Source organism: Tropicimonas isoalkanivorans (assembly GCF_900112335.1).
In the GTDB taxonomy this organism is placed as follows: Bacteria; Pseudomonadota; Alphaproteobacteria; order Rhodobacterales; family Rhodobacteraceae; genus Tropicimonas; species Tropicimonas isoalkanivorans.
Window position 1 is genome coordinate 1 of sequence record NZ_FOLG01000022.1, and the last position, 50,916, is coordinate 50,916.

Annotated in this window: 45 protein-coding genes and 1 pseudogene; 19 read left to right on the forward strand and 27 right to left on the reverse strand. The window is 66.1% G+C overall.

All coding sequences use genetic code 11. The annotated features are described in order from the left end of the window. Positions 1-229: 229 nt before the first annotated feature. Together BM075_RS22100 and mgrA are read left to right on the forward strand one after the other, a co-directional pair. Positions 230-1,363 (forward strand): aminotransferase class V-fold PLP-dependent enzyme, encoded by a 1,134-nt coding sequence (locus BM075_RS22100; protein WP_093362822.1) that lies wholly within the window; start codon positions 230-232, stop codon positions 1,361-1,363. A gap of 108 nt (positions 1,364-1,471) precedes the next feature. Continuing rightward, positions 1,472-2,503, forward strand: a complete 1,032-nt coding sequence (mgrA, locus tag BM075_RS22105; RefSeq protein ID WP_093362823.1) for an L-glyceraldehyde 3-phosphate reductase — start codon at positions 1,472-1,474, stop codon at positions 2,501-2,503. A 1-nt stretch (position 2,504) separates the two neighbouring features. Here the strand turns inward: mgrA and BM075_RS22110 are convergent, their stop codons facing one another. Together BM075_RS22110 and BM075_RS22115 are read right to left on the reverse strand one after the other, a co-directional pair. After that, on the reverse strand, positions 2,505-3,170 hold the full coding sequence (locus tag BM075_RS22110; protein ID WP_093362824.1) for an SOS response-associated peptidase: 666 nt from the start codon (positions 3,168-3,170) through the stop codon (positions 2,505-2,507). A gap of 74 nt (positions 3,171-3,244) precedes the next feature. Next, positions 3,245-4,816 carry a bifunctional metallophosphatase/5'-nucleotidase gene (locus BM075_RS22115; protein ID WP_093362825.1) on the reverse strand — a complete coding sequence of 524 codons (1,572 nt, stop codon included), beginning with the start codon at positions 4,814-4,816 and terminating at the stop codon, positions 3,245-3,247. 148 nt (positions 4,817-4,964) lie between these two features. On the opposite strand from BM075_RS22115, the gene BM075_RS22120 reads away from it, so the two are divergent. Then, the gene (locus BM075_RS22120; protein ID WP_093362826.1) at positions 4,965-5,303 is read left to right on the forward strand and encodes a DUF952 domain-containing protein; all 339 of its coding nucleotides are present in this window, start codon (positions 4,965-4,967) and stop codon (positions 5,301-5,303) included. Beyond that, positions 5,300-6,346 carry a quinone-dependent dihydroorotate dehydrogenase gene (locus BM075_RS22125; protein WP_093362827.1) on the forward strand — a complete coding sequence of 349 codons (1,047 nt, stop codon included), beginning with the start codon at positions 5,300-5,302 and terminating at the stop codon, positions 6,344-6,346. The genes BM075_RS22120 and BM075_RS22125 overlap by 4 nt, the downstream gene beginning before the upstream one ends. A 37-nt stretch (positions 6,347-6,383) precedes the next feature. Here the strand turns inward: BM075_RS22125 and BM075_RS24550 are convergent, their stop codons facing one another. Next, positions 6,384-6,548 carry a hypothetical protein gene (locus BM075_RS24550; protein ID WP_177208451.1) on the reverse strand — a complete coding sequence of 55 codons (165 nt, stop codon included), beginning with the start codon at positions 6,546-6,548 and terminating at the stop codon, positions 6,384-6,386. Between the two features lie 227 nt (positions 6,549-6,775). Between BM075_RS24550 and BM075_RS22130 the strand changes: the two genes are divergently transcribed. Further along, positions 6,776-7,117 carry a nuclear transport factor 2 family protein gene (locus BM075_RS22130; RefSeq protein ID WP_093362828.1) on the forward strand — a complete coding sequence of 114 codons (342 nt, stop codon included), beginning with the start codon at positions 6,776-6,778 and terminating at the stop codon, positions 7,115-7,117. Between the two features lie 18 nt (positions 7,118-7,135). On the opposite strand, the gene BM075_RS22135 is transcribed toward BM075_RS22130, so the two are convergent. From BM075_RS22135 to BM075_RS22145, 3 genes are read right to left on the reverse strand one after another with little or no spacing between them, the layout of a single operon-like run. Beyond that, a complete protein-coding gene (locus BM075_RS22135) occupies positions 7,136-8,470 on the reverse strand; it encodes an MATE family efflux transporter (RefSeq protein ID WP_093362829.1) in 1,335 nt (444 codons plus the stop codon). Further along, positions 8,463-8,966: a PaaI family thioesterase gene (locus BM075_RS22140; RefSeq protein WP_093362830.1), complete on the reverse strand. Its 504-nt coding sequence runs from the start codon at positions 8,964-8,966 to the stop codon at positions 8,463-8,465. The genes BM075_RS22135 and BM075_RS22140 overlap by 8 nt, the downstream gene beginning before the upstream one ends. Further along, positions 8,963-9,397 carry a PaaI family thioesterase gene (locus BM075_RS22145; protein WP_093362831.1) on the reverse strand — a complete coding sequence of 145 codons (435 nt, stop codon included), beginning with the start codon at positions 9,395-9,397 and terminating at the stop codon, positions 8,963-8,965. The genes BM075_RS22140 and BM075_RS22145 overlap by 4 nt, the downstream gene beginning before the upstream one ends. Before the next feature lie 147 nt (positions 9,398-9,544). Here BM075_RS22145 and BM075_RS22150 point away from each other — a divergent pair, with 147 nt between their 5' ends. From BM075_RS22150 to BM075_RS22190, 8 genes are all read left to right on the forward strand, one after another. Further along, a complete protein-coding gene (locus BM075_RS22150) occupies positions 9,545-9,913 on the forward strand; it encodes a MerR family transcriptional regulator (RefSeq protein ID WP_093362832.1) in 369 nt (122 codons plus the stop codon). Positions 9,914-10,131: 218 nt separating this feature from the next. Further along, on the forward strand, positions 10,132-10,527 hold the full coding sequence (locus BM075_RS22155; RefSeq protein ID WP_093362864.1) for a MerR family transcriptional regulator: 396 nt from the start codon (positions 10,132-10,134) through the stop codon (positions 10,525-10,527). Between the two features lie 31 nt (positions 10,528-10,558). Continuing rightward, on the forward strand, positions 10,559-12,337 hold the full coding sequence (locus BM075_RS22160) for an acyl-CoA dehydrogenase C-terminal domain-containing protein (RefSeq protein ID WP_093362833.1): 1,779 nt from the start codon (positions 10,559-10,561) through the stop codon (positions 12,335-12,337). Between the two features lie 16 nt (positions 12,338-12,353). Beyond that, positions 12,354-12,572 (forward strand): hypothetical protein, encoded by a 219-nt coding sequence (locus BM075_RS22165; RefSeq protein WP_093362834.1) that lies wholly within the window; start codon positions 12,354-12,356, stop codon positions 12,570-12,572. 267 nt (positions 12,573-12,839) lie between these two features. Then, on the forward strand, positions 12,840-13,469 hold the full coding sequence (locus BM075_RS22170) for a glutathione S-transferase family protein (RefSeq protein ID WP_177208453.1): 630 nt from the start codon (positions 12,840-12,842) through the stop codon (positions 13,467-13,469). A gap of 16 nt (positions 13,470-13,485) precedes the next feature. Further along, complete coding sequence (locus BM075_RS22175) at positions 13,486-14,697, forward strand: acetyl-CoA C-acetyltransferase (protein ID WP_093362836.1); 1,212 nt, start codon at positions 13,486-13,488, stop codon at positions 14,695-14,697. A 25-nt stretch (positions 14,698-14,722) separates the two neighbouring features. Next, positions 14,723-15,658 carry a cupin domain-containing protein gene (locus BM075_RS25135; protein ID WP_218152897.1) on the forward strand — a complete coding sequence of 312 codons (936 nt, stop codon included), beginning with the start codon at positions 14,723-14,725 and terminating at the stop codon, positions 15,656-15,658. Then, entirely contained in the window at positions 15,655-17,850 is a 2,196-nt protein-coding gene (locus tag BM075_RS22190) for a 3-hydroxyacyl-CoA dehydrogenase NAD-binding domain-containing protein (RefSeq protein WP_093362837.1), read from the forward strand. Before BM075_RS25135 ends, BM075_RS22190 begins: the two co-directional genes overlap by 4 nt. Positions 17,851-17,958: 108 nt before the next feature. Here the strand turns inward: BM075_RS22190 and BM075_RS22195 are convergent, their stop codons facing one another. Next, the gene (locus BM075_RS22195) at positions 17,959-18,630 is read right to left on the reverse strand and encodes a Hint domain-containing protein (protein WP_093362838.1); all 672 of its coding nucleotides are present in this window, start codon (positions 18,628-18,630) and stop codon (positions 17,959-17,961) included. A 329-nt stretch (positions 18,631-18,959) separates the two neighbouring features. Between BM075_RS22195 and BM075_RS22200 the strand changes: the two genes are divergently transcribed. Continuing rightward, positions 18,960-19,976 carry a hypothetical protein gene (locus BM075_RS22200; RefSeq protein WP_093362839.1) on the forward strand — a complete coding sequence of 339 codons (1,017 nt, stop codon included), beginning with the start codon at positions 18,960-18,962 and terminating at the stop codon, positions 19,974-19,976. Positions 19,977-20,083: 107 nt separating this feature from the next. Here the strand turns inward: BM075_RS22200 and BM075_RS22205 are convergent, their stop codons facing one another. The 6 genes from BM075_RS22205 to BM075_RS22230 form a co-directional block, all read right to left on the reverse strand. Further along, complete coding sequence (locus BM075_RS22205) at positions 20,084-21,034, reverse strand: SPOR domain-containing protein (RefSeq protein WP_143089927.1); 951 nt, start codon at positions 21,032-21,034, stop codon at positions 20,084-20,086. Positions 21,035-21,128: 94 nt separating this feature from the next. Beyond that, complete coding sequence (gene upp / locus BM075_RS22210) at positions 21,129-21,761, reverse strand: uracil phosphoribosyltransferase (protein ID WP_093362841.1); 633 nt, start codon at positions 21,759-21,761, stop codon at positions 21,129-21,131. Then, the gene (locus BM075_RS22215; protein ID WP_093362842.1) at positions 21,754-22,740 is read right to left on the reverse strand and encodes an adenosine deaminase; all 987 of its coding nucleotides are present in this window, start codon (positions 22,738-22,740) and stop codon (positions 21,754-21,756) included. The genes upp and BM075_RS22215 overlap by 8 nt, the downstream gene beginning before the upstream one ends. Then, a complete protein-coding gene (locus BM075_RS22220; protein WP_093362843.1) occupies positions 22,740-23,951 on the reverse strand; it encodes a phosphopentomutase in 1,212 nt (403 codons plus the stop codon). Before BM075_RS22220 ends, BM075_RS22215 begins: the two co-directional genes overlap by 1 nt. After that, on the reverse strand, positions 23,948-25,258 hold the full coding sequence (locus BM075_RS22225) for a thymidine phosphorylase (RefSeq protein WP_093362844.1): 1,311 nt from the start codon (positions 25,256-25,258) through the stop codon (positions 23,948-23,950). Before BM075_RS22225 ends, BM075_RS22220 begins: the two co-directional genes overlap by 4 nt. Before the next feature lies 1 nt (position 25,259). Further along, positions 25,260-25,661: a cytidine deaminase gene (locus tag BM075_RS22230; RefSeq protein WP_093362845.1), complete on the reverse strand. Its 402-nt coding sequence runs from the start codon at positions 25,659-25,661 to the stop codon at positions 25,260-25,262. Between the two features lie 208 nt (positions 25,662-25,869). On the opposite strand from BM075_RS22230, the gene BM075_RS22235 reads away from it, so the two are divergent. Beyond that, positions 25,870-27,774, forward strand: coding sequence for a propionyl-CoA synthetase (locus BM075_RS22235; RefSeq protein WP_093362846.1), 1,905 nt, complete (start codon positions 25,870-25,872; stop codon positions 27,772-27,774). Positions 27,775-27,835: 61 nt separating this feature from the next. On the opposite strand, the gene BM075_RS22240 is transcribed toward BM075_RS22235, so the two are convergent. Then, positions 27,836-28,597, reverse strand: a complete 762-nt coding sequence (locus BM075_RS22240) for an NAD kinase (RefSeq protein ID WP_093362847.1) — start codon at positions 28,595-28,597, stop codon at positions 27,836-27,838. 189 nt (positions 28,598-28,786) lie between these two features. Between BM075_RS22240 and glyA the strand changes: the two genes are divergently transcribed. Beyond that, the gene (glyA, locus tag BM075_RS22245) at positions 28,787-30,073 is read left to right on the forward strand and encodes a serine hydroxymethyltransferase (protein WP_093362848.1); all 1,287 of its coding nucleotides are present in this window, start codon (positions 28,787-28,789) and stop codon (positions 30,071-30,073) included. Between the two features lie 60 nt (positions 30,074-30,133). Continuing rightward, a complete protein-coding gene (locus tag BM075_RS22250; RefSeq protein WP_093362849.1) occupies positions 30,134-30,844 on the forward strand; it encodes a glutathione S-transferase in 711 nt (236 codons plus the stop codon). A gap of 244 nt (positions 30,845-31,088) precedes the next feature. On the opposite strand, the gene BM075_RS22255 is transcribed toward BM075_RS22250, so the two are convergent. From BM075_RS22255 to BM075_RS22295, 9 genes are all read right to left on the reverse strand, one after another. Continuing rightward, entirely contained in the window at positions 31,089-31,619 is a 531-nt protein-coding gene (locus BM075_RS22255) for an OsmC family protein (RefSeq protein WP_177208452.1), read from the reverse strand. Positions 31,620-32,197: 578 nt separating this feature from the next. Beyond that, the gene (gene rpoC / locus BM075_RS22260) at positions 32,198-36,445 is read right to left on the reverse strand and encodes a DNA-directed RNA polymerase subunit beta' (RefSeq protein ID WP_093362851.1); all 4,248 of its coding nucleotides are present in this window, start codon (positions 36,443-36,445) and stop codon (positions 32,198-32,200) included. 81 nt (positions 36,446-36,526) lie between these two features. Continuing rightward, positions 36,527-37,411, reverse strand: coding sequence for a sulfotransferase family protein (locus BM075_RS22265; protein WP_093362852.1), 885 nt, complete (start codon positions 37,409-37,411; stop codon positions 36,527-36,529). After that, positions 37,408-41,544: a DNA-directed RNA polymerase subunit beta gene (gene rpoB, locus BM075_RS22270; protein ID WP_093362853.1), complete on the reverse strand. Its 4,137-nt coding sequence runs from the start codon at positions 41,542-41,544 to the stop codon at positions 37,408-37,410. The genes BM075_RS22265 and rpoB overlap by 4 nt, the downstream gene beginning before the upstream one ends. Before the next feature lie 236 nt (positions 41,545-41,780). Then, positions 41,781-42,161, reverse strand: coding sequence for a 50S ribosomal protein L7/L12 (gene rplL / locus BM075_RS22275; protein WP_093362854.1), 381 nt, complete (start codon positions 42,159-42,161; stop codon positions 41,781-41,783). A 66-nt stretch (positions 42,162-42,227) separates the two neighbouring features. Further along, complete coding sequence (gene rplJ, locus BM075_RS22280) at positions 42,228-42,746, reverse strand: 50S ribosomal protein L10 (RefSeq protein WP_093362855.1); 519 nt, start codon at positions 42,744-42,746, stop codon at positions 42,228-42,230. 305 nt (positions 42,747-43,051) lie between these two features. Then, positions 43,052-43,750, reverse strand: a complete 699-nt coding sequence (locus BM075_RS22285; RefSeq protein ID WP_093362856.1) for a L,D-transpeptidase — start codon at positions 43,748-43,750, stop codon at positions 43,052-43,054. 53 nt (positions 43,751-43,803) lie between these two features. Then, entirely contained in the window at positions 43,804-44,166 is a 363-nt protein-coding gene (locus tag BM075_RS22290; RefSeq protein WP_093362857.1) for a hypothetical protein, read from the reverse strand. An 83-nt stretch (positions 44,167-44,249) separates the two neighbouring features. Beyond that, the gene (locus tag BM075_RS22295) at positions 44,250-45,479 is read right to left on the reverse strand and encodes a lytic murein transglycosylase (RefSeq protein WP_093362858.1); all 1,230 of its coding nucleotides are present in this window, start codon (positions 45,477-45,479) and stop codon (positions 44,250-44,252) included. 205 nt (positions 45,480-45,684) lie between these two features. On the opposite strand from BM075_RS22295, the gene BM075_RS22300 reads away from it, so the two are divergent. Beyond that, positions 45,685-46,470, forward strand: a complete 786-nt coding sequence (locus tag BM075_RS22300) for an ankyrin repeat domain-containing protein (RefSeq protein ID WP_093362859.1) — start codon at positions 45,685-45,687, stop codon at positions 46,468-46,470. Between the two features lie 378 nt (positions 46,471-46,848). After that, the gene (locus tag BM075_RS22305) at positions 46,849-48,141 is read left to right on the forward strand and encodes a calcium-binding protein (protein ID WP_093362860.1); all 1,293 of its coding nucleotides are present in this window, start codon (positions 46,849-46,851) and stop codon (positions 48,139-48,141) included. Between the two features lie 105 nt (positions 48,142-48,246). Here the strand turns inward: BM075_RS22305 and rplA are convergent, their stop codons facing one another. The 4 genes and pseudogenes from rplA to nusG all read right to left on the reverse strand — a co-directional run bounded on the left by rplA (position 48,247) and on the right by nusG (position 50,527). After that, positions 48,247-48,945: a 50S ribosomal protein L1 gene (gene rplA / locus BM075_RS22310; RefSeq protein ID WP_093362861.1), complete on the reverse strand. Its 699-nt coding sequence runs from the start codon at positions 48,943-48,945 to the stop codon at positions 48,247-48,249. 3 nt (positions 48,946-48,948) lie between these two features. Continuing rightward, positions 48,949-49,377, reverse strand: a complete 429-nt coding sequence (rplK, locus tag BM075_RS24260; protein WP_143089928.1) for a 50S ribosomal protein L11 — start codon at positions 49,375-49,377, stop codon at positions 48,949-48,951. 279 nt (positions 49,378-49,656) lie between these two features. Further along, positions 49,657-49,782 (reverse strand): annotated as a pseudogene (locus BM075_RS25215) (hypothetical protein); the annotation flags it as partial. A gap of 211 nt (positions 49,783-49,993) precedes the next feature. After that, complete coding sequence (gene nusG / locus BM075_RS22320) at positions 49,994-50,527, reverse strand: transcription termination/antitermination protein NusG (RefSeq protein WP_093362863.1); 534 nt, start codon at positions 50,525-50,527, stop codon at positions 49,994-49,996. Positions 50,528-50,916 lie beyond the last annotated feature (389 nt).

Here is a 50,916-nt window from a genome sequence, read left to right on the forward strand (position 1 = left end):
CTAGAAAAAATCCAAAACTCTCTTACGATCAAAAATCAAAAAACATAACGCCCCGCTCGGTCAAACCAAGCGGGGCGTTATCGCGTCAGGGGGGGCCGGAAAGAGCGCAGATCGACGATACCGAATTGGGGAAATGACGCCCCTGTGCATCGTCCGGCGCCGCCTTTTCAGTGGCGGAAGGGCCTTGCGCGCCGTAGAGGTGACAGCGAGCAAGAGAGGAGTTTCTGCGATGCCCGGCCTGCGCCCCGATGTCGATCCTGACGGCCTGAGCGAGTTTTCGGTGGTCTTTACCGACCGCTCGTTGAACCACATGTCGGCGAAGTTCCAGGGGGTGATGCGCGACATCTCGGCGATGCTGCGCGAGGTCTACGGAGCCGACGCCGTGGCATTGGTGCCGGGTGGCGGCACGTTCGCGATGGAGGCGGTCGCACGGCAGTTCGCCACCGGCCGCCGCGCGCTGATCGTCCGCAACGGCTGGTTCTCCTATCGGTGGACGCAGATCTTCGAGGCCGGCGGTTTTGCCGAAGAGACGCAGGTGGTGATGGCCCGGCCTGCAGGGAATACCCCCAAGGCCCCCTTCGCACCGCCGCCAATCGAGGAGGTGACCAGCGCGATCCGCGAGGCGCGGCCGGACCTCGTCTTTGCGCCGCACGTGGAGACCTCGTCTGGCATCATCCTGCCCGACGCGTATGTGCGCGACATGGCGGCGGCGGCCCATGAGGTGGGAGCATTGATGGTGCTCGATTGCATCGCGTCGGGCTGCGTCTGGGTGGACATGGCCGACACGGGTGTGGATGTCCTGATTTCCGCGCCGCAGAAGGGCTGGTCTGCCTCGCCGTCGGCCGGGATGGTGATGCTGTCGGCTCGGGCGGCCGAACGGCTGGAGGAGACCGTCTCGACCTCCTTCGCGATGGACTTGAAGAAATGGCGCGCGATCATGACGGCGTACGAGGATGGCGGGCACGCCTATCACGCCACCATGCCCACCGACGCGCTGGTCGGGCTGCGCGACGCGATGGCCGAGACCAAGGCGATGGGCTTCGACGCGGCGAAGGCGGCGCAATGGCGGCTGGGGACGGAGGTTCGGGAGATGCTGGCGGCGATGGGCGTGGCCTCGGTCGCCGCTCAAGGGTACGGCGCACCGGGCGTCGTCGTCTCCTACACCGACGATCCGGAGATCCAGACCGGGCGCAAGTTCCTCGCCGAAGGGATGCAGATCGCGGCTGGCGTGCCCCTGCAGGTTGGCGAGGGGGCCGAGTTCCGCACCTTCCGTATCGGGCTCTTCGGGCTCGACAAGCTGAACGACGTCGACGGCACGGTGGCGCGGTTGCGCGACGTGCTGGACCGGGTGATCGACGGCTGACGTCGCGGGCGCCGGGCGCTGGCGGCTTGAAGTGCCCCGGCGTTTTGGCAATGGTCTCTGTCGGAGGGCGCGCGGGGGAGCCGCGCCCGGAAGACCGGGAGAGATCGCATGACCTATAGTGCCGCTGCCAACCGATACGACCGGATGGAATACCGCCGTTGCGGGGCCTCGGGGCTGAAACTGCCCGCGGTCTCGCTCGGGCTGTGGCACAATTTTGGGCACGAGACGCCGCATCAGACCAAGCGCGACATCTGCCGGACAGCGTTCGACCACGGGATCACGCATTTCGATCTGGCCAACAACTACGGGCCGCCGCCGGGCTCCGCCGAGGAGGCGTTCGGGGAAATCCTGCGGACGGATTTCCGCGACCATCGCGACGAACTGATCATCTCGTCCAAGGCCGGCTACCTGATGTGGGACGGGCCGTATGGCGAGTGGGGCAGCCGCAAGTATTTGATGGCGAGCTGCGACCAGAGCCTGAAACGAATGGGGCTGGACTACGTCGATATCTTCTATTCCCACCGCTTCGATCCGGAGACTCCACTGGAAGAAACGATGGGCGCGCTGGCGGACATCGTGCGGGCGGGTAAGGCGCTTTACGTGGGGATTTCATCCTACAACTCGGCGCGAACGCGCGAAGCGGTGGCGCTGCTGAAGGAGATGGGCGTGCCCTGCCTGATCCACCAGCCGAGCTATTCCATGTTGAACCGCTGGGTGGAGCGTGACGGGCTGCGCGAGACGCTGGCGGAACTGGGCGTCGGCTCCATCGCGTTCTCGCCGCTGGCGCAGGGGATGCTGACCAGCAAGTACCTCAATGGCGTGCCGGAGGGCAGCCGGGCGACCAAGGGCGGCTCGTTCCGGGACGGGTTCCTGACGGAAAGCGCCCTGGCGAGCGTCCGTGCCCTGAACGACCTGGCGGAGCGGCGCGGGCAGACGCTGGCGCAGATGGCGATCGCCTGGGTGCTGCGCGGCGGCGGGATCACCACGGCGCTGATTGGGGCCAGCCGGCCGGAGCAGGTGACGGACTGTGCGGGGGCGGTGCGGAACCTCGACTTCACCGAGGAGGAGCTGGCCGAGATCGACGATCTGTCCTCCGAGGAGGATATCAACCTGTGGGCGAGCTCGTCGGAAGGGGTGTAACTCAGGCGGCGAGCGGCTCGATGAGGTGCGCACCCTGGGCGCGGTTCGAGTTGACCTCCGGGTCAACGCGATGCCACGCGAGGGAGCCGTCGGGCGCAGGGCGCATCAGCCGGGCAGCGCCCTTTCCGCTCTCGCCAAGCCAGAGCGGCCAGTCCTCCGGCGCGAGGATCACAGGCATCCGGCTGTGCAACGCCTCCATCCCGTTCCCGGCGGCGCAGGTGACGATGGCCACGGTCGTCATCGCCTCGCCGTCCCGCTCCCAGTCCTGCCAGATGCCGGCGAGCGCCATGGGGCCACCATCGGCTGGGTGTATGAACCACGGCAGCCGCGCACCCTCCGGCCCCTTGGTCCATTCATAGAACCCGTCCGCCGGGACGATGCAGCGCCGTTCGCGCACCGCCTCTCGAAAGGCCGGTTTCTCGGCCACGGTTTCGGCGCGGGCGTTGATGAGGAGCGGGCCGTCGGTGGGCGTCTTGTACCACTTCGGCATGAAGCCCCACCGCATCGCCCGCAGGCGGCGTTGGCCACCCTCGGTGACGGCAGTCGTCAGTTGATTGGTGGGGCAGACGTTGTAGCGGTCACCGTCCGGCAGATCGTTCGACGGCACGGCATCGAAGAGCCGCGCCATGGCGTCGATGGGCATGGTGTTCACGAGGCGTCCGCACATGGGACCAATCTAGGGTCTCGAAGGGGACGTGGAAAGGTGCCCGGCGCAGCCGCCGGGCACGAAAAGGCCATGGGTCAGTTGGCGAGCGTGATGCGGCCGTCGGTGTAGGGCGCATAGGGGCCCTGCTCGGCGAGGTACTCCGCGGTCACGTCGGCAAGGTCCGGGCCATAGTCATAGGCGTTCTCGGCATCCACGAACATCTTGTAGCCGTCCCCGCCGGTGCGCACGAAGTTGTTCGAGACCAGCGTATAGGTCGCCTCCGGGTCGATCGGCGCCCAGCCGTCGCCATCGGCCACCATCACGTCGGAGATCCGGCTGCCCGGTTCGGCCGAGGGATTCCAGGCGAACTTCAGACCGGCCACCTGCGGGAATCGGCCGGCGCCTTCCTCCACCTGGCTGACGCCGTTTTCCAGCGCGTCGATCACCGTCTGGCCGGACGTCTGGAAGGTCGAGAGCGTGTTCTGGAACGGAAGCACGGTCAGCACCTCGCCCATGGTCACTTCGCCCGCGTCAATGGAGGCGCGCAGGCCGCCGCCATTGGTGATGGCGATCTGCACGCCCTGGTCCTTCACCCGGTCGAGCATCGCATCGGCCACCAGGTTGCCCATGGCGCATTCCTGCGTCCGGCAGACTTCGCGGCTGCCTTCGATGGCCTCGGAGGTCTCGGCCACGACCTTGCCCCGGATCTCGTCCAGAGGCTTTGCCAGTTCGGAGATCCGGTCGAGAGTGGCCTGATCCTCCGTCACCGAAGCGTCCATGATGAGCGGCTCGCCGGTCGCCTCGACGATCTTGCCCTCGTCGTCGAAGGTCACGTTCAGCTCGCCCAGGAACTTGCCGTAGGCATAGGCCTGCACGATGGCGGTGTCGCCCACCATGGTCGGGTAGGGGCCGCGGGCCTTGTCCGACGTGTTGGAGAGGTAGGTGTTGTCGTGCCCGCCCACGATCACGTCCACACCGGTGGTGTTTTCAGCAACCCGCTGGTCGACGAGGTAACCGGAGTGGCTGAGCACGATGATCTTGTTCACGCCCTGCTTGGTGAGCTTGTCCACCTCGCCCTGCACGGCCTCCGACGGGTCGCCGAAGATGACGTTCGGGCCGGAGCTCGACAACTCACCGGTGTCCATCGGCGTCAGCCCGATCAAGCCGAGCTTCTCGCCGCCCCGCTCGATGACGGTGGATTTCTCGATGGCGTCGGCCAGATGTTCTTCGCCGCTCACGTCGGCGTTCGACATCAGGACGGGGAAATCGACGGTGTCCATGAAGCCGCGCAGCACTTCGGGGCCGTCGTCGAACTCGTGGTTGCCGACGGTCATCGCGTCGTAGCCGAGCTTGTTCATGAACTCGGCGGCCATCTTGCCCTTGTAGTAGGTATAGAAGAGCGAGCCCTGGAACTGGTCGCCACCGTCCAGAAGAACGGAATTGTTCGAGCGCGTGCGGGCCTCCTCGATGGCCGTCACAAGGCGCGCGGTGCCGCCGAAACACTCGCCGGCTTCGTTGTCCTCGGCGGCGCAGGTCGAGTCGTATTTCGAAATCGGCTCGAAGCGGGAATGGAAATCGTTGGTGTGTAAAATGGTCAGGCTGTAGTCGGCCGCGGCCGGTCCGGCAAGGACGGCGGCCATGGCGGCCAGCAGATGGCGTGAAGGCATCGAATGTCTCCCTATGGGTTATCGGCCCAGCTTGTCGTGTCCGGCGGCGGAGGTCAAATGGACCTGCGCTGCCTTCCGCCAAGGAACCGGCGCCGCACGCGGAAGGAGCGCGCTTGACCGCGTCGCATCCATTGGGCAGAGGTCTCGCATGTTGATCTTCAAGATATTCCGCCGCCCCGAGTGGGAGGCGTTCCGCGCCGAGGGCCAGACGCCGGGGGCGCCGGTCGATCTGGCCGACGGGTTTATCCACCTGTCGACGGCGGGGCAGGTGGCCGAGACGGCGGAAAAACACTTCGGAACCGAGAGCGATCTGGTGCTGGTGGCGCTGGACGTGGACAAACTCGGCCCGGCGCTGAAGTGGGAAGCCTCGCGCGGGGGCGCGCTGTTTCCGCATCTCTACCGGCCGCTGGAGATCGGCGAGGTCGTCTGGGACAAGTCGCTCCCGCTCGGCGCCTCCGGCCACATCTTTCCCGAGGGCGTGGTGTGAACTGGGTCGAGCGGGCGGGCATGGCCGCGTTTCACCGCATGGACCCGGAGGTGGCCCACGGCCTGTCGCTGAAGGCGCTGAACGCGGGTCTGGTGCCGCTGCCCGGCCCGATCACCTCGCCCCGCTTGCGGACGACCGTGGCGGGCCTCGACCTGCCGAACCCGGTGGGCTTGGCGGCGGGGCTGGACAAGAACGCCGTGGCGCTCGGGCCGCTCTCGCGGGCGGGCTTCGGCTTTCTGGAGGTGGGGGCGACCACCCCGCGCCCGCAGCCGGGCAACCCCAGGCCGCGACTCTTCCGCCTGAAGGAGGACCGCGCCGTCATCAACCGGTTCGGTTTCAACAACGAGGGCATGGAGGCGATGGCGGCCCGGCTGGCCAAGCGGCCCCGGGAGGCCGTGATCGGCCTGAACCTCGGCGCGAACAAGGACAGCGCCGACCGCGCCGCCGATTTCGCCCGGGTGCTGGAGACCTGCGGGCCGGATCTCGATTTCGCGACCGTCAACGTCTCCTCGCCCAACACCGAGAACCTGCGCGACCTGCAGGGAAAGGCCGCGCTGGAGGCGCTGCTGCGTGGCGTGCTGGAGGTGCGGGACGGCCTCTCCCGGCGCATTCCGATCTTCCTGAAGATCGCGCCCGACCTGACGGGGGCGGAGATTGCCGACATCGCGGCCGTTGCGGCCACCGTCGGGGTGGACGGGATCGTCGCCACCAATACGACGCTCTCCCGTGATGGGCTGCAAAGCCGGAACGCCCGGCAGGCCGGCGGCCTCTCCGGCGCGCCGCTTTTCACCATGTCCACCTCCGTGCTGGCCCGGCTCCATGCGGAGACCGGTGGGGCAATACCGCTCATCGGGGTGGGCGGCATCGCGTCGGGCGAAGACGCCTACGCCAAGATACGCGCCGGTGCGTCGGCGGTGCAGCTCTATACCGCGCTGGTCTATGGCGGCATCGGTCTGGTGGCCCGGATCGTTCGGGACCTCGACGCCCTGCTGGACCGCGACGGGTTCGCCAATGTGGCGGACGCCGTCGGCATCGACCATTAGCGCGGGCGCGGCGGCAGCGGGCGGTCAGGCCCGTCGCCTACTTGCAACCGACAAGTTGATAGACCGTCGTGCGGTGAATTGCCGGCGCATCGCCGCCGTCCCGCCACATGGCCCAGCTTGAGACGTACTCCTGCCGGTATCGCGGGAAATAGACGTAACGGAACGCCTCCGACGTCGTCCCGTCCGCAGCGGCAATCGTCATGCGGTTCACACAGGACCGCTGGACGCAGTCGAAAACGGTCGTGACCGGGCCGTTCGACGTGGTCCGGTCCAGTTGCCTTGATGCGCGTCATCGGGGGCGTCCGCCGAATGTTCGGATTAGGGGAGGGACGCCGGGCGTGGTATGATCCCGCATCGCCGGGGCAACGGTGTGCGCGGCGCGAACCGCCACCCTGGGATGGCCCGGCGCATTCGCAGCGGGAGGACACCATGGCTGTATTCGAGAAAATTCAGGCGGCGCGGCGGGCGAAGGACATGAAAGCGTACGGCGATCTCATGGCCGACGATTGCGTCTTCGTGCGTCATCAGAGCGGCACGGAGATGAAGAAGTCCGAAATCACCGCGATGCTCGACAAGATGATGGAGGGCGGCGGCTCTTTCGGCGACGAGCGGAAGATCTACGAGAACGACGACATCCTCGTGATGCACTCCATCAACGACTACCCGGACGGCTCGCGGGAGGCGGTTCTGGCCTGCTACACGCTGAAAGACGGCAAGATCACCCGTCTGGAAACCGGGGCCACGCCGCTGCAAGCGCCTGCGCACGCCTGAGACAGACCTGCGCCGCCCTCACGCTCCGACGGCGGCGCGTTCCAGCGCGGGATAGCGCGCGCCCAACGTCGCGCCGCGCGCCACGAAGCAGACCATCAGCGCCGCCCAGAGGCCGTGATTGCCGAAGGGCGGCATCAGCAGCGCCAGCGTCGCTGCGTAGATCGCCGTCGCGACGATCATCATGTTGCGCATGTCGCGCGAGCGGGTGGCGCCGATGAAGATGCCGTCGAGCATCCACGCCGGCCCGCCCAGCAGCGGCGCCGCCACCATCCACGGCAGGTAGGTGCGGGCCTCCGCGCGGACGGTTTCGGCCGTGGTCATCGTGTCGATGATGGCGCCCCCAAGCAGCGCGAAGGCCACGGCCAGCAGCACCCCGCACCCCATGCCCCATTGGCTCGTCCGAATGGCCGAGATGCGCAGCAGCCCCAGCCTGTGGGCACCGATCGCCTGTGCGACAAGGGCCTCCGCGGCAAAGGCGAAGCCGTCCATCGCGAAGGCCGTGACCTCGAGGAACTGCAGCAGCACCTGGTTGGCTGCCAGCGTCACGTCGCCGAAGTCCGCCCCGTAGAACAGGAAGGATACGAACACCGCCTGCAGCAGCAGCGAGCGGATCAGGATGTCGGTGTTGACCGACGCCATGTGCCGGAGCCGTTCCCGGTCGAAGACGCGGGCCCAGTCCCGCCACGCGGGCGAGGCGAAGGCCGCGCGGCAGAGCCACAGCCCGAGCGCCGCGCCGGACCATTCGGCAAGGAACGTCGCGCTCGCCACCCCCTCCACGCCCCAGCCGAACCCCAGCACGAAGAGCAGGTCCAAAACGATGTTCGTCCCGTTCATGGCGATCTGAAGGACCAGAACCGACCGCGTCCGCTCCTGCGCGATCAGCCAGCCCGTCAGCCCGTAGACGGCGATGGCCGCAGGCGCGGACCAGACCCGGATCGCCATGTAGCGGCGGGCAAGCCCCTCCACCTCCGGCGAGGCGGGCGAAATGCGGAAGGCCCCGGCGAAGATCAGCGGTTGCAGCAGGATCAGGCCGAGCCCCGCCACCGCCGCGATCATCAGCGCCCGGGTCAGCAGCGCCGACACCTCGGCCGAGTTTCCCGCCCCGAGCGCCAGCCCGACCAGCCCCGTGGTCCCCATGCGCAGGAAGCCGAAGGCCCAGTAGACCGTCGTCAGAATGATCGCGCCGATGCCCACCGCCCCGATGGGGGCCGCCTCGCCCAGTTGCCCGACAACGCCGGTATCCACCAGGCCGAGGATCGGGACCGTGGCATTCGACAGCACGATGGGTGCCGCCACCGCGAGAATGCGGCGATGACTGACCGGCACCCCGCCGGCCTGCGCGGCCTCACTCATGGGCGGGCATCAGGAAATGGCCGGTCGCTTGTGCGAAGGGGCGGGCGCGGTTGTCCTGCCAGGCTTCCACATGCACACTGGAATACCGCCGCCCGGAGCGGTTCACCCGGGCGCGGGCGTAGGCATCGCGTGGCAGGCCGGTGCGAAGGAAATCGACGGTCATGTCGATGGTCTTCGGCTGGCGGGGCAGGCTCTCCGGGCCGATGGCGGCGGCATCGACCGCCCCGCTCTCGATCTGCTCCCAGAGGATCGACCAGCCCAGCCCAATGATCGCCGTGACCTCCAGGAAGGAAGCGATGGCGCCCCCGTGCAGGGCCGGCAGGAGCGGGTTGCCGATGTGGGTGTCCCGATAGGGCAGGATCGCGGTCAACTCGTCCCCCCGCCGGTCGAACTCGATCCCGAGAAAAGTGATGTAGGGCACCCCTTGCACCAGCGCGTGCAGCGCCCGGTCGCGCCGCTCCTTGACCACCTGCACGGGTTCCGGCTGCTGCCTCATTGTCCCGCCCCGCGTTTCTCGAAGGTGAAGGCGCCCACGGCGGAGGCCACGGGCGTCACTTCCCCGCCGTCCGCCTCCGTGGCCGTCGCCCGCACGAAGGCGACGGTGCGCGTCGTGTGATAACAGATCGCCTCGCAGACGATCCGCGCCCCCTTTCGCGCTGGCCGCATGTAGTCGATCCGCAGGTCCAGCGTCGCGGTGATGCCGGAGCCGTCCGGCACGGTCATCACCGCGGTGCCGCAGCAGGTGTCCATCAGGGCCGAAACCGCGCCGCCGTGGATCACGCCGGAGCGCGGATCGCCCACCAGGCGCGCATCGTAGGGCAGGGAGACGACCGCGCGCCCGTCGCCGCTCTCCTCGAGCCGCATTCCGAGCGCTTTTGAGAAGGGCAGGGCGTCGATCAAGCCCCGCAAGTGCGTGCCTCTGTCCATGATCCTGCTCCAGCTTGGCGTTCAATGCGTGTTATCCGGCCCACTGTCCGGACACGCAAGGCGAGATAGTGCGATATCGCCATTGAACCGACCGGGAGGGAGGTCTAGCGTTGCGTCAATCGATTTAGCGATGGGATGTAGGCAGCGATGCCTGACACGCCGCTCGGTTTCAAGCAGATGTGCGCAAAGTTCGATGTCACGCCACGAACCTTGCGATACTACGAGTATATCGAACTGCTGCAGCCTGAAAAGGACGGCCGCGTCCGCCGGTACGGCCCGCGCGAGGTGGCGCGGATGACCCTGATCCTGCGGGGCCGCCGGTTCGGGTTCAGCCTGGAGGAAATCCGGCGCTGGCTCCTGCTCTACGAGGAGGAGGGCGCACGCTCCCAACTCGGCGCCTGGATCGAGATGGCGGACCGCCAGTTGACGGTGTTGCGCGCGCAACGCGCCGAGCTAGATGAAACGATACTGCACCTGCAGAAACTCCGCGACGAGACGGCGAGGGATTTGGTATGATCAAAAGGGGAAATCGATTTACCGCGACCGCGTGCCTACGCTCAAAGCGTTTTGAATACTGGTACACTGCACTCACGCGATGCCCTCCCGTGAATGCAGGGGCAGAAAGTGACGCAGCGTCCAGCATACCTGTGCGCCTGGCCGCGGTGTAGGAAGGTTTTGATTGAGAATTGAGGGCCTCCGAGGGCCTGAGCCTCGGTTGGCGCAAGGAAGAGACGATGACTGACGAGTTGATGACCATCCGGGAAATGTGCGACGCGTTCGACGTGACGCCGCGGACGTTGCGCTTCTACGAGGCCAAGGAGCTTCTGTTTCCGATTCGGCAAGGCACCAAGCGGCTGTTCACCCGGAGGGACCGTGCCCGCCTGACCCTGATCCTGCGCGGCAAGCGCTTCGGGTTCAGTCTGGAGGAAATCCGGCAACTGCTCGACCTCTACGACCGCGACGAACGCATGACGCAGCTTGCCAAGACGTACGAATTGGCCAAACATCGGCTGGCCGACATGGAACGTCAGCGGCGGGACCTCGACGAGTCAATCGCCGAGCTGAAAGAGCATCTGGTCTGGGGAAAACAGATGCTTGAGTCGATGTCGTCGCGAGAAGCCGCGGAGTAGACCGGCACCGCGCGAGGGAGGAGAGCGCCGTATGCCGACCTATACCGCCCCTGTGGCCGACATCCAGTTCGTCCTGCACGACGTCCTGAAAGTGGCCGGGCAGGATATTCCCGGCTACGCCGATCTGGACCCAGACTTTACCGCGGCGGTGTTCGAGGAGGCCGGCAAGATCGCCTCGCACGTCCTGGCCCCGCTGAACCGCGTCGGCGACGTGGAGGGCTGCATGCTCGAAAACGGCGTCGTGCGCACGCCAACCGGGTTCCGCGCGGCCTTCGAGCAGCTCAAGGCCGGCGGCTGGCCCGCGCTGGAGTGTGATCCGGCGTACGGCGGACAGGGGATGCCCGCGCTGCTCGGCACGGCGGTGGGAGAGATCTTCTCCGCCGCCAACCAGTCCTTCACCATGTACCACGGCCTGACCCACGGCGCCTATTCCGCGATCCGCTCGCACGGGACCGCGGAGCAGATGGCGACGTACCTGCCAAAGCTGGTCTCCTGCGAGTGGACCGGCACGATGAACTTGACGGAACCGCATTGCGGCACCGATCTGGGCCTCATGCGGACGAAGGCCATACCGCAGGCCGACGGCACCTACCGGATCACCGGGCAGAAGATCTTCATCTCTGCCGGCGATCACGACCTGGCCGAGAACGTGGTGCACCTCGTTCTGGCGAAGATCCCGGGCGGGCCCGAAGGGATCAAGGGCGTGTCGCTGTTCATCGTGCCGAAGATCCTCGTGAGCGACGATGGCGCGCTGCGCGGCCGCAACGCCGTCTCCGTCGGCAAGCTCGAAGAGAAGATGGGCGTGCACGGCAACGCCACCTGCGTGATGAACTACGACGAGGCCGAGGGGTACCTGCTGGGCGCCGAACACAAGGGCCTGCGGGCGATGTTCACCATGATGAACGAGGCCCGGCTCGGCGTGGCGATGCAGGGCCTGGCGCAGGCGGAGGCCGCATACCAGAACGCCGCCGCCTATGCGAAAGACCGCCTGCAAGGCCGCGCTGTTACGGGGCCGGAAAACCCCGACGGGCCGGCCGACCCGATCATCGTGCACCCCGACGTCCGCCGGATGCTGCTGGACCAGAAAGCCTTCATCGAAGGGGGGCGTGCCTTCATGCTGTGGGGCGCGACGTTGCTCGACCGGGTGCGCCGTAGCGGCGACGCGGAGGCCGAGGGGCTGGTCTCGCTGCTGACACCCGTGCTGAAGGGGTTTTTGACGGACAAGGGCTTCGAATGCACGATCGCCGCCCAGCAGGTATTGGGCGGGCATGGCTATATCGAGGAATGGGGCATGTCCCAGTTCGCCCGCGATGCCCGCATCACCCAGATCTACGAGGGCGCGAACGGCATCCAGGCGCTGGACCTCGTGGGCCGCAAACTCGCATCCGACGGCGGGCGCCACATGAGCGGCTTCTTCGGGCGGGTTGAGAGCTTCATCGGTGCCTGCGCGCAAAAGGACGCCCTGGGAGAGGATTTCCTAGACCCCCTCGCGGCCGCGGCCCGGGATTTGCAGGCGGCAGCAGCATATTTCCTCAAGGTCGGCATGACGGACCCGAACGCCGCGCTCGCCGGCTCCTACGATTTCATGCACCTCCTGGGACATGTCGCGCTCGGCCTGATGTGGTCACAGATGGCCGACGCCTCCGCCAGCGCGCTCGCCGCCGGCGAAGGCGCCGCCGCGTTCCACCAGACCAAGCTCGCCACCGGCCGCTACTACATGGCCCGCCTCCTGCCGGCGACACGCCTCCACCTCGCCCGCATCGAAAGCGGCGCGGAGCCGGTCATGGCGCTCGGCGCGCACGCATTCTGACGCGAGAGGACTGCGGATGGCAAAGCGGCTCCATTTCACCCGGCGGCTCAACGTCGCCCTGAGCGAAGACGCCTACCGCACCCTGCGTCGTTTCTCTGACCATGCGGGCATCAGCCAGGACGAGGCGCTGTGCTTTCTCTTCGAACATTTCGGGAGCGTCACGGACCAGGACGCGCTGCCCCACCGGCTCCGGCTCTTCAAGGCGGATCTGGCAGAGCGGAAACGTCAACCGTGACGGGACCGGCGAGGAAGGGACGCCTTCGGCGAGGGTATTTGGGCCAACAAGAAGGGGCGGCGGGTCCACCCTGCCCCCGGCCGGGTGACGAAGCTGGCCGTCGCCGGGGCCCGCGGGGCAGGGCTTCTCGTTGGGCGGTCATCGGCTCCCCAGCCTGTACCGCGGCGTCAGATTAGCCCGAACTTAATTAACAGGAGATTGACCGTTCTTCTTGTTGGGAAAAATACCCATAATAGACGGAGCGGCTGGGAGGAGACGCTGGTGAGGATGCACCTTTATTGTTTTGGAGAATCCGGAAACGCCTACAAGGCGGCGCTGTCGCTGGAGCTTGCCGGGCTCGAGTGGCAGCCCGTCTGGGTGGATTTCTTCCACGGGGAGACCCGTACGCCCGATTATCGCGCGCTGAACCCGATGGGCGAAGTGCCGGTGCTGGTCGACGGCGACCTGGTACTGACCCAGTCCGGTGTGATTCAGGACTACGTCGTGGAGATTTCCGGGAAGCTGGGGTGGCGGGACTCTGCGGAGCGGCGCGACATCCTGCGCTGGATCCTGTTCGACAACCACAAGAATTCCGGCGTCTCCGGGCCGGTTCGCTTCAACATGAACTTCCTGCCGGAGGCGAAGCGCGATGCGGGGGCGAATGCGTACCTGATGGCCCGGCACGGGGCGGCGATGAAGGTGCTCGATGGCTGTCTGGACGGGCGGGACTGGTTGGTCGGGGACCGCCCGACCATCGCGGACATCGCCAACTGCGGCTACCTCTACTACCCGGAGCCGTTTGGGTTCGACCGGACGACATATCCCAATATCGACGCGTGGCTGGACCGGATCGCGGGCCTGCCCGGTTGGAAGCACCCCTACGACCTGATGCCCGGCTCGCCGGCGGACCGGGCCTGAACGGAAGGATCACCCGATGACCGATGCCTACATCTATGACGCCGTGCGCAGCCCCCGGGGCAAGGGCCGCAAGGACGGGGCGCTGCACGAGGTGACGGCCGTCCGGTTGTCGGCCCTGATGCTCGACGCAATCCGCAGCCGGAACGGTCTGGATGGCCATGCGGTGGAGGATGTGATCTGGGGCAATGCCACCCAGGTGGCGGAGCAGGGCGGATGCCTGGCGCGGACGGCCGTGCTGGCCTCGGATCTGGACGAACGCATCCCGGGCCTCTCGATCAACCGCTTCTGCGCCAGCGGGCTGGAGGCCGTGAACCTGGCGGCCAACCAGATACGCGGCGGCGCCGGGCAGGCCTATATCGCGGGCGGCGTGGAGATGATGGGTCGCGTTCCGATGAGTTCGGACGGGGCGGCGATTGCCGTCGATCCGTCGGTCGCGATGGAGACCTATTTCGTCCCGCAGGGGATTTCGGCCGATATCATAGCGACCGAATTCGGCTTCACCCGCGATCAGGCGGACGCGCTGGCCGTGGAAAGCCAGCGCCGCGCGAAGATGGCGTGGGACGAGGGCCGCTTCGACAGGTCCGTCGTGCCCGTGACGGACCGGAACGGCCTGACGATCCTCGACCGGGACGAGTACATGCGTCCCGGCACGGACATGCAGGCGCTGGGCGCGCTCAGTCCCGCCTTCGAGCAGATGGGCACAGCGATGCCCGGTTTCGACAAGGTGGCGCTCATGAAGTACCCGCACCTCGAGGAGATCCGGCACATCCACCACGCGGGAAACTCCTCCGGCATCGTGGACGGGGCCGCGGCGGTCCTTGTCGGGTCCCGGCAGTTCGGCGACGAGTTCGGGCTGACGCCCCGCGCGCGCATCCGCGCCACTGCCAAGATCGGCTCGGACCCGACGATCATGCTGACCGGCCCCGTGCCCGCCACGGAGAAGGTCCTGGCCGACAGCGGCATGGGCATCGGCGATATCGACCTATTCGAGGTCAACGAGGCGTTTTCCGCCGTTGTCCTGCGCTTCCAGCAGGCCTTCGACGTGTCGCCGGAGAAGGTCAATGTCAACGGAGGCGCGATTGCGATGGGCCATCCGCTCGGCGCGACAGGCGCGATCATCCTCGGCATGTTGCTGGACGAACTCGAACGCTCGGACAAGCAGGTCGGGCTGGCGACCCTTTGCGTGGCCTCCGGGATGGGCGCCGCGACGATTATCGAGCGGGTGTGACCATGGGGCTGCGGAGATTTCGGACATGCCGGTGATCGACCTTGCCCGCGCGCCGCGTGAAAGCGCCGGGGCGGAGGACCCGCTGGGCGCCTACGACCGGGTCTCCGTCGGAGACGCCGGCGGGCTCACGCAGTACGGCGTGGTGCTGGAGACGCTCGGGCCGGGCGCGCGCTCGTCCGACCGGCACTGGCACGAGGCGGAGGACGAGTTCCTCTGGATGCTGGAGGGCACGGCCCTGCTGGTCGACGTCTTCGGCGAGACGCCGCTCACGCCGGGCGATGCCGTGGCGTGGAAGGCAGGCGTGCCCAACGCCCACCAGATCGTCAACCGCAGCGACGGCCCCGCCCGGTTCCTCGTGGCCGGCTGGCGCGCGGAGCGGGACGTTGTGCAGTACCCGGACCTGGGCCGCCGCGCCATCGTCGAGGCGGGCGGCAGCCGGACGATGAAAGACGGATCGGCCGGGGAGCCGGACGTCGGCACCATGCCGCGGGCCGTCATCGACCGTGCCACATGTCCGGTCAAAACCGGCTCGATCTATCCCGCTCCCTATGCCGCGATGATGGCGGGGCGCAGTTCGCTGCGCTTTGGCCAGGCGGGCGGGCTGACCCAGTTCGGGGCCAACCTGGTCCGGCTCGAGCCCGGCGCGCTGTCCTCGCTGCGCCACTGGCATGCGCGGGAAGACGAGTTCGCGATGGTGACGGAGGGCATCTGCACCCTCGTCGACGACACCGGCGCGCAGGATCTGGGGCCCGGCGCCTGCGTGGCCTTTCCCGCCGGCGATCCCAACGGCCACCATTTCGTCAACCGTACCGATCGGCCGGCAACCTTCCTCGTCCTGGGGGCGCGAATGGACCCGGAGACGACGACCTATTCCGACCTCGACCTGCAGATGGAACTGAAGGACGGTCGCTCGACCTTCACGCGCCGGGATGGCAGCCCTTATCATGGAGACAGCGCATGAGCGATTTTACCATGGAGACCGGCGCCGACGGCGTCGCGATCATCACCTGGGACACGCCGGGGAAATCCATGAACGTGATGAGCGAGCAGGGGTTCGATGACCTCGACGCGCTGATCGACCGGGTGCTGTCCGACGACGCGATCAAGGGCGCCGTCCTCACCTCCGGCAAGCCGGGCAGCTTTGCCGGCGGGATGGACCTCAACGTCATCGCCCGGATGAAGGAGCGCGACGAGGACCCGGCGAAGGGGATCTTCGAGGGGATCATGCGCGTGCACGGCATCCTGCGAAAGATCGAGCGCGCCGGGATGGACCCCAAGACCAACGCGGGCGGCAAGCCCATCGCGGCGGCACTGCCGGGCACGGCGCTGGGCATCGGGCTTGAACTGCCGCTCGCCTGCCACCGCATCTTCGCCGCGGACAATCCGAAGGCCAAGATCGGCCTGCCGGAGATCCTGGTGGGCATCTTCCCCGGGGCAGGGGGCACCACGCGGCTGGTGCGCAAGCTGGGCGCGATGGGGGCCTCGCCCCTGCTGCTGGAAGGCAAGCTGAACATCCCGGCCAAGGCGAAGGCGGCGGGCGTGGTGGACGAAGTCGTCCCCGCCGAGGACCTGCTCGACCGGGCGCGGGAGTGGGTCCTGTCGGAGCCGAAGATCGTCAAGCCGTGGGACGAGCGGGGCTACAAGATGCCGGGCGGGGCACCCTATCACCCCGCCGGTTTCATGACCTTCCTCGGCGCTTCCGCGATGGTGAACGGCAAGACGCAGGGCGTCTACCCCGCCGCCAAGGCGCTGCTGTCCGCGGCCTACGAGGGCGCGCTCGTGCCCTTCGATACGGCGCTGAAGATCGAGGCGCGCTGGTTCACCGGCATTCTGCTCAACCCGTCGTCCTCCGCCATGATCCGCGCGCTCTTTCTCAACAAGGAGGCGCTGGAAAAGGGCGCGAACCGCCCCGACGTGCCGAAACAGACCGTTGAGAAGCTCGGCGTCCTCGGCGCGGGCATGATGGGGGCCGGCATCGCGCTGGTCGCGGCGCAGGCCGGCATCGAGGTGGTGCTGCTCGACCAGAGCCGGGAGGCGGCCGAGGGCGGCAGGGCCTATGCCGAGCGCTACATGGACAAGGGCATCCAGCGCGGCAAGGCCACGGCAGAGTCCAAGACGGCGCTGCTGGCGCGCATCACGCCCACGGACGACTACGCCGCCCTTGCCGGATGCGACCTGATCGTCGAAGCCGTGTTCGAAGACCCGAAGATCAAGGCCGAGGTCACCGCGAAGGCCGAGGCGGTCGTGGGCGAGGACTGCATCTTCGCCACCAACACCTCCACCCTGCCCATCAGCAGCCTCGCGAAGGCCAGCCGCCGGCCGGAGCAGTTCATCGGCATCCACTTCTTCTCGCCCGTCGAACGGATGCTGCTGGTGGAGATCATCAAGGGAAAGCAGACCGGCGCGCGTGCGGTGGCCAAGGCACTCGACTTCGCCCGCCAGATCCGCAAAACGCCCATCGTGGTGAACGACGCCCGGTTCTTCTACGCCAACCGCTGCATCATTCCCTACATGAACGAAGGCATCCGGATGGTGGGCGAAGGCGTCAGCCCGGCACTGATCGAGAATGCCGCGAAGCTGGTCGGAATGCCGGTCGGGCCGCTGCAGCTCGTCGACGAGGTCTCCATAGACCTCGGCGTGAAGATCGCCAAGGCCACGCGCGCCGCGATGGGCGACGCTTACCCCGATGCGGAGGTGGACGAGGTCGTCTTCTGGCTGGCTGACGAGGGGCGGCTGGGCCGCAAGGCAAAGGCGGGGTTCTACGACTACGACGCGCGCGGAAAACGCACCGGCCTCTGGCCCGGGCTGACGGAGAAATTCCCCCGCGCCGCCGAGCAGCCCACGCTGATCGACGTGCAGCACCGCCTGCTTTTCATCCAGGCGCTGGAAGCGGTCCGTGCGCTGGAGGATGGCGTGCTGGAGGACATCCGCGAAGGCGACGTGGGGGCCATCCTCGGCTGGGGCTTCGCCCCATGGTCGGGCGGGCCGTTCAGCTGGCTCGACATGCTGGGCACGCCCTACGCCGCCGCGCGCAGCGCGCAACTGGCCGAAGCCTTCGGGAGGCGCTTCGCGGTACCGGAGCTGCTGGCCGAGATGGGCCGCAAGGGACAGACGTTCTATGGCCGTTTCGGCCGCAGCGAAGACGCGGCCTGACACTGCTCACGGCAACGAGCGACGGCGCGCCACCCCTGGCGCGCCGTTTTCGTTGTCCCGCTGGGTCGGGGACTGCTCGATTGTTCCTCAATGACCGCCGGTGACCGCTCAGGCGCCCCCGGGATGCGGCGTCAGGCGCGGACCCTTGGGCGCATGGAGATCCCGGATCTCCAGACTGGCCACCACCATCTCTGCCGTCGCCTTCGGCAGCACGGGGTAGCGAACGTCTTGCCGCCCCCAGACCGCGGCCTCCAGCGTGACGGGGCTGGGCGCTTCCTCGGACGGGCAGTAGATCAGCGCCTCGCCCTCCACGAAGATCATCTGCGGCGTCTCGAAGGTCAGCGTGACCGTGGTGACCGGCGCTTGCGGCCGCATCTTGCGCGTGCCGCCCAGGCGCGACAGCGTCTTTGCTTCGATCAATGCAAAGGGCTCCCCAAGGATCGCCTTCGCCATGTCGCTCTCTACCATCACCGCCTGTTTCTGGGTCACCAGGATCGGGCGGCGGTTGCCAATCACCCCGGCCGGAACGGAGATCATGGGGGTGGGTGCCGCTTCGTCCCCGTGCGGGGCCTCCAGCCGGCTGTTCACGCCGGTGACGGCCTGCATGCCGTCGTCAAATGTGATGATCTCGTCCCCGACGCGGATTTCCTCGACCGGGCACCAGCCCTTGGCCGTGGCCACGAACGTTCCGGCTGCGAGCCCTCCACCGGCGTTGGTCGCCCGTGTGGACCGCCCGGCGTCTGCGGCCTTTCCCGCTCTTCCGTATAGCCAGTGCAACATTCGTTCCGTCCTTTGCGTCCGGCCGGGACATCCGGTCGTGATTATGTTCAATGAAGACCTACCGAGCGGACGTGATTTCGGTCGCAACGCGTCGAAAATGAGGCATTGGCCTCATTTACAGATTAAATGCCCACCTATCGCCGAAATTGTTTCCCTAAACAGAACACGCGGCTGAAAAATCCCGAGCGTTTCGCCACTTGGCGGCGCGGAACGGTCACGCATTCGGCCCGGGATTGCCCTTTTCGCGCAGATCGAATCGCGAACATTCGCCCGATTGTTCCGGAACCGGCGCTGCGCTATTCTCCGCCCATAATAGGCAGAGCAGACAGATGACCGCCCTCAAGCAATATGCCAAGCTGGAGTCCCAGGGTGTGTGGAGAGCCCATCCAGACGCCCAGCGGCAGAACGTCATCGTGGCTTTCGGCGACGCGTCGCTGGTGATCGTGGCCAGCAACGGGCAGCCGCTCAGCCACTGGTCCCTTGCGGCCGTGGTGCGCGTCAACCCCGGCGACCTGCCCGCCCTCTACACCCCCTCGGCCGATGCGATCGAAACGCTCGAAGTCGACGACGACATGATGATCGACGCCATCGAGCAGGTGCGCACCGCGATCCTCAGATCCCGCCCGCGCCACGGCCGGCTGCGCGTGATCCTCACGGCCGGCGTGGCGGCGGCCACGGTGGCGGCGGCCGTCCTGTGGCTGCCCGGGGCGCTGATGCGGCACACCCTCGGCGTGGTGCCCGAACCGACCCGGAGCGAGCTCGGCACGCGCCTTTTCACCGCCATCGGCCGCGTCTCCGGCGCGCCCTGCCGCTCGCGGGAGGGCGACCTCGCGCTCGCGCGCCTGTCGTCCCGGCTTCTGGCTCCGGGGAGCGCCGGGCTGCTGGTCATGCCGGGCGGCATTCCGGACACGATCTCCTTGCCGGGCGGGGCGATGCTGCTCAACAGCCGGCTGGTCGAGGACAACGAAAGCGCCGAGGCGGTCGCGGGCTTCGTCCTCGCCGAAGACGTGCGCCGCCACCAGGAGGACCCGCTGCGCCCGCTTCTGGAAAGCGCCGGCCCCGCCGCGACGATCCGCTTGCTGACCACGGGGCATATGCCGGACTCCGCGCTTCGCGCCTATGCCGAAACCCTGACCACAGCCGAGCCGGCCCGTCCGCCGGACGCCGCCCTGCTGCAGCGTTTCGAGGCCGCGCAGGTTCCCTCCACACCCTACGCCTACGCGCTCGACATCACCGGCGAGGAGACGCTGGGCCTGATCGAGGCCGACCCCATGCGCAGCGGCGATGCCCGCCTCGTCATCGGCAAGGCGGACTGGGCGGCGCTCCAGCAGATCTGCGACGGTTAATCCCCTCAAACGGCCGGCCCCCTCGAAACGGCGACGCCCCGCCGCAAGGGGCGGGGCGTTAGCCTGAATGAGACCTGCTTCCGTCTCTCGTTTTCTTCTTCTTCTTGTTATTTCGGTTGTCTGGGAAAGGCGTCCGTGAACCCGGCGCGCCGCGCCGTGGTCAGCGCCGAGCGCACCTGCGCCTCGGTGGCGAACGGGCCGGAGACCACCACCTTCAGCTCCCGGCCGCCGCTGGTGTACCGCGCGGTGCCGGCGGGCAGGCCTGCCTGCTGCAGGCGGGCGACGGCGGCCTGCGCGTTGCTCGGAACCGCATAGGTGCCGACCTGGACATACCGGCGCGACGCGGGCGCCATGGTGGACAGGCGGGCGCCCGTCTGCGGCTCGGCGAGCTTCTGGGGCACGTCGTTCGTCCAGACCCGGTTCATCTGCGCCGAACCTTCGGCCGTGCGCTCCCCCCGGTCGGGATTGTACTGGCCTTCGTCGAAGGCATAGGTGTACCCGGCCGGCGGCGTCGGCAGCTTGGTGCGCGGCGTGGCCGCGGCGGTCTTGGCCGGGCTGCACCAGATGGTGACCTTCCCGTCGTTCGCCTTGCGGTACATCACCGGCGCGTCGTCCGGGCAGCGGATCTGGAGCGCGGGCGCGTTGTAGGTCGGGCTGGCGGGCGCGGGGGCCTTGGCGCGCGGCGCCTTCCGGCTGGGTGCGGGCGCGGGAGCAGGGGCCTGCGCGACCTGCGTCGTGGTGGCCGCCGGCGCAGCCTTGGCAGGGGCGGGGGCTGATGGCGCGGCAACCTCCACCGTTGCCGTCCCGGCTGCGGTCGAGGTCGGGGCCATGCCGCAGACAGGCGTCCGCTCCCGCGTCATGCGCGGAATCCACGCGGTGGCGCCATTCAACTCCGCCCGCACGAAGGCGCAGCCGGAACTGTCGACGTACTGCGTCCCCTCGAACGAGGCAGGCGGCAGCTCCGCCGGAGTCCCGGTCTGGGCATTTGCAGTGACCGGAGCGATCCCGCTGGCGATGGCAGTCGCCAGAAGGGCCGAACGAACGGTTCGGATCATCATTCATATCCCCACAAGATGTTGGGGCGGAGATTGCAGGACGGCCCTAATCGAGTAAAGCTTTTTTTCCCCTGCGCGGTCCCGAATTTGGAAACACTTATTTCGTGCCGAACATCCGGTCGCCCGCGTCGCCCAAACCCGGTTCGATATAACCGTGATCGTTCAACCGTTTGTCGAGCGAAGCTGTGATGATGGGCACGTCGGGGTGGGCCTCCTTCATCCGCGCGACGCCCTCGGGTGCGGCGAGCAGACACAGGAAGCGGATGTTGGTGGCGCCAGCCTTCTTCAGCAGGTCGATCGTCGCGACGGCGGAGTTGCCGGTCGCCAGCATCGGGTCCACAACGACCACGAGGCGGTCGGCGAGGTCCTCGGGCACCTTGAAATAGTACTGCACCGGCTGCAGCGTCTCGGGGTCGCGATACAGCCCGACGAAGCCCACGCGCGCCCCGGGGATCAATTCCAGAATGCCGTCCAGCAAGCCGTTGCCCGCCCGCAGGATGGAGATCAGCGCCATCTTCTTGCCGGAGAGCTTCGGCGCCATCATCTTGCACAGCGGCGTTTCGATCTCGACCTCCTCCATTTCCATGTCGAAGGTCACTTCGTAGGCGAGCAACTGGCTGATCTCGCGCAGGAGCTGGCGGAACTTGGCTGTGGAGGCGCTTTTGTCCCGCATCAGCGACAGCTTGTGTTGTACCAGCGGGTGATCGACGACGGTCAGGTGGTCATACATCGGCGGCCTCCAATCGTTTGAGGATCTTCTCCCGGGTGTCGGCATCGCAGAACGCGGCCTCCGCGGCAACCCGGTTGAGCGCGGCAAAATCCACCGCCTCCCATCCGAAGGCGTCGGCAAGGCGATCATACTCCTGCGTCATGGTCGTGTGGAAGAACGGCGGATCGTCGGTGGAAACGGTCACCTTCACCTCCCGGTCGCGCAGCCGCGCGATGGGGTGGGCGCGTAAGTTCGGGTACAGGCCAAGCGCGATGTTCGACCCGGGGCAGACCTCCAGCACGATGCCGCGCTCGGCAAGCGTGTCCACCAGCGCCAGATCCTCGATCGCCCGCACGCCATGGCCGATGCGTTCGACGCCCAGATCCTCCACCGCCCCGCGCACGCTGTCCGGCCCCCGCCACTCGCCTGCGTGGCAAGTGAGCCGCAACCCGGCCTCCCGCGCGCAGTCGAACGCCCAGGCGTAGTCTTTCGGCTCGCCCACGGCTTCGTTGCCGCCCAGGCCAAGCCCCACGATCCACGCGCCCGCCGTTTCGGCGGCGCAGAGGGCCGGCGCCTTGGCCCGCTCCGGGCCGAAATGGCGGATCGGGGTGACGATCCCGCGCAGCACGGGGCCGCCCTTCGCCGCCACGTCCTCCGCCGCCTCCCGCATCGCCGCGAGGTAGTCCCGCCAGGCCGACAGGTCCCCCCCGCCGCAGAAGTCGGGGGAGACGAAGGTTTCCGCATAGATCACGCCCTGCGCGTCCAGCTCTTCCAGCACCGTGCGGACCAGCCGGGCGTAGTCCTCTGGCGACCCGATGACGGAGGTCGCCGCCTCGTACACTCGCAGGAAATCTACGAACCCGTCATAGGCATAGGCGCCCCGCTCGTCGAAGATCCCGGACAAGTCGACCTTCTTCTCCGCCGCCAGCCCGCGCACGAACGCCGGCGGCGCCGCGCCCTCCAGATGCAGGTGCAGTTCGACCTTCGGCATGTCCCGCATCAGAGAAAACTCCGCCCCGGCCCCTGCGCCGGCACGCCCAGATGCGCGGCGACGCTGGCCGCCACATCGACGAACGCCACGTTGCCCAGCGGCCCGGTGCCCACGCCGTAGCAGAGGACCGGAACCCGCTCCCGGGTGTGATCGGTGCCGGACCACGTCGGGTCGTTTCCGTGATCGGCCGTCAGCAACAACAGGTCGCCCTCCCGCAGGCGCGGCAGCAGCCGGCCCATGCTCGCGTCGAACCATTCCAGCGCGGCGGCATAGCCGGAGACGTTCCGGCGGTGGCCGTAAAGGCTGTCGAATTCGACGAAGTTGGCAAAGGTCAGGCTGCCATCCGGGGCCTCGACCACGAAGTCGAACAGGTGGTCCATCAGGACGGCGTCGCGCCCCTTGCGCACCTCGTCGATGCCGCGCATCGAGAAGATGTCCCCGATCTTGCCCACGCCCTGCACCCGCCGGCCCGCGGCCTGCACCCAGTCGCAGAGCGTCGGTTCCGGCGGTTCGATGGCATAGTCGTGCCGGTTGGTGGTGCGGGTGAACCCCTCCTCCGGCGTGCCGACGAAGGGGCGGGAGATCACGCGCCCCACCTTCATCTTGTGCAGGATCGGCGCGAGGTCCGCGCAAAGCTTCTGCAGCCGCGCCTCCCCGAACGTCTCTTCGTGGCAGGCGATCTGGAACACGCTGTCGGCGGAGGTGTAGCAGATCGGCCAGCCGGTCCGCATGTGCTCCGCGCCCAGATCGGCGATGATCTTCGTGCCGGAGGCGTGGCAATTCCCAAGCGTGCCGCCGACGCCCGCCATGGTGCAGACCGCCTGCACCAGCGGGGGCGGAAAGGCGGGCTGGGTGTCCGGGAAATAGTACCAGTCCCATGGCACCGGCACCCCGGCCAGTTCCCAGTGGCCGGAAGGCGTGTCCTTGCCCGGCGAGACCTCAGTCGCCGCGCCGAACCGGCCCTGCGGCTCCGCGTCCAGCCCCGGCGCGCTCTCGCCGCAGGCCGTCCGGAGCGCCGCGTTCAGGCCAAGCCCTGCCAGAACCGGCATCCGCAGCGGCCCGCTGCGCCCGTCCTCCGCGCGGCCCTCCGCACAGGCCCGCGCGATATGAAGCAGGGTGTTCGCGCCGGTGTCTGGCACGTCGCCGTTGAAGAACCGATCCGCGTCCGGCGCGCCACCGCACCCGACGGAATCCATCACCACAAGAAAGGCACGGCTCATGGGGCGATCCTTTCGTGGACCAAAGGCGGCTCAGAAACCTCGCCGTCCCCCACCACGTAGGCCGCGCGAATGGCGGCCGCGGCGGCGCCGGCCGCGTCTTCGGTCGCCGCATGGACGCGGGCGAGGGGCCAGGCGTCGGACACGGCGGTGCCGATCGTCGCCAGCCGGTCGAAGCCCACCGACGGGTCCAGAACGTCCCCCTCCCGGAGCCGCCCGCCGCCCAGGTGCACCACCGCCATGCCGACGGCGCGCGTGTCCACCCGTTGGACCGTCCCGGCCTGCTCGGGGAAGATGTCGCGGATCACCGGCGCCTCCGGCAGGTACCGCCGCCAGCCGCCCACGAAATCTGACGGCCCGCCAAGCGCAGCGATCATCCGCTCGAAGCCCTCGACCGCGCGCCCGCTCTTCAGCGCCTCCTCGATCATCGCCGCCCCGGCGTCGCTGTCGTCAGCCAGCCCGCCGATGGCGAGCAGCACCCCGCCCAGGTCCACCGTCAGCTTCCACAGCGGCTCCGCGATGCCTTCGCCCGTCAGCGTCCGCATCACCTCCGCCACCTCCAGCGCGTTCCCGGCGCTCTCCATCAGCGGCTGGCTCATGTCTGTGATGAGCGCCTCCGTCCGGCAGCCGGCGCCGTTGGCGGTGTTCACCAGCGACTCCGCCAGCGCCCGCGCGCTCTCCGCGTCCGGCATGAAGGCGCCGGAGCCCACCTTCACGTCCAGCACCAGCCCCTCCAGCCCCGCCGCGAGCTTCTTGGACAGGATAGAGGCGGTGATCAGGTCGATGCTCTCCACCGTGCCGGTCACGTCGCGGATGGCATAAAGGCGCTTGTCGGATGGCGCGATGTCGCCCGAGGCGCCGACGATGGCGCAGCCCACATCCGCCACGATCTGCCGCAGCCGGTCCTGCGGCACCTCGGCGGTGTAGCCGGGAATCGCCTCCAGCTTGTCCAGCGTGCCGCCGGTGTGGCCCAGTCCGCGCCCGGAGATCATCGGCACATAGGCCCCGCAGGCCGCCAACGCGGGCGCCAGCGGCAGCGACACACTGTCGCCCACGCCGCCGGTGGAGTGCTTGTCGAGCACCGGCCCGGGCATGTCCCAGCCCATCACCTGGCCGCTGTCGCGCATCGCCTCCGTCAGCGCCACCCGCGCGGGCACCGGCAGCGGCGCGCGGCACACACCCATGGCAAAGGCGCCAACCTGCGCGTCCGTCACCCCGCCGCTGCCGATCGCCGCCCCGAACCACGCCGTTTGCTCCGGTGACAGGTCGCCCCCCTGCCGAAGCACGGCCAGAATTTCCTTCGCGTCCATGTCACTCGGCCTCCATATGTGCGGCCGTAAAGGCCCCCGGCAGCAGCTCCGCCACGGTCATCGTCAGCGTTTCGCCCGCCGTCGTCGCCATCGTCACCCGCACGTCGCCCGCCGCGAACTCCTTCAGCTTCTGCCGGCAGCCACCGCAGGGCGGCACCGGGGCGGGGCTGTCGGCGATCACCGCCACCTCCGCGATTCGATACTCCCCCGCGGCCGCCATCGCGGCAATCGCCCCGGCCTCGGCGCAGGTCCCTTCCGGGTAGGCCACGTTCTCCACGTTGCAGCCGGAATAGACGGCGCCGGATTCCGTGCGAATCGCCGCGCCGACCTTGAAGTTGGAATAGGGAACATAGGCGCGGTCACGAACCGCCCGCGCCGCGGCCATCAGCTGAGAATCGTTCATCAGGTGCTTCCTTTTTCACCAATCTTTCGATCCGAACCGGCGGATGCAACCCACCGCGACCCGCCACCGCCTGGATTGCTGCAGTGCGGCAAATTTAAGTGGATTTTCGGTATACTTTTGCGTACAGTCAGCGTGCCGGGAGGGCGCGGAAGCTTGCGGGACGCCCACACGTTCCGTATTTCTTGGAGCATTGTAAGGGAGGAAGATCATGGGGTATTCAGACATCTATCGGGAGTGGCAAACCGATCCGGAAGCATTCTGGATGAAGGCTGCCGAAGACATCCACTGGTACAAGAAACCGTCCAAGGCGCTCTTCGACGAGAACGCGCCGGTCTACGAATGGTTCTCCGACGGGCTGACCAACACCTGCTACAACGCGGTGGACCGGCACGTCGAAGCGGGGCGTGGCGGCCAGCTCGCCATCATGCACGAAAGCCCGATCACCCACTCCACCAAGGGGCTCACCTACCGCGAACTTCGCGACCGTGTGGCCTCCCTGGCCGGCGCCCTCAAGATGCGCGGCGTGGAGAAGGGCGACCGCGTCATCATTTACATGCCGATGATCCCCGAGGCGCTGGAGGCGATGCTCGCCTGCGCCCGGATCGGCGCCGTCCACTCGGTCGTCTTCGGCGGCTTTGCCGCCCATGAGCTGGCCGTACGGATCGACGACGCCAAGCCCACGGCCATCATCGCCGCCTCCTGCGGCCTGGAGCCCAACCGCGTCGTCCACTACAAGCCGCTGCTCGACGAAGCGATCGAACAGGCCGAGCACAAGCCCGACTTCTGCGTCATCTTCCAGCGCGAGCAGGAAGTGGCGAAACTGGTCGAAGGCCGGGACTTCTCCTGGCACGGCTTCCAGTATGGCGTGAAGCCGGCGGACTGCGTGCCGGTGGAGGGCAACCACCCCGCCTACATCCTTTATACCTCCGGCACGACCGGCCAGCCGAAGGGCGTCGTTCGCACCACCGGTGGCCATCTCGTCGCCCTGCAATGGACGATGAAGAACATCTACAACGTCGGCCCCGGCGAGCGCTTCTGGGCCGCCTCCGACGTGGGCTGGGTCGTGGGCCACAGCTACATCTGCTACGGTCCGCTGATCGCTGGAGCGGAGACCCTCGTCTTCGAAGGCAAGCCCATCGGCACCCCCCACGCCGGCGTCTTCTGGAAGATCATCCAGAACCACCGCGTGAAAAGCTTCTTCACCGCGCCGACCGCGCTCCGCGCCATCAAGCGGGAGGACCCGAAAGGCGAGTGGATCAAACGCTACAAGCTGCATGACCTGCAAGCGCTGTTCCTGGCCGGCGAGCGCGCCGACCCCGATACGATCAAATGGGCGCAGGAGCACCTGAACGTGCCCGTGATCGACCACTGGTGGCAGACGGAAACCGGCTGGGCCATCGCCGCGAACCCGATCGGGGTGGAGACCTTGCCCGTCAAGATCGGCAGCCCGTCCGTGGCCATGCCGGGTTACGACGTTCACATCCTCGACGAGGGCGGCCACGAGGTGCCGGACGGCACCATGGGCGCCATCGCCATCAAGCTGCCGCTGCCCCCGGGCACGTTGCAGACGCTCTGGAACGCCGAGGAGCGCTACCGGAAGTCCTACCTCGAGCACTTCCCCGGCTACTACGAGACCGGAGACGCGGGCTACAAGGACGAGGACGGCTACCTCTACATCATGGCCCGCACCGACGACGTCATCAACGTCGCCGGCCACCGGCTCTCGACCGGCGCCATGGAGGAAGTCCTCGCCGCGCATCCGGACGTCGCGGAATGCGCCGTCATCGGCGTGCACGACGACCTCAAGGGCCAACTCCCGTTCGGGTTCCTCTGCCTGAACTCGGGCAGCGACCGGAAGCCGGAGGATGTGATCGCCGAATGCGTCTACCAGGTTCGCGACCAGATCGGCCCGGTCGCCGCGTTCCGCCATGCCTGCATCGTGGACCGTCTGCCCAAGACCCGTTCTGGCAAGATCCTGCGGGCCACCATGCAGAAGATCGCGGACAGCGAGGAGTACAAGATGCCGGCGACCATCGACGATCCGGCCATCCTTGACGAAATCACCGCCGCCCTGCGGGACGCGGGCTACGCAAAGGTCCGCGAACCGCAGTAAGCGCGGGGGCCAACACGGATCGTCCGGCCCCGCGCCGGGCGGTCCCTCTGCCTGCGATCCGTTAGACGAACTGTTCCCGGATCAACCGTTCCTCGAGCCCGTGACCGGGGTCGAAAAGCAGCCGGTGCCGGATCTCCGGCTTGCTGCGAATGATGACCTCCAGAACATCGCGCACCGAATTGCGGCTGTCGGCTTCGGCCATCACCGGGCGCTTCTCGTGCTCCAGCACGTCGAACCGAACCTCCGCCCGCGCCGGCAGCAACGCCCCGCGCCAGCGCCTGGGGCGAAAGGCCGACATGGCCGTCAGCGCCAGCACCCCGGACCCGATGGGCAGGATCGGCCCGTGCGCGGAATAGTTGTACGCCGTCGAGCCCGCCGGCGTGCTGACCAGCGCCCCGTCCGCGACCAGCTCCTCCATCCGCACCCGCCCGTCGACCGATATGCGCAGCTTCGCCACCTGCGGCCCCTGCCGCAGCAGGGAGACCTCGTTGATGGCCAGACCATCGTGCACGTCGCCCGCGCTGGTCGTCGCTTGCATCGCGAGCGGGTGGATCACCTCCTCCTCGGCCTCGTCAAGCCGCTCGATCAGCCCGTCGGGGGCGTATTCGTTCATCATGAACCCGACCGTGCCGCGGTTCATGCCATAGACCGGCGTGTCCAGGTGTTGCATTCCGTGCAGTGTCTGCAGCATGAACCCGTCGCCGCCGAGCGCGACGATCACGTTGGCGTCCTCCGGGTCGTGATCGCCATACGCGTCGGCCAGGGTGCGCTTGGCCGCCTGCGCGACGTCCGCCGCACTCGCCAGGAAGGCGATCTTGGTCATCTGAAACTCCCCGGGCTGCGCATCCGTTTCCGGTCCGACCGTCCGACGCCTGCATCGGAAACGCAAGCCGCGCATTTTGCCGCGTGCAGGCCGCTTACCGGGCTTTTGTCGCGGCCCGGCTTGGGATACATCCGCCGCAACGGAAACCATGCGACCCCGCGTCAGGTCCGCTGCCCTGGAGAGCTGCCCATGAGCCTTGATACCGGATTCTTCACTGAAACCCTCGCCGAAACCGACCCCGAGATCGCCGAGGCCATCGCCCTCGAACTCGGCCGTCAGCGGGACGAGATCGAACTCATCGCCTCGGAAAACATCGTCAGCCGCGCCGTGATGGAGGCGCAGGGCTCGGTGATGACCAACAAATACGCCGAGGGCTGCCCGGGCCGGCGCTACTATGGCGGCTGCCAGTTCGTCGACATCGCCGAGACCCTCGCCATCGAGCGGGCCAAGCAGCTCTTCGGCTGCGCCTTCGCCAACGTCCAGCCCAATTCCGGAAGCCAGGCCAACCAGGGCGCCTTCACCGCCCTCATCAAGCCCGGCGACACGATCCTGGGCATGAACCTCGCCTCCGGCGGCCACCTCACCCACGGCGCGCCGCCGAACCAGTCGGGCAAGTGGTTCAACGCGGTCCAGTACGGCGTGCGCCAGCAGGACAGCCTGATCGATTTCGACGAGGTCGAGGCGCTGGCGCAGGAGCACCAGCCCAAGCTCATCATCGCCGGCGGCTCCGCCATTCCCCGCCAGATCGACTTCGCCCGCTTCCGCGCCATCGCCGACAGCGTCGGTGCCTACCTGCTGGTGGATATGGCCCACTTCGCCGGCCTCGTGGCCGCAGGCGAGCACCCCTCGCCCTTCCCGCACGCCCACGTCGCCACCACCACCACCCACAAGACCCTCCGCGGCCCCCGTGGCGGCATGATCCTGACCAATGACGAGGCCATCGCCAAGAAGGTCAACTCCGCGATCTTCCCCGGCATCCAGGGCGGCCCGCTGATGCACGTCATCGCCGCCAAGGCCGTGGCCTTCGGCGAGGCGCTCCGGCCGGAGTTCAAGGACTACGCCAAGCAGGTCCGCGCCAACGCCGTCGCGCTGGCCGACGAGCTGATGAAGGGCGGGCTCGACATCGTCACCGGCGGCACCGACACGCACGTGATGCTGGTGGACCTGCGTCCCAAGGGCGTCAAAGGCAACGCCACCGAAAAGGCGCTGGGCCGTGCCCACATCACCTGCAACAAGAACGGCATCCCGTTCGACCCGGAAAAGCCCACCGTCACCTCCGGCGTCCGCCTCGGCACCCCCGCCGGGACGACCCGCGGCTTCGGCGAGGCGGAATTCCGGCAAATCGCCCGGATGATCGTGGAGGTCGTCGACGGCCTCGCCGCCAATGGCGAGGACGGCAATGCCGAGGTCGAGGAAAAGGTGAAAGCCGAAGCCATGGCCCTCTGCGCCCGCTTCCCGGTCTACCCCGACCTCTGACGCACCTGTCGCCCCCACGCGGGGCGACATCACCCACCGCTGGGGCAGGGGAGGGCACCCATGGCGACGGACTACACGCTCTACTACTGGCCACTCCCCTTCCGGGGCCACTTCGTCCGCTACGTCCTCGCCCATGCCGGTGCCGACTGGCGGGATGCCTCCACCGGCGATCTGGTCGCGCTGAAAGGCGCCCCCGTCGCGGAGCAGCCCGTCCCCTTCATGGCGCCGCCGCTCCTGCACGACCGGCCGGGCGATCTCTGGCTCGCCCAACTTCCCGCGATCCTCGGCCATCTCGGCCGCACCTTCGGCCTCTATCCCGGAACACCGGCACAGGATGCCCTGACGACCGCGCTGATCGGCAATGCGGGCGACGTGCTGGAGGAGATCACTTGCAATTGCGGCCGCACCATGTGGACGCGGCCCGCATGGGAGGAGTTCACTTCCGACCGCCTGCCGCGCTGGATGCAGATCTTCGAGGAAATCGGTCGTCGCCACGGGCTGACCGAAACCGACGGGTTCATTCTCGGCACACCGGAGGCCGGACTGGCGGACCTCGCCACCGCCGCGCTCTGGTTCACCATGACCGACACCCTTCCGGGACTGGCGCCCCTGCTGGACCGGCACGCCCCCTCCATCTCCGCCCTCTCCCGCCGCATCGCCACCACACCCGCCATCGCAGACATGCGCGCCGCGTGGGACGCGCAACACGACCGCGCCTACTGCGGCGGCCAGATCGAAGCGTCCATCCGCAGCATGCTGGACGGGCGCTGACCGCCGGACCGACGACCGAGCCTTGGTTTCAGCGGCACACTGCACCGCGGCGACAGTTCAGCCCGACCGGTGGTTCCAATTACCCGCCTTGGCTAGGTCTTTCTCCGCAAGACCGAAGTTGCTTGGTTTACGGTCACAGTCGGCTGTCCCGACAAACCCAATCCGTCTTCTTGGCAAATTTCGAGGCGACAATGCACACCCAGCGGTCTGCAGTTTGCGACGCCACGTCCTGGCATTCCACCGATCACGTCGTTTGCTGCTGGACCTCCAACGCGACCGGAACGGTATTCGCCACGATGTCGCGGAGCGGGCAGTGGGTGTCTGAAGCCGTCCGGAGCATCTCGATCTGGTCCCTTGGTGCGTCGGACACCAGACGGACCTTTACGCGAAGCGCCTCAAACCCCGGCCGGACGCTATCGTCCACCGCCAGGAACCCGCGCAGATCTATATCCCCTTCAACCTCGACCTCGATCTCCTCTAGGGGAATGTCCATCGCGGTTGCGTAGGCACGGTACGTCATTGCTTGGCACGTCCCGATGGACGCCAGGACAAGTTCCACCGGGCTCGGCCCGGCGTTATGACCTCCCAACGCTTCCGAAAAGTCTGCTGTCAGTTTGTGATCGCGAATTTTTGCTTCGGTGCGGAAACCTTCCGCCGACGTACAAGCCGATCTGAAGGTCACCTTGCCCTTCTCGGGGTCGGCGCGAATGGCGTCTTGAGTGCCCAGTATGATGGATTTCAGATCGTTGTCTGAGGTTCTGGTCGCGAGTGTCATGACGATTTCCCCCTCTCGACCGATGACACCAAGCGCCGTCCCGAGACGAACTGTGACGCGCAGACAGGACGACCAAAGTGCCATTGGCCGCTGTTGTTTCGATGCGAGAAGTATACGCCGAAGGGGACGTTGCACCCATGACGGCCGTCAACCGGTTCTGCTTTTCGGGCCAACCATCCCGCGAAGCCGGAGCAAGCTGCAAGCACCTGGAGTAACTGCCCGGGGAAATACGATTTCAGGCCGCGATGGCAGAGAGGCAGTCATCCGGCCTAAACCGTCAGATGACCGCAAAGCTGGCATGGCCGCCTCGCACCGTGTTTGCTCCGGACGTCCGAAATTAGGGCGTCGAGGCCGGCTATAGATCTCGTCCCGGGATATTTCATCCCACGGTTCGGTCTGGCCCCACGCGCCGGGAAAATCTTGCCAAATCGTTACTACGCCTCCCTAAGTCACTGATTTTCTTTGTTGTAGGTCCTGTCTCACACGTGGGACGCCCCCCGGCGCCAAAGAAACCGCCCCAAAGAAAAAGGCCCCCGCCGATCCGGCAGGGGCCTCTCGATTTTTTCAGGTCGCCCCGATCAGAAGTCGCGGCTCTCCGGCGTCTCGATGATGAAGCTGTCGTCGGCGTCTCCACCGACCACATCCTCCACCGGAGCCGCCAGCGCCGCCGCGGCTTCCGCCTCGGCCTGCCGCGCCTCGATCACCGACTGGTCGCGCTCCTGAGCGATCCGACGGACCCGCTGCGTGGCCCCGCCCGTACCCGCCGGGATCAGCCGGCCGACGATCACGTTCTCCTTCAGGCCCACGAGCTTGTCTCGCTTGCCCTGCACGGAGGCCTCGGTGAGCACCCGCGTGGTCTCCTGGAACGACGCCGCCGAGATGAAGGACCGCGTCTGCAGGCTCGCCTTGGTGATGCCCAGCAGGATCGGCTGCCCTTCGGCCGGCCGACGGCCGTCCTTGAGCGCCTTCTCGTTGGCCGCGTCGAACTCCGCCTTGTCCACGTGTTCGCCCTTGAGCAACGTCGTCTCGCCGGAGTCGAGGATCTCCCACTTCTGCAGCATCTGCCGAACGATCACCTCGATGTGCTTGTCGTTGATCTTCACGCCCTGCAGCCGGTAGACGTCCTGCACCTCGTCGATCATGTAATCGGCGAGCGCCTCGACACCCATGATCGCCAGGATGTCATGCGGCGCCGGATTGCCGTCCATGATGTAGTCGCCCTTCTGCACGAAGTCGCCTTCCTGCACCGGGATGTGCTTGCCCTTGGGCACCATGTACTCGACCGGCTCCAACGAGTCGTCCGCAGGCACGATGGAGATCCTGCGCTTGTTTTTGTAGTCGCGCCCGAACTTCACGTAGCCGTCGGCTTCCGCGATGATCGCGTGGTCTTTGGGCCGCCGCGCCTCGAAGAGTTCGGCCACCCGCGGCAGACCGCCGGTGATGTCCTTCGTCTTCGCACCCTCGCGCGGAATACGCGCCACCACGTCGCCGGCTTTGACCTGCGAGCCTTCCTCGATCGACAGGATCGCATCCACCGACATCGGGTAGGTTACCGGGTTGCCGGCCTCGTTGCGCACAGGCTCGCCGGTTTCCGGATCGACGATCAGGATCTCCGGCTTGAGCTCGTTGCCCCGGGGTGCCGAGCGCCAGTCCGACACGATCTTCTGGGTCATGCCCGTCGCATCGTCGGTATCCTCGCGCACGGAGATACCGCTGATGAGGTCCACGAACTTGGCCGTACCGGCTTTCTCCGCGATGATCGGCAGGGTGTACGGGTCCCACTCGAACAGCTTGTCGCCACGGGCGACCGTCTGACCGTCCTTGACGAAGACCTTGGTACCGTAGCCGATCTTGAAGCTGCCGCGCTCCGCCCCATGCTCGTCTTTGATTGCGATCTGCATGTTGCGGCCCATGACGATCTGATCGCCGGCCTCGTTCTCCAGAAGGTTCGGGTTGTGGAAGGCAATGATGCCCTCCTGGTTGGCCTCCTGGAAGGACTGCTGACCACCCTGAGCAACGCCGCCGATGTGGAAGGTCCGCATCGTCAGCTGTGTGCCCGGCTCGCCAATCGACTGCGCGGCGATGATGCCCACCGCCTCGCCGATGTTGACCATCGTGCCGCGGGCAAGGTCGCGCCCGTAACACATGGCGCAGACACCTTCCTCCGCTTCGCAGGTCAGCGGCGAGCGCATGCGCACCGAGGCGAGACCGGAGTGCTCGATCTCGTCGGCCTTGCGTTCATCGATCAGCTCGTTGCGGGCAACGATCACCTCGTCCGTGCCCGGGCGCAGGATGTCTTCGGCTGCGACACGGCCAAGGACACGCTCCCCGAGCGAGGCCACGACTTCCCCGTCGTTGACGGCGGGTTCGGCAGTGATCGCCTGATCGGTGCCGCAGTCGTGCGACCGCACAATGCAGTCCTGTGCCACGTCCACGAGGCGGCGGGTGAGGTAGCCCGAGTTCGCCGTCTTCAAGGCGGTGTCCGACAGACCCTTCCGGGCGCCGTGGGTGGAGTTGAAGTACTCCAGCACGGTCAGACCTTCCTTGAAGTTCGAGATGATCGGCGTCTCGATGATCTCGCCCGACGGCTTGGCCATCAGGCCGCGCATGGCGCCGAGCTGCTTCATCTGCGTGACCGAGCCCCGTGCCTTGGAGTCCGCCATCATGTAGACCGAGTTCGGTTCCATCTCGGCGCCGTTCTCGTCCTTCCGCTTGGCGGAGATGGTGGACATCATCGCCTCGGTGACGCGGTCGTTGCACTTCGACCAGGCATCGACAACCTTGTTGTACTTCTCACCCTGGGTGATCAGGCCGTCCATGTACTGCTGTTCGAAGTCCTTGACCTGCTCCTTCACGCTGTCGACGATCTCCCACTTGTTGTCGGGGATGACCATGTCGTCCTTGCCGAAGGAGATGCCGCCCTTGAAGGCCTCCTTGAAGCCCATGGACATGATCTGGTCGCAGAAGATGACGGACTCCTTCTGACCGCAGTAGCGGTAGACGGTGTCGATGACCTTCTGAACCTCGCCCTTCTTGAGCAACTTGTTGACGAGGTCGAACGGCGCCTTCGCGTTCTTCGGCAACAGGGCGCCCAGGCGGACGCGGCCGGGGGTGGTCTCGTACCGCTTCAGCACCTCTTGCCCGTGCTCGTCGATCTGCGGCACGCGGCAAGTAATGCGGGCGTGCATGTGCACTTCGCCGGCATTGAGCGCGTGCTCGACTTCCTCGATGCCGCCAAAGATCATGCCCTCGCCCTTCATGCCCTCGCGTTCGAGGGTCACGTAGTAGAGGCCGAGCACCATGTCTTGCGAGGGAACGATGATCGGGGCGCCGTTGGCGGGCGACAGGACGTTGTTGGTCGACATCATCAGCACGCGCGCTTCAAGCTGGGCTTCCAGCGAAAGCGGCACATGGACGGCCATCTGGTCGCCGTCGAAGTCGGCGTTGAAGGCCGAGCAGACCAGCGGGTGGAGCTGGATCGCCTTGCCCTCGATCAGGACCGGCTCGAAGGCCTGGATGCCGAGGCGGTGCAGGGTGGGGGCGCGGTTCAGCAGAACCGGGTGCTCCCGGATGACCTCGTCGAGGATGTCCCAGACTTCGGGGCGCTCTTTCTCGACCAGCTTCTTGGCCTGCTTCACCGTGCTGGACAGGCCCTTGGCCTCCAGCCGCGAGTAGATGAAGGGCTTGAAGAGCTCGAGAGCCATCTTCTTCGGCAGGCCGCACTGGTGCAGCTTGAGCTCCGGACCCGTCACGATGACGGATCGGCCGGAGAAGTCCACCCGTTTGCCGAGCAGGTTCTGACGGAACCGGCCCTGCTTGCCCTTCAGCATGTCGGAGAGCGATTTCAGCGGGCGCTTGTTGGCGCCGGTGATGACCCGGCCACGGCGGCCGTTGTCGAACAGCGCGTCAACCGACTCCTGCAGCATCCGCTTCTCGTTGCGGATGATGATGTCCGGCGCGCGCAACTCGATCAGCCGCTTGAGGCGGTTGTTTCGGTTGATGACGCGGCGGTAGAGGTCGTTGAGGTCCGACGTGGCGAAGCGGCCGCCGTCGAGCGGCACCAGCGGGCGCAACTCTGGCGGGATGACCGGCACGACTGTCAGGATCATCCATTCCGGACGGTTGCCGGATTCGATGAAGTTTTCGACGATCTTCAGCCGCTTGATGATCTTCTTGGGCTTCAGCTCGCCGGTCGCCTCCTTGAGCTCCTCGCGGAGTTGTTCGGCGGTCGATTCCAGGTCGATTTGGGCCAGCATCTCGCGGATCGCCTCGGCGCCAATGTTCGCCGTGAAGGCGTCGGTGCCGTACATGTCCTGGGCGTCCATGAACTCTTCCTCGGTCATCAGCTGACCGTAGGTGAGGTCCGTCAGGCCCGGCTCGATGACGACGTAGTTCTCGAAGTAGAGAATACGTTCGAGGTCGCGCAGGGTCATGTCCAGCATCAGGCCGATGCGGGAGGGCAGGGACTTCAGGAACCAGATGTGCGCGACGGGCGCGGCCAGTTCGATGTGGCCCATCCGCTCACGGCGCACCTTTTGCAGCGTGACTTCCACGCCGCATTTTTCGCAGACGACGCCGCGATACTTCATGCGCTTGTACTTGCCGCACAGGCACTCGTAGTCCTTGATCGGGCCGAAGATCCGGGCGCAGAACAGGCCGTCGCGCTCGGGTTTGAAGGTCCGGTAGTTGATGGTCTCGGGCTTCTTGATCTCGCCATAGGACCACGAGAGGATCCGTTCCGGGCTCGCCAGCGACACCTTGATCTCGTCAAAGACCTTCGGCGGGGTGAGCGGGTTGAACGGATTGTTGGTCAGTTCCTGGTTCACGATGTGTCCTTTCGAAGCACAGACGTTCGGCAATCTATTATTCGGCGACCCGGAAATCGGGCCCGCCAAGGGATTACGACGTTAAGTTGCAGCGACCGCCTGAGGGCGTTTCTTCGCGAGTTTCGATTTCCGCCGCGCACCGGCCTTTCCGGGCTTTGCGCCCGAAGGCTGTCCTCTGGCCCCGACCCTGCTTTCTGCAAGTTTACCGGACAGGATGCAGTGGTTGCGCACGATCCGCCTGTAAGAGGCGATATCGGCCTGCAGGGCGATCTGGCGGCGAAGACTTTCATCCCGTTCGCGCGCCTTGGACACGATCGATTCGTTGTACTCTTCGACAAGCCCGGTCAGCACGGCCTGGTCGGCATCCTTGATGTCCAGACCGAGTGCACCGAACAGTTTGCCGAACGCCTCCAGCGAACTGAATAGCTCCTCGTAGCTCACGACCGTGATCGGCCTTCCAGCGCGGAGGCACTCAAGTGTCTTCGAGACGCTGTTGTTCCACTCTCGGATCGCGGTCTTCGCCGACCTATTCCAGCGATCGTCCGCATCCGCCCTGCGGGCTTCGTAGCTCTCGGTCACCGAGATCGGGTTGCGGACGATATAGACCACTCTAATCCCCGGAAACCGGTCGAACAGGTAGTCGTATGTCAGACCGAGCGCCGGAACCTTGTCGCCGATGAACCGGGCGCGGTCATAGGCCGCCCCGACATCGTCGTACATATTCTCGAACCGTGCCTTCCCGATCCGCTCCGGAAGCGGCGCAGCATCACCCGCGTCCCGCTCCGAAAGATCGGAAAGGAACTTTTCCTTCTCAAAATCCTCGACCTCAATCGTCCCTTTCCGGAACTTCTGCAGGTAGCGTTCACTCCCGAGAAAGATATCCGGATGGGCGTTCAACGCCTTGGCCAGAGCTGTGGTTCCGCTTCGCGCGCATCCCCCCGCAACGAGGAATGACTTATCGATCATTCCTCTCCCTCCGCATCCAGGAGTTCCATGTTGAGGCCGAGGCCGCGCACTTCCTTGACGAGCACGTTGAACGATTCCGGTACGCCGGCTTCGAAGTTGTCCTCGCCCTTGACGATCGACTCGTAGACCTTGGTCCGCCCCGCGACGTCGTCCGACTTCACCGTCAGCATCTCTTGCAGGGTGTAGGCGGCGCCGTAGGCTTCGAGCGCCCAGACCTCCATCTCCCCGAAACGCTGGCCGCCAAACTGCGCCTTGCCGCCCAGCGGCTGCTGGGTGACGAGCGAGTAGGGGCCCGTGGAGCGTGCGTGGATCTTGTCGTCGACAAGGTGGTGCAGTTTCAGCAGATACTTCATGCCCACCGTCACCTGGCGGCTGAACTTCTCGCCGGTCCGTCCGTCGAACAGGTCCGACTGGCCGGACAGGTCGAAGCCCGCCCGCTTGAGCGCGTCGTTCACGCCTTCCTCGCGCGCCCCGTCGAAGACCGGGGTGGCGATCGGAACGCCGCGGGTGACGAGCGAGGCCGCCTCGACCAGGCGATCCTCCTCCATCTCCGCGATGCCCTCGTCATAAACGTCGTCGCCGTAGACGATCTTCATGGCGTCGCGAACCGGCGTCAGGTCGCCCGAGCGGCGGTACTCGTCCAGCGCCTCGTCCACCTTGATACCAAGTCCGCGCGCGGCCCAGCCCATGTGGGTTTCGAGGATCTGACCGACGTTCATCCGGCTCGGCACGCCGAGCGGGTTCAGAACGAAGTCGACCGGCGTGCCGTCCGCGAGGAACGGCATGTCCTCCATCGGCACCACGCGCGAGATCACGCCCTTGTTGCCGTGACGGCCGGCCATCTTGTCGCCCGGCTGAAGCTTGCGCTTCACCGCGATGAAGACCTTGACCATCTTCATAACGCCCGGCGGCAGGTCGTCGCCACGGCGGACCTTCTCGACCTTGTCCTCGAAACGGGCCTCGAGCACGCGCTTCTGCGCCTCGTACTGCTCGTTCAGAGCCTCGACGATCTGCGCATCCTCTTCCTCGGCGAGGGCAAGCTGCCACCATTGGCCCTTGGACAGGGGGGCAAGCAGCTCCTCGGTGATCTGCGCGTTCGCCGGCAAGCCCTTGGGCCCTTTCACGGCGGTCTTGCCGAGGATCAGGTCCTTCAGGCGCGCATAGATGTTGCGCTCCAGGATCGCCATCTCGTCGTCGCGGTCGCGGGCGAGGCGTTCGACCTCCTCCCGCTCGATCTGCAGCGCGCGCTCGTCCTTCTCCACGCCGTGGCGGTTGAAGACGCGCACCTCGACCACGGTGCCGAAGTCCCCCGGCGGCAGGCGGAGCGAGGTGTCGCGCACGTCGCTGGCCTTTTCGCCGAAGATCGCGCGGAGCAGCTTCTCTTCCGGTGTCATCGGGCTCTCGCCCTTGGGCGTGATCTTGCCCACCAGAATGTCCGCAGGCCCCACCTCGGCGCCGATGTAGACGATGCCCGCCTCGTCGAGGTTGCGCAGGGCCTCCTCGCCGACGTTCGGGATGTCGCGGGTGATCTCTTCCGGACCGAGCTTCGTGTCGCGGGCGGCAACCTCGAATTCCTCGATATGGACGCTCGTGAAGACGTCATCGCGGGCGATGCGTTCCGAGATCAGGATCGAGTCCTCGTAGTTGTAGCCGTTCCACGGCATGAACGCGACGATCACGTTCTTGCCGAGCGCCAGTTCGCCCAGGTCGGTCGACGGACCGTCGGCCACGACCTCGCCCTTTGTCACCTTGTCACCCACCTTTACCAGCGGGCGCTGGTTGATGCAGGTGTTCTGGTTGGAGCGCTGGAACTTCCGCAGGCGGTAGATGTCCACGCCCGGATCGCCCACTTCGAGGTCCTCCGTGGCGCGCACGACGATCCGCTGTGCGTCGACCTGGTCGATGATGCCGGCCCGCTTGGCCATGATCGCGGCACCGGAGTCGCGGGCGACCACGCCTTCGATGCCGGTGCCGACGAGCGGCGCCTCGGCTTGCAGGAGCGGCACTGCCTGACGCTGCATGTTCGAGCCCATCAGGGCGCGGTTGGCGTCGTCGTTCTCCAGGAACGGGATCAGCGAGGCAGCAACGGACACCAGCTGCTTCGGCGACACGTCGATGAGGTCGACAGTATCGCGCGGGGCCATGGTGTATTCACCGGACTGGCGGGTGTTCACCAGTTCGTTTTCGAACCGACCCTCGGAGTCCAGGTGCGCGTTGGCCTGCGCCACGGTGTGACGCATTTCCTCGGTGGCGGACATGTAGTGAACCTCGTCGGTCACTTGCCCGTCTTTCACCACCCGGTAGGGGGTCTCGATGAAGCCGTACTTGTTGACGCGCGCGAAGGTGGCCAGCGAGTTGATAAGACCGATGTTCGGGCCTTCCTGCGTCTCGATCGGGCACATCCGGCCGTAGTGGGTCGGGTGCACGTCGCGCACCTCGAACCCGGCGCGCTCACGGGTCAGGCCGCCCGGGCCAAGCGCCGACAGGCGGCGTTTGTGGGTGACTTCCGAAAGCGGGTTGGTCTGGTCCATGAACTGCGAAAGCTGCGAGGAACCGAAGAACTCGCGCACCGCGGCGGCCGCGGGCTTGGCGTTGATCAGGTCCTGCGGCATCACCGTGTCGATCTCGACCGAGGACATGCGTTCCTTGATCGCGCGCTCCATGCGGAGTAGGCCGACGCGGTACTGGTTCTCCATCAGCTCGCCCACGGAACGGACGCGGCGGTTGCCCAGGTGGTCGATGTCGTCCACCTCGCCCTTGCCGTCGCGCAGCTCCACCAGCGCCTTGATGCAGGCGATGATGTCTTCCTTGCGCAGGGTCCGCTGGGTGTCCTCGGCGTCGAGGTTCAGACGCATGTTCATCTTCACCCGGCCGACGGCGGAGAGGTCGTAGCGCTCCGAGTCGAAGAACAGGGTGTCAAAGAGCGCCGAAGCGGCCTCCACGGTGGGCGGCTCGCCCGGACGCATCACGCGATAGATGTCCATGAGCGCGGTGTCGCGGTTCATGTTCTTGTCCATCGCCATGGTGTTGCGGATGTACGGACCGACGTTGACGTTGTCGATGTCGAGCACAGGGATGTCCGTGATGCCCGCGTCCAGCAGCTCCTTGAGCGTGCCGCCGGTAACTTCGCCGTCCTTGTCCGTCTCCCAGGTCAACTCGTCACCGGCCTCGACATAGATCGCGCCGGTTTCCTCGTTGATGATGTCCTTGGCCACGTAGCGTCCGACGATCTGGTCGAACGGCACGAGAAGCTCCGTGACGGTGCCTTCGTCGATGATCTTCTTCACCGCGCGCGGGGTCATCTTCTCGGTGGCCTTGCAGATGACTTCGCCGGTGGCGGCATCCACGAGGTCAAAGGCCGGGCGCGTGCCGCGCACACGCTCGGGGAAGAACTTGGTCACCCAGCCCTTGTTCTTCTCCAGCCGGTAATTGACCGTGTCGTAGTAGGCGTCGCAGATCCCTTCCTGGTCCAGCCCGAGGGAATAGAGCAGGGTCGTCACCGGCAGCTTCCGGCGGCGGTCGATGCGCGCGAAGACGATGTCCTTGGCGTCGAATTCGAAGTCCAGCCAGGAACCGCGATAGGGGATGATCCGGCAGGCGAAGAGCAGCTTGCCCGACGAGTGGGTCTTGCCCTTGTCATGGTCGAAGAACACGCCCGGAGAGCGGTGCATCTGTGAGACGATGACCCGCTCGGTGCCGTTGACGATGAAGGTGCCGTTGGGGGTCATCAGGGGCATGTCGCCCATGAAGACGTCCTGCTCCTTGATGTCCTTCACGGACTTCGCGCCGGTGTCCTCGTCCACGTCGAAAACGATCAGCCGCAGCGTCACCTTGAGCGGCGCGCTGTAGGTCATGTCGCGTTGCATGCACTCGTCGACGTCGTACTTCGGCTTCTCAAGCTCGTACTTGACGAATTCGAGCACAGCCGTTTCGTTGAAATCCTTGATCGGGAAGACCGACTGGAACACGCCCATGATGCCTTCGCCCTCGCGGGGCTCGGCACCGTCGCCGGAGTTCAGGAACAGGTCATAGGAAGATTTCTGAACCTCGATGAGGTTCGGCATTTCCAGGACTTCCCGGATCTTGCCGTAATATTTGCGGAGTCGCTTCTGGCCGAGGAACGATTGCGCCATGTGGGTTTTTGAACCTTTCGTCTGTTGCGGATCGCGCATGCCGTCGGGGCTCGGCTGCGCGCCGCTCACGAATGAAGGGGGCCAGGTTCCATTCCCGCTGCCGTCCCACCGGCAGCTCCCGAACCTGTTGAACCGCGCCTTGGTAAGGGCTCGGGCAAAAGAGCCCTTGCCAAGACAGGTTCGGCTGAAGCCGGTATTTCACCGGCTTCAGCCTCGCAAACAGGGGTGTTCCCCGATTACTTGAGCTCGACTTCGGCGCCAGCCTCTTCGAGCTTCTTCTTGATTTCTTCGGCTTCGTCCTTGGAGACCTGCTCCTTGACGGCCTTGCCGCCGGCCTCGACCAGCTCCTTGGCTTCCTTGAGGCCCAGGCCGGTGATGGCGCGGACTTCTTTGATGACGTTGATCTTCTTGTCGCCAGCGGCTTTCAGGATCACGTCGAATTCGGTCTTTTCTTCCTCGGCGGCAGCAGCGCCACCTTCGGCGGGGCCGGCCATCATCACCGCGCCGCCGGCGGCGGGCTCGATGCCGTACTCGTCTTTGAGGATGGTTTTCAGTTCCTGGGCTTCGAGAAGGGTCAGGCCCACGATCTCTTCAGCAAGTTTCTTCAGATCAGCCATTTTATGGTTTCCGTTTTCCTAGATGTGTTCCAACGCCGGAATTGCAACCCCGGGTCGGTCTCGCGATCAGGCGGCCTCGCCGCGCTCCTCGATGGTGCTGAGAATGCTCGCGATGTTCGAAGCAGGTGCGCCAATAGCCCCGGCGATGTTGGATGCGGGCGCGCCGATGCAGCCGGCGATGGAAGCGATAAGCTCCTCGCGGGACGGCATTTTCGACACGGCCGTGACACCAGCACGGTCCAGGGGGTTCTCGCCCATCGCCCCGCCAAGGATCTCGAACTTCTTGTTGTCCTTGGCGAAGTCCTCGGCCACCTTGGCTGCTGCCACGGGGTCCTCGGAAAAGGTGAGAACGGTCATGCCCGTCAGATACTCGCCGATGCTTTCGCAGGGCTTTCCGTCGAGGGCGATTTTGGCGAGCCTGTTCTTGGCAACGCGAACGGACGCTTCGGCACCGCGGGCGCGGGCGCGAAGATCCTGCATCTCTGCAACCGTGAGACCCTCGTAGCGGGCAACCACCACGACGCCAGAGCTTTCGAAGATCTGGCCGAGTTCGTCGACCAATTTCTCTTTCTGGGCTCTATCCACAGTTTCACTCCAAGTATGGGAGGTGTGCACCCCCCGGCTCATGTTTGCCGGATTGCTCCGGCGTTCAGGTCCGTTGTACGGGGCTGCGCCAAACCGCCCGAGGGAACCCTCGGCCAATCTTGTCGTATCCCGTCTCAGGCAGGAAATTAAGGCGAAGTCGCCACCCACCGTCTTGGACGAAACGCAAAGCAGCGTGCGACGAATCGCACGCTGGTTCGCGAGAGAGTGTGTTATTCGTAAACCACCCGATTGCCAAGGGCAGATCTTCCTACGTGGCCGCCTCCGGCAAGAATGGGCGTCGGCCCTCAGTAGAGCGGGCCGATTTCCGGTGGAGCGAGAGATGGAAGCACCCAGACTTTCGCGCCGTCCTGGGCGCGCTCGTACAGGTCTATGGCGTCTTGATCCAACAGACGGACACAGCCGGAGGAAACGGCTTTGCCGAGGTGCTGCGCCTCGCAGCCGCCGTGGATGCGGTACAGCGTGTCTTCGCCATTCTGGTAAAGATAGAGCGCACGCGCGCCCAGCGGGTTGCCCGGCCCCGGGTCCATTCCGCCGTTGGCGACGGTGTAGGGCTCTAGTTCCGGATGACGCTCGGCCATCTCTTGCGGGACCTTCCAGCGCGGCCATTTCCGCTTGAATTGCAGCTTTGCCACGCCGGACCACGAGAACGCCTGCCGCCCGGTGCCGGCCCCGTAGCGCAGCGCCATTCCATCCGCCTCGACGAGGTAGAGGTAGCCATTGTCGGGGTCGACGATGATGGTGCCGGGAATCTCCTGCGGGTAGGGGTTTTCGACCTGTTGCCGCCAGAGGCGTTCCGGCACGACCCCTTCGGGCACAGCTGGAACCGGGTAGGGCTCGTCGAAGTTTGCGCCGTAGAAGGCCGGAAGCGGGGGGATCGGCTCGAGCGGAACGGGCTGGCGGGTCACGGTCTCCGGTACGGGCTGGGTACAGGCCGACAGAGCGGCGGCGCTGCCCACGGCAAGGAAACTGCGTCTTGTGAACATATGGAAATTCCTCTGGTGTCTCATCTGGTAAAGGCCTTTCGGCGGCATTTTGTTCAGATAAGACGGGGCGGATCGAGCTGACCCGGTGGGGCCATACCTGTCCGGCGGCACCCCGGATCAGGCCGGAGTAGGCGCAGGGCCGGTGCGCGCGCGCACCGCGCGGCCGTGATGGGGATGGCGAGGTCCGGGCCGCAGGGTGATCCGGGGAGCATTCCCTTGCGGCAGGCCTTCGGCGGGCGTTCCGCCTTGAGCGTGCTCCCGGCCTCTGCGGCGATAACGGCCATATCATCCGATGGGTGTTGTGTGGCGACGGCCCATTTGGGCGTCGCTTTCGCCGATAGGGCGCCGGCATAGGCGCCCCACGGCAGCACGCAGACCACCAGGATCAGGATCACGATATTGTGCAAATTGCGCATGGCGCCCTCCATGCCCCAGTGCGCCGGAACGGTCCAGAGGCGGCGGGCCCCTCGGACTGCAATTTGCCGTGAGCGTGGGCGGTTTACCGCAGCCGTCGGAGCAGATCGAGCGACGGCTGGCCGGTGACCGGCAGGCCCTGGCTCCGCTGGTAAGCGGAAATGGCGGCCTCGGTATTGCCACCGATCACGCCATCGGTCCCTTGCGTGTCGAAGCCTTTGGCGGTGAGCCTCTGCTGCAACTCCTTCCGGTCGTCGATACTCATCCCCCGTGCGTCAGGAGGAAAGCCCGCCTGGATGGGCGGGCGGCCGATGAGCCGGTCCGAGAGATGCCCCACGCCGAGCCCGTAGTTCTCCGCATTGTTGTAGCGCAGGATCACGTTGAAGTTGCGGTAAGTGATGAAGGCCGGGCCATTTGCGCCCTGTGGCATCAGGATTGCGGCGCTTCCATAGTCCGGCACCGGCCGTCCACTGACATCCGTCACGCCCATCGTCGCCCAGCTTGACGCGCTGCGGGCGTTGCCCCGCCCGGTGAGGCCGGTGGAGAAGCCTGCGGGCAGGCGGACCTCCATGCCCCATGGCTGACCCTGCCGCCAGCCGTTGCGTTTCAGGTAGGATGCCGTGGACGCCAGCGCGTCGGCCGGGTTGTCCGACCAGATGTCTCGCCGTCCGTCGCCAGTGAAGTCCACCGCGAAGGCCTCGAAAGACGTCGGGATGAACTGGGTGTGGCCCATCGCACCGGCCCAACTTCCCGTCATCCGCTCCGGCGTGATGTCCCCGCGTTGAAGGATGCGCAGCGCGGCCATGAGCTGCTTTTCCATGAAGGCACCGCGCCGGCCGTCGAAGGAGAGTGTCGAGAGCGAGGAAATGACCGGGATGTCGCCTCTGCGCGTGCCGTATTTGCTCTCCAGCCCCCAGATCGCGGCAACCACCTGCTGGTCAACGCCATACTGCGCCTCGATGGCCGCGAGGGTGGAGCCGTACTGCCGCATCGCGGCCTTGCCCATGCGCACCCGCTCGTCGGAGGCGGCGATCGCCAGGTAATCTTCGAGGCTGCGAGTGAATTCCGTCTGGTTGCGGTCCTTTTCGATCACTTCGGGCAGGTAGCCCACATTGCGGAACGCCCGGTCAAGCGTTGCCTGAGAAATGCCGCGAGATGCGGCGCGCGATTTGAAGCTCACCACCCAGGCATCGAACGCGGGGTTGGGGACGGCGCGCACGCGGGTCACCTGCGGCGCGGTGCCCGTTCCGCCACCGGCACAGGCAGCGAGCGTGGCGAGAACGCCGAACGAAGCGGCGCGTCTGGTGATCGTCATGGGCGTTGTCCTGCTCGTATTGCTTTTGTCCTGCATAGCCGACACCGGCTGGTCGGCAAAGCGCCGCGAGGGGACATAAGCAGGAAGCCACCAAGCGCCGCGGCCGTGAAGGTGAAAGGGACCCGGCATTTTCCGATTGGAGAGCGCCGGAGTCCCGGATTCGTGGTATGGTCCTGACCTAAGGTCAATCGGCGCGGAGGTGGCCATGTTGAGGACGCACGCTCGTATTTCATGGCGAACAGTCCCACTGTTCGGCATCCTGCTGGCAGGCAGCGCAGCGACGGCCGGCCCCCTGCACGACGCCGTTCGGATGGGCGACCGGGCGGCAGTATCGGAGGCGGTAGCCAATACCGACGATCTGGATGAGACCGACTTCATTATCGGCACGCCGCTCCACGCCGCCGTTGCGGAAGGCCATGCCGACATCGCCCGCCTTTTGATTGAAACTGGCGCCGACGTGAATGCTGTCAGCGAAATCAATGGCAAGACGGCCCTGCACCTTGCTGCCGAACTGGGCGACTTCGACACGGTTCGCCTTCTGCTGGAGAACGAAGCGGATGTCGCGGCCCGGGACAAGACCGGCCTTGCCGCCATCCACCATGCGACGGTGGCCGGGCATCCGGCGATCGTTACGGCGCTTCTGAACGCCGGGGTGGAGGTCGACACTCGCGAATTTGCCGAGAACATGACGCCGCTTATGATCGCGAGCCTTGTGGGCGATCATGAGTTGGTCGAACTGCTTGTGGATGGCGGTGCCGATATCGAGGCAGAGAGCGGGAACGGCCGGACGCCATTCTACTACGCAGCATCCTGGGAATCCTACATCAATGTCGGCGGGGATGCCTTGTTACGGTATCTCGCGAACCTCGGGGTGGACATGTCGCCGGAGGATGAATCGGGCCTCACGCCGCTGACGTGGGCGATGGCAAGGAATATGCCGACGTATCGCGAGATCGTCGAAGTCTTGATAGACTTGGGCGTGGAGCGCTGACCGTGCCTTGGGCCGCCGGGGCGCCACGCAGCCTCCGAAAGAATAAGACACCGCCAGATTGGGGCAGGATCTTCTTGCGTTTGCTGTACCGGGATTCCGGCGGCGGGCTACTGCGCCGTGACGTTGGCCACGTCGACGGTGACGCTCGGTCACATGGTGGAGCGCAGGGACACCTTCAGCATGGAGGTGCCCTTGGCGCCCAAGAGCTTGGCCCGAGACGCTGACGTCTGCCGCCTCCGATCATGCCTGGCGTTGATGGCTGTCAATGCGAGCGAAGGCGCCGAGGTTTAGTCTCGCGCCAGCGATTTGACGGGGTAGGAGCGCCCGAAGGTCTTAAGGTGGAGTGACGCCTGCCCCAGAACATCACGGGAGGCGGCCATGAATTACATCTATGGAACGTGGGGCCCCGATTGGCTCCAAGGCACAGCCACTGCGGATTACATACGCGGCTTTGGTGGCGACGACATTATCTGGGCCAGAGGTGGATACGATATGGTCCGGGGTGACGGTGGCGATGATCTCATCTTCGGCGAAGGGGCCGACGACGAACTCAGGGGCGGCGTTGGAGACGATACCGTCTATGGGGGCCTGGGACATGACACGCTGATCGGTGGCGGGGGCAACGATCTGCTGGTCGGCGAAGACGGTAAAGACAAACTGGTCGGGAACGATGGCGACGATATGCTCGTCGGCGGCAACGGCAATGACACGCTGCGCGGCGGCACGGGCGACGATCTTTTGTTCGGGGATGGCGGCGCGGACGTTATTCGCTTTGCCGGGGCGGGCAGCGACATCGCTGTGGGTGGCGCCGGGGACGACACAGTGATCTGGTCCCAGTCGGGTGACGGGGGCGACGGCCTGTGGGATTTTGCCATCGGTGGCAAGGCTGTTGCGCTGACCGGCTACGGGGGCAGCATCCGTGATGTCGCCGCGACCACGGAGCCCTGGGAACGGACACTCAATCCCGATTTCGCCTTCGGGGCCGATGACGGAACGGCGCCGGTCGTTTTCAATGCATCCGATGGGCTGACTTTCGTGGCTGGAACCACGATGACAATCGAGGTGCTTTCGGGGCTGACCAACGCCTTCGGCGGAGTTGGCGAAGTGGACGGCGACGGCTACGTCGATTCGGGCTATCAGAAGAATGGCGACCCGGGCAGTAGCGGACGATTTTTCCCCAGCCTCTATACCCCTGAAGACTGGGATACCTTCCTGAACGCGCTCATGGGCACGTTCACGGATGGCGACGGTGTGATCGTTGGGACGCCGTTCGAGGTTGGCAACGAAGCCACCGTCACCGTACCGGAGGGCGCAGAAGAGTTGCAGCTCGGCCTGAATGACGACTTCTTCAACGACAACACGGGCAGCCTCGAGGTGCGTGTGACCGGGACAGCCACACTGGAGACTGGCAGTCCCACGGTGCGCGGAGATGACACCCTGCGTCTGACGGTCATCGACGAGGCCACGGCATCCGCGCTCGAGGAGGAGATACGATCCGAGTACGACGGCCTGAGTTTTACCCAGCTCGACACGATCGGCATGGTCATCGCGGAGTTCGAGTCGATCGAGATCCGCGTCGAGGGGCAGAAGGGGATCTATGCCGAATTGGACGATATGGACTTCACCGGAACCCCGGTCGTAGACGATTTCGTCTTCGACTACCTGGCCTGATCGGCACGAGCCCTCGCGGAGCCGGATAGCTCCGCATCATTCCGGTCGCCAAAAACAAAAGGGCGCCGAGAGGCGCCCTTTCTGGATCGGTGCATTGAAGATGCTTCACTGCGCGGTGACGTTGGCCACGTCGACGGTGACGCCCGGCCCCATGGTGGAGCTCAGGGACACCTTCTGCATGTAGGTGCCCTTGGCGCCCGAGGGCTTGGCCCGAGCCACCGCGTCACAGAAGGCGCGAACGTTTTCTACCAGTTTGGCCTCGTCAAAGCTCGCCTTGCCGACGCCGGCGTGCACGACGCCGCCCTTTTCGGCGCGGAACTGAACCTCACCGCCCTTCGCGGCCTGCACGGCGGCAGTCACGTCGGGGGTCACGGTGCCGACCTTCGGGTTCGGCATCAGGTTGCGCGGGCCGAGGATCTTCCCGAGGCGGCCGACGATCGGCATCATGTCCGGCGTCGCGATGCAGCGATCGAACTCGATGGTGCCGCCCTGGATGGTTTCCATCAGGTCTTCCGCGCCCACGATATCGGCGCCGGCGGCCTTGGCTTCTTCGGCCTTGTCGCCACGGGCGAAGACGGCCACACGGACGGTCTTGCCGGTGCCGTTGGGCAGGGTGACGGTGCCACGGACCATCTGGTCCGCGTGACGGGTGTCCACGCCGAGGTTCATCGCGAGCTCGATCGTCTCGTCGAACTTCGCGTTGGCGTTGCCCTTCACGAGGCTCACGGCCTCTTCGACGGTCAGGTTCTCCTTGCCGTCGAAGGCTTCACGGGCGGCGCGGGTGCGTTTTCCAAGCTTCGCCATGACTTACCCCTTCACCTCGATACCCATCGACCGTGCGGAGCCGAGGATGATCTGCATCGCGGCTTCGACGTCGTTGGCGTTCAGGTCTTTCATCTTGGCCTCGGCGATCTCCTTCACCTGGGCCACGGTCACGGAACCGACCGTCTCCTTGCCCGGGTTGTTGGCGCCCGATTTCTTCTTGGCGGCCTTTTTCAGGAAGTACGACGCCGGCGGCGTCTTGATGTCCATGGTGAAGGACTTGTCCTGATAGTAGCTGATGATCGTGGGGCAGGGCGCGCCCGCATCCATGTCCTGCGTCTTGGCGTTGAACGCCTTGCAGAATTCCATGATGTTGATGCCGCGCTGACCGAGAGCGGGGCCCACGGGGGGGGACGGGTTCGCCTGTCCGGCGGGCACCTGAAGCTTAAGGGTGCCGACGAGTTTCTTGGCCATCTGGCCTCTCCTTTTCTCAACACATCCGGAACGCGTTCCGGACGTTTCGGTTGATGTGGTCTGGGTCGGCGGACGCGTCCGCCTTGCCTCCCACATGTCCCGGCAACTGAGCTGCGCGAATCGAGAGACACGCACTGCCGGGAGTGGCGGGCACTTACACCCTGGCGAATGCCAATTCAACCCGTGCCCCGTAACGGTCACGTTGCTCATGCCGATCTGCCATCGGGCGCCGCAGCGGGACAGATCACCGGCGAGCGCCTCAGCGTCTTCGGCATTGCCCGTGCTCAGGTCCACTACCGTGCCTCCGGAGAGCACGTCGCCAAGCTCGGCGCAGAGCGCGCGGGTGTCCTTGCGTGACGTGACACAGAAAATCGTGACAGGGCTGGCCGCGACAGCCGCCGCCAAATCCTCGACAGACTGCGCGCCCGCTTCGGCCAGGCGCGCGGTTTTTTCGGGCGTTCGGTTTCAGACGGTGACGGTTTCACCTGCCGCCAGCAGGGTGTGCGCCAATGCGCTCCCCGTTGCGCCAAGGCCTACGACGGTCGTTCCAGTCGTTGGAGGTCCTCCCGCCAGTGAGCATATCACAGCGGGGAGGGGCGATCAGCCGACGGGCTGGTCAGGAGCCCTTGGTCACCTGGGTAAATTCCAGCTCGACCGGAGTCGCGCGGCCGAAGATCGACACCATCACCTTCAGGCGCTGGTTGTCTTCGTCAACTTCCTCGACCATGCCCGAGAAGCCCTCGAAGGGCCCGTCGGTCACGTTTACTTGCTCGCCGATTTCGTAGGTGATGAGCGAGCGCGGTGCTTCGACGCCTTCCTCGACGCGGTTGAGGATCTGGTTCACCTCCGCGTCGCGCATCGGCATCGGCTTGCCCTGCGGTCCGAGGAACCCGGTCACGCGGTTGATCGAGTTGATCAGGTGGTAGCCGCGGTCGGTCATCTCCATGTGTACCAGTACGTATCCGGGCATGAAGCGGCGCTCGGCGGTCACCTTTTTGCCACGACGAACCTCGATGACCTCTTCGGTGGGCACCAGAACCTCGTCGATCTCTTCCTCGAGACCGGCCTGGGCCACGTCGTGGCGGATCTGTTCGGCGATCTTCTTCTCGAAGTTCGAGAGGACGCTAACCGAATACCAACGCTTCGCCATGACCTGTAATTACCCTTCGTTCCGCCCGACGCACGGCCGCGCCCGGTGCCTTGATTTCAATGGCCGCTCAACGGCCCTTTCGCCAACACAAAGCGGCGTGCGACCCGAATCGATGCACGCCAACCCATGTGGAGTTGCAGGGCCATAGCGCCGGGAAGGCCGGGATTCAAGGCGAAATCCGGCGGATGCAAGCGGCTCAACATTGATCGGACGGCCCCCTGGCGCTCGCTATCTACGCCGAACGGGCGATGTCCAAGCAGGAGAAAACGCTTGCTTCGTCAAGAGCCGTCGATACGGCGTTGTTGTAGAAAGGCGGCCCGAGGCGTGAGTGCCCCTTTCCCGTTCAGGCTCAGGCCACGCGGACGACCTCGGCAGTGCCGATCGCGTTG

Bases quoted from the DNA above. Each gene is read 5' to 3' on its own strand.
- BM075_RS22100 (WP_093362822.1), top strand. From the start codon at position 230: ATGCCCGGCCTGCGCCCCGATGTCGATCCTGACGGCCTGAGCGAGTTT.
- mgrA (WP_093362823.1), top strand. From the start codon at position 1,472: ATGACCTATAGTGCCGCTGCCAACCGATACGACCGGATGGAATACCGC.
- BM075_RS22110 (WP_093362824.1), bottom strand. From the start codon at position 3,170: ATGTGCGGACGCCTCGTGAACACCATGCCCATCGACGCCATGGCGCGG.
- BM075_RS22115 (WP_093362825.1), bottom strand. From the start codon at position 4,816: ATGCCTTCACGCCATCTGCTGGCCGCCATGGCCGCCGTCCTTGCCGGA.
- BM075_RS22120 (WP_093362826.1), top strand. From the start codon at position 4,965: ATGTTGATCTTCAAGATATTCCGCCGCCCCGAGTGGGAGGCGTTCCGC.
- BM075_RS24550 (WP_177208451.1), bottom strand. From the start codon at position 6,548: ATGACGATTGCCGCTGCGGACGGGACGACGTCGGAGGCGTTCCGTTAC.
- BM075_RS22130 (WP_093362828.1), top strand. From the start codon at position 6,776: ATGGCTGTATTCGAGAAAATTCAGGCGGCGCGGCGGGCGAAGGACATG.
- BM075_RS22135 (WP_093362829.1), bottom strand. From the start codon at position 8,470: ATGAGTGAGGCCGCGCAGGCCGGCGGGGTGCCGGTCAGTCATCGCCGC.
- BM075_RS22140 (WP_093362830.1), bottom strand. From the start codon at position 8,966: ATGAGGCAGCAGCCGGAACCCGTGCAGGTGGTCAAGGAGCGGCGCGAC.
- BM075_RS22145 (WP_093362831.1), bottom strand. From the start codon at position 9,397: ATGGACAGAGGCACGCACTTGCGGGGCTTGATCGACGCCCTGCCCTTC.
- BM075_RS22150 (WP_093362832.1), top strand. From the start codon at position 9,545: ATGCCTGACACGCCGCTCGGTTTCAAGCAGATGTGCGCAAAGTTCGAT.
- BM075_RS22155 (WP_093362864.1), top strand. From the start codon at position 10,132: ATGACTGACGAGTTGATGACCATCCGGGAAATGTGCGACGCGTTCGAC.
- BM075_RS22160 (WP_093362833.1), top strand. From the start codon at position 10,559: ATGCCGACCTATACCGCCCCTGTGGCCGACATCCAGTTCGTCCTGCAC.
- BM075_RS22165 (WP_093362834.1), top strand. From the start codon at position 12,354: ATGGCAAAGCGGCTCCATTTCACCCGGCGGCTCAACGTCGCCCTGAGC.
- BM075_RS22170 (WP_177208453.1), top strand. From the start codon at position 12,840: ATGCACCTTTATTGTTTTGGAGAATCCGGAAACGCCTACAAGGCGGCG.
- BM075_RS22175 (WP_093362836.1), top strand. From the start codon at position 13,486: ATGACCGATGCCTACATCTATGACGCCGTGCGCAGCCCCCGGGGCAAG.
- BM075_RS25135 (WP_218152897.1), top strand. From the start codon at position 14,723: ATGCCGGTGATCGACCTTGCCCGCGCGCCGCGTGAAAGCGCCGGGGCG.
- BM075_RS22190 (WP_093362837.1), top strand. From the start codon at position 15,655: ATGAGCGATTTTACCATGGAGACCGGCGCCGACGGCGTCGCGATCATC.
- BM075_RS22195 (WP_093362838.1), bottom strand. From the start codon at position 18,630: ATGTTGCACTGGCTATACGGAAGAGCGGGAAAGGCCGCAGACGCCGGG.
- BM075_RS22200 (WP_093362839.1), top strand. From the start codon at position 18,960: ATGACCGCCCTCAAGCAATATGCCAAGCTGGAGTCCCAGGGTGTGTGG.
- BM075_RS22205 (WP_143089927.1), bottom strand. From the start codon at position 21,034: ATGATGATCCGAACCGTTCGTTCGGCCCTTCTGGCGACTGCCATCGCC.
- upp (WP_093362841.1), bottom strand. From the start codon at position 21,761: ATGTATGACCACCTGACCGTCGTCGATCACCCGCTGGTACAACACAAG.
- BM075_RS22215 (WP_093362842.1), bottom strand. From the start codon at position 22,740: ATGCGGGACATGCCGAAGGTCGAACTGCACCTGCATCTGGAGGGCGCG.
- BM075_RS22220 (WP_093362843.1), bottom strand. From the start codon at position 23,951: ATGAGCCGTGCCTTTCTTGTGGTGATGGATTCCGTCGGGTGCGGTGGC.
- BM075_RS22225 (WP_093362844.1), bottom strand. From the start codon at position 25,258: ATGGACGCGAAGGAAATTCTGGCCGTGCTTCGGCAGGGGGGCGACCTG.
- BM075_RS22230 (WP_093362845.1), bottom strand. From the start codon at position 25,661: ATGAACGATTCTCAGCTGATGGCCGCGGCGCGGGCGGTTCGTGACCGC.
- BM075_RS22235 (WP_093362846.1), top strand. From the start codon at position 25,870: ATGGGGTATTCAGACATCTATCGGGAGTGGCAAACCGATCCGGAAGCA.
- BM075_RS22240 (WP_093362847.1), bottom strand. From the start codon at position 28,597: ATGACCAAGATCGCCTTCCTGGCGAGTGCGGCGGACGTCGCGCAGGCG.
- glyA (WP_093362848.1), top strand. From the start codon at position 28,787: ATGAGCCTTGATACCGGATTCTTCACTGAAACCCTCGCCGAAACCGAC.
- BM075_RS22250 (WP_093362849.1), top strand. From the start codon at position 30,134: ATGGCGACGGACTACACGCTCTACTACTGGCCACTCCCCTTCCGGGGC.
- BM075_RS22255 (WP_177208452.1), bottom strand. From the start codon at position 31,619: ATGACACTCGCGACCAGAACCTCAGACAACGATCTGAAATCCATCATA.
- BM075_RS22265 (WP_093362852.1), bottom strand. From the start codon at position 37,411: ATGATCGATAAGTCATTCCTCGTTGCGGGGGGATGCGCGCGAAGCGGA.
- rpoB (WP_093362853.1), bottom strand. From the start codon at position 41,544: ATGGCGCAATCGTTCCTCGGCCAGAAGCGACTCCGCAAATATTACGGC.
- rplL (WP_093362854.1), bottom strand. From the start codon at position 42,161: ATGGCTGATCTGAAGAAACTTGCTGAAGAGATCGTGGGCCTGACCCTT.
- BM075_RS22285 (WP_093362856.1), bottom strand. From the start codon at position 43,750: ATGTTCACAAGACGCAGTTTCCTTGCCGTGGGCAGCGCCGCCGCTCTG.
- BM075_RS22290 (WP_093362857.1), bottom strand. From the start codon at position 44,166: ATGCGCAATTTGCACAATATCGTGATCCTGATCCTGGTGGTCTGCGTG.
- BM075_RS22295 (WP_093362858.1), bottom strand. From the start codon at position 45,479: ATGACGATCACCAGACGCGCCGCTTCGTTCGGCGTTCTCGCCACGCTC.
- BM075_RS22300 (WP_093362859.1), top strand. From the start codon at position 45,685: ATGTTGAGGACGCACGCTCGTATTTCATGGCGAACAGTCCCACTGTTC.
- BM075_RS22305 (WP_093362860.1), top strand. From the start codon at position 46,849: ATGAATTACATCTATGGAACGTGGGGCCCCGATTGGCTCCAAGGCACA.
- rplA (WP_093362861.1), bottom strand. From the start codon at position 48,945: ATGGCGAAGCTTGGAAAACGCACCCGCGCCGCCCGTGAAGCCTTCGAC.
- rplK (WP_143089928.1), bottom strand. From the start codon at position 49,377: ATGGCCAAGAAACTCGTCGGCACCCTTAAGCTTCAGGTGCCCGCCGGA.
- nusG (WP_093362863.1), bottom strand. From the start codon at position 50,527: ATGGCGAAGCGTTGGTATTCGGTTAGCGTCCTCTCGAACTTCGAGAAG.